The 57671-nt window shown below is 58.2% G+C and carries 56 protein-coding genes and 1 tRNA gene (2 of these 57 running past the window's edge); 29 read left to right on the top strand and 28 right to left on the bottom strand.

Annotated elements, in window-relative coordinates; translation table 11 throughout:
• Positions 1–43 carry the 5' end (the start) of an SsrA-binding protein SmpB gene (smpB, locus tag QZ298_RS04095; protein WP_296005578.1) on the bottom strand. It extends 422 nt beyond the left edge of the window, so only the first 43 of its 465 coding nucleotides appear in the window; it begins with the start codon at positions 41–43; the stop codon falls past the left edge of the window.
• A 364-nt stretch (positions 44–407) separates the two neighbouring features.
• Positions 408–2381, bottom strand: coding sequence for a DNA primase (gene dnaG, locus QZ298_RS04090; protein ID WP_296005774.1), 1974 nt, complete (start codon positions 2379–2381; stop codon positions 408–410).
• Positions 2382–2607: 226 nt separating this feature from the next.
• Here dnaG and uvrB point away from each other — a divergent pair, with 226 nt between their 5' ends.
• On the top strand, positions 2608–4659 hold the full coding sequence (uvrB, locus tag QZ298_RS04085; protein WP_296005577.1) for an excinuclease ABC subunit UvrB: 2052 nt from the start codon (positions 2608–2610) through the stop codon (positions 4657–4659).
• Between the two features lie 148 nt (positions 4660–4807).
• Here the strand turns inward: uvrB and QZ298_RS04080 are convergent, their stop codons facing one another.
• From QZ298_RS04080 to QZ298_RS04055, 6 genes are read right to left on the bottom strand one after another with little or no spacing between them, the layout of a single operon-like run.
• On the bottom strand, positions 4808–5338 hold the full coding sequence (locus tag QZ298_RS04080; RefSeq protein WP_296005771.1) for a GtrA family protein: 531 nt from the start codon (positions 5336–5338) through the stop codon (positions 4808–4810).
• The gene (locus QZ298_RS04075; RefSeq protein ID WP_296005574.1) at positions 5338–6237 is read right to left on the bottom strand and encodes a hypothetical protein; all 900 of its coding nucleotides are present in this window, start codon (positions 6235–6237) and stop codon (positions 5338–5340) included. The genes QZ298_RS04080 and QZ298_RS04075 overlap by 1 nt, the downstream gene beginning before the upstream one ends.
• Positions 6234–7100 carry a prolipoprotein diacylglyceryl transferase gene (lgt, locus tag QZ298_RS04070; RefSeq protein ID WP_296005573.1) on the bottom strand — a complete coding sequence of 289 codons (867 nt, stop codon included), beginning with the start codon at positions 7098–7100 and terminating at the stop codon, positions 6234–6236. Before lgt ends, QZ298_RS04075 begins: the two co-directional genes overlap by 4 nt.
• 48 nt (positions 7101–7148) lie before the next feature.
• Positions 7149–8198 carry an ATP-binding protein gene (locus QZ298_RS04065; RefSeq protein ID WP_296005571.1) on the bottom strand — a complete coding sequence of 350 codons (1050 nt, stop codon included), beginning with the start codon at positions 8196–8198 and terminating at the stop codon, positions 7149–7151.
• 59 nt (positions 8199–8257) lie between these two features.
• Entirely contained in the window at positions 8258–8854 is a 597-nt protein-coding gene (locus tag QZ298_RS04060; protein WP_296005567.1) for a riboflavin synthase, read from the bottom strand.
• Between the two features lie 4 nt (positions 8855–8858).
• A complete protein-coding gene (locus QZ298_RS04055) occupies positions 8859–9488 on the bottom strand; it encodes a hypothetical protein (RefSeq protein ID WP_363323887.1) in 630 nt (209 codons plus the stop codon).
• Between the two features lie 41 nt (positions 9489–9529).
• On the opposite strand from QZ298_RS04055, the gene QZ298_RS04050 reads away from it, so the two are divergent.
• The 6 genes from QZ298_RS04050 to QZ298_RS04025 all read left to right on the top strand — a co-directional run bounded on the left by QZ298_RS04050 (position 9530) and on the right by QZ298_RS04025 (position 14910).
• A tRNA-Arg gene (locus QZ298_RS04050) sits at positions 9530–9601 on the top strand.
• A 403-nt stretch (positions 9602–10004) separates the two neighbouring features.
• Positions 10005–10688, top strand: a complete 684-nt coding sequence (locus QZ298_RS04045; RefSeq protein WP_296005561.1) for a NigD-like C-terminal domain-containing protein — start codon at positions 10005–10007, stop codon at positions 10686–10688.
• A gap of 220 nt (positions 10689–10908) precedes the next feature.
• Entirely contained in the window at positions 10909–11913 is a 1005-nt protein-coding gene (gene ruvB / locus QZ298_RS04040; RefSeq protein ID WP_296005559.1) for a Holliday junction branch migration DNA helicase RuvB, read from the top strand.
• A gap of 6 nt (positions 11914–11919) precedes the next feature.
• Positions 11920–12777 carry a nitroreductase family protein gene (locus QZ298_RS04035; protein ID WP_296005558.1) on the top strand — a complete coding sequence of 286 codons (858 nt, stop codon included), beginning with the start codon at positions 11920–11922 and terminating at the stop codon, positions 12775–12777.
• Between the two features lie 46 nt (positions 12778–12823).
• Complete coding sequence (locus QZ298_RS04030; RefSeq protein WP_296005556.1) at positions 12824–14098, top strand: malic enzyme-like NAD(P)-binding protein; 1275 nt, start codon at positions 12824–12826, stop codon at positions 14096–14098.
• A gap of 95 nt (positions 14099–14193) precedes the next feature.
• A complete protein-coding gene (locus QZ298_RS04025; protein ID WP_296005555.1) occupies positions 14194–14910 on the top strand; it encodes a hypothetical protein in 717 nt (238 codons plus the stop codon).
• A gap of 13 nt (positions 14911–14923) precedes the next feature.
• Here the strand turns inward: QZ298_RS04025 and aroB are convergent, their stop codons facing one another.
• Positions 14924–15961, bottom strand: a complete 1038-nt coding sequence (gene aroB, locus QZ298_RS04020) for a 3-dehydroquinate synthase (RefSeq protein WP_296005553.1) — start codon at positions 15959–15961, stop codon at positions 14924–14926.
• A 65-nt stretch (positions 15962–16026) separates the two neighbouring features.
• Between aroB and typA the strand changes: the two genes are divergently transcribed.
• From typA to rpiB, 3 genes are read left to right on the top strand one after another with little or no spacing between them, the layout of a single operon-like run.
• Positions 16027–17829 carry a translational GTPase TypA gene (gene typA / locus QZ298_RS04015; RefSeq protein WP_296005551.1) on the top strand — a complete coding sequence of 601 codons (1803 nt, stop codon included), beginning with the start codon at positions 16027–16029 and terminating at the stop codon, positions 17827–17829.
• Positions 17830–17841: 12 nt separating this feature from the next.
• Positions 17842–18159, top strand: coding sequence for a hypothetical protein (locus tag QZ298_RS04010; RefSeq protein WP_296005548.1), 318 nt, complete (start codon positions 17842–17844; stop codon positions 18157–18159).
• Positions 18160–18169: 10 nt separating this feature from the next.
• Positions 18170–18610, top strand: a complete 441-nt coding sequence (gene rpiB, locus QZ298_RS04005; protein ID WP_296005546.1) for a ribose 5-phosphate isomerase B — start codon at positions 18170–18172, stop codon at positions 18608–18610.
• 35 nt (positions 18611–18645) lie between these two features.
• Here rpiB and ispE read toward each other — a convergent pair whose 3' ends face one another.
• A complete protein-coding gene (ispE, locus tag QZ298_RS04000; RefSeq protein WP_296005544.1) occupies positions 18646–19464 on the bottom strand; it encodes a 4-(cytidine 5'-diphospho)-2-C-methyl-D-erythritol kinase in 819 nt (272 codons plus the stop codon).
• A 63-nt stretch (positions 19465–19527) separates the two neighbouring features.
• Between ispE and QZ298_RS03995 the strand changes: the two genes are divergently transcribed.
• From QZ298_RS03995 to QZ298_RS03975, 5 genes are all read left to right on the top strand, one after another.
• Entirely contained in the window at positions 19528–20505 is a 978-nt protein-coding gene (locus QZ298_RS03995; protein ID WP_296005541.1) for a GSCFA domain-containing protein, read from the top strand.
• 109 nt (positions 20506–20614) lie between these two features.
• Entirely contained in the window at positions 20615–22186 is a 1572-nt protein-coding gene (locus QZ298_RS03990) for an alkaline phosphatase family protein (protein WP_296005540.1), read from the top strand.
• A gap of 9 nt (positions 22187–22195) precedes the next feature.
• A complete protein-coding gene (locus QZ298_RS03985; protein ID WP_296005538.1) occupies positions 22196–22633 on the top strand; it encodes a SufE family protein in 438 nt (145 codons plus the stop codon).
• On the top strand, positions 22630–22950 hold the full coding sequence (locus tag QZ298_RS03980) for an iron-sulfur cluster assembly protein (RefSeq protein WP_296005536.1): 321 nt from the start codon (positions 22630–22632) through the stop codon (positions 22948–22950). The genes QZ298_RS03985 and QZ298_RS03980 overlap by 4 nt, the downstream gene beginning before the upstream one ends.
• Before the next feature lie 3 nt (positions 22951–22953).
• The gene (locus tag QZ298_RS03975; protein ID WP_296005535.1) at positions 22954–23991 is read left to right on the top strand and encodes a DUF2851 family protein; all 1038 of its coding nucleotides are present in this window, start codon (positions 22954–22956) and stop codon (positions 23989–23991) included.
• A gap of 67 nt (positions 23992–24058) precedes the next feature.
• On the opposite strand, the gene QZ298_RS03970 is transcribed toward QZ298_RS03975, so the two are convergent.
• From QZ298_RS03970 to QZ298_RS03960, 3 genes are all read right to left on the bottom strand, one after another.
• Positions 24059–25168, bottom strand: coding sequence for a GNVR domain-containing protein (locus tag QZ298_RS03970; protein ID WP_296005532.1), 1110 nt, complete (start codon positions 25166–25168; stop codon positions 24059–24061).
• A gap of 50 nt (positions 25169–25218) precedes the next feature.
• Positions 25219–27786 (bottom strand): SLBB domain-containing protein, encoded by a 2568-nt coding sequence (locus QZ298_RS03965; protein ID WP_296005530.1) that lies wholly within the window; start codon positions 27784–27786, stop codon positions 25219–25221.
• 335 nt (positions 27787–28121) lie between these two features.
• Positions 28122–29126, bottom strand: a complete 1005-nt coding sequence (locus QZ298_RS03960) for an ROK family protein (protein ID WP_296005528.1) — start codon at positions 29124–29126, stop codon at positions 28122–28124.
• Positions 29127–29274: 148 nt separating this feature from the next.
• Here QZ298_RS03960 and QZ298_RS03955 point away from each other — a divergent pair, with 148 nt between their 5' ends.
• From QZ298_RS03955 to QZ298_RS03930, 6 genes are all read left to right on the top strand, one after another.
• Positions 29275–30246: a polyprenyl synthetase family protein gene (locus QZ298_RS03955; RefSeq protein WP_296005527.1), complete on the top strand. Its 972-nt coding sequence runs from the start codon at positions 29275–29277 to the stop codon at positions 30244–30246.
• Between the two features lie 65 nt (positions 30247–30311).
• A complete protein-coding gene (locus tag QZ298_RS03950) occupies positions 30312–31562 on the top strand; it encodes a peptidase U32 family protein (RefSeq protein ID WP_296005525.1) in 1251 nt (416 codons plus the stop codon).
• 290 nt (positions 31563–31852) lie between these two features.
• Entirely contained in the window at positions 31853–35146 is a 3294-nt protein-coding gene (secA, locus tag QZ298_RS03945; RefSeq protein ID WP_296005522.1) for a preprotein translocase subunit SecA, read from the top strand.
• Between the two features lies 1 nt (position 35147).
• Positions 35148–35597, top strand: a complete 450-nt coding sequence (locus QZ298_RS03940) for a dCMP deaminase family protein (protein WP_296005520.1) — start codon at positions 35148–35150, stop codon at positions 35595–35597.
• A 44-nt stretch (positions 35598–35641) separates the two neighbouring features.
• Complete coding sequence (locus QZ298_RS03935) at positions 35642–36127, top strand: hypothetical protein (RefSeq protein ID WP_296005519.1); 486 nt, start codon at positions 35642–35644, stop codon at positions 36125–36127.
• 35 nt (positions 36128–36162) lie between these two features.
• Positions 36163–36894 carry an SDR family oxidoreductase gene (locus QZ298_RS03930; RefSeq protein ID WP_296005517.1) on the top strand — a complete coding sequence of 244 codons (732 nt, stop codon included), beginning with the start codon at positions 36163–36165 and terminating at the stop codon, positions 36892–36894.
• Between the two features lie 210 nt (positions 36895–37104).
• On the opposite strand, the gene QZ298_RS03925 is transcribed toward QZ298_RS03930, so the two are convergent.
• The 3 genes from QZ298_RS03925 to QZ298_RS03915 are packed head-to-tail and all read right to left on the bottom strand — an operon-like array spanning position 37105 to position 38185.
• Positions 37105–37626: a hypothetical protein gene (locus QZ298_RS03925; RefSeq protein WP_288849409.1), complete on the bottom strand. Its 522-nt coding sequence runs from the start codon at positions 37624–37626 to the stop codon at positions 37105–37107.
• Complete coding sequence (locus tag QZ298_RS03920; RefSeq protein ID WP_296005514.1) at positions 37623–37832, bottom strand: hypothetical protein; 210 nt, start codon at positions 37830–37832, stop codon at positions 37623–37625. Before QZ298_RS03920 ends, QZ298_RS03925 begins: the two co-directional genes overlap by 4 nt.
• Positions 37829–38185: a hypothetical protein gene (locus QZ298_RS03915; RefSeq protein ID WP_288849406.1), complete on the bottom strand. Its 357-nt coding sequence runs from the start codon at positions 38183–38185 to the stop codon at positions 37829–37831. Before QZ298_RS03915 ends, QZ298_RS03920 begins: the two co-directional genes overlap by 4 nt.
• 407 nt (positions 38186–38592) lie before the next feature.
• Here QZ298_RS03915 and QZ298_RS03910 point away from each other — a divergent pair, with 407 nt between their 5' ends.
• A complete protein-coding gene (locus tag QZ298_RS03910) occupies positions 38593–38973 on the top strand; it encodes a hypothetical protein (protein WP_296005509.1) in 381 nt (126 codons plus the stop codon).
• Positions 38974–39024: 51 nt separating this feature from the next.
• Here the strand turns inward: QZ298_RS03910 and QZ298_RS03905 are convergent, their stop codons facing one another.
• The 5 genes from QZ298_RS03905 to lpxK form a co-directional block, all read right to left on the bottom strand.
• Entirely contained in the window at positions 39025–39306 is a 282-nt protein-coding gene (locus tag QZ298_RS03905; protein WP_296005507.1) for a transcriptional regulator, read from the bottom strand.
• On the bottom strand, positions 39293–40000 hold the full coding sequence (locus QZ298_RS03900) for a hypothetical protein (protein ID WP_296005505.1): 708 nt from the start codon (positions 39998–40000) through the stop codon (positions 39293–39295). Before QZ298_RS03900 ends, QZ298_RS03905 begins: the two co-directional genes overlap by 14 nt.
• 327 nt (positions 40001–40327) lie before the next feature.
• A complete protein-coding gene (locus tag QZ298_RS03895; RefSeq protein ID WP_296005503.1) occupies positions 40328–40852 on the bottom strand; it encodes a single-stranded DNA-binding protein in 525 nt (174 codons plus the stop codon).
• A 7-nt stretch (positions 40853–40859) separates the two neighbouring features.
• Positions 40860–41666 (bottom strand): purine-nucleoside phosphorylase, encoded by an 807-nt coding sequence (locus QZ298_RS03890; RefSeq protein WP_296005501.1) that lies wholly within the window; start codon positions 41664–41666, stop codon positions 40860–40862.
• Positions 41650–42693: a tetraacyldisaccharide 4'-kinase gene (lpxK, locus tag QZ298_RS03885; RefSeq protein ID WP_296005499.1), complete on the bottom strand. Its 1044-nt coding sequence runs from the start codon at positions 42691–42693 to the stop codon at positions 41650–41652. Before lpxK ends, QZ298_RS03890 begins: the two co-directional genes overlap by 17 nt.
• 306 nt (positions 42694–42999) lie before the next feature.
• On the opposite strand from lpxK, the gene QZ298_RS03880 reads away from it, so the two are divergent.
• The 4 genes from QZ298_RS03880 (at position 43000) to QZ298_RS03865 (ending at position 46723) form a co-directional block, all read left to right on the top strand.
• A complete protein-coding gene (locus QZ298_RS03880; RefSeq protein WP_296005497.1) occupies positions 43000–44280 on the top strand; it encodes a M23 family metallopeptidase in 1281 nt (426 codons plus the stop codon).
• 14 nt (positions 44281–44294) lie between these two features.
• Entirely contained in the window at positions 44295–44999 is a 705-nt protein-coding gene (locus QZ298_RS03875; RefSeq protein ID WP_296005495.1) for a 2-C-methyl-D-erythritol 4-phosphate cytidylyltransferase, read from the top strand.
• A 19-nt stretch (positions 45000–45018) separates the two neighbouring features.
• The gene (locus QZ298_RS03870; RefSeq protein ID WP_296005493.1) at positions 45019–45537 is read left to right on the top strand and encodes a PH domain-containing protein; all 519 of its coding nucleotides are present in this window, start codon (positions 45019–45021) and stop codon (positions 45535–45537) included.
• A gap of 598 nt (positions 45538–46135) precedes the next feature.
• Complete coding sequence (locus tag QZ298_RS03865) at positions 46136–46723, top strand: hypothetical protein (RefSeq protein ID WP_296005490.1); 588 nt, start codon at positions 46136–46138, stop codon at positions 46721–46723.
• A gap of 140 nt (positions 46724–46863) precedes the next feature.
• Here QZ298_RS03865 and QZ298_RS03860 read toward each other — a convergent pair whose 3' ends face one another.
• Positions 46864–48870 (bottom strand): dihydrofolate reductase, encoded by a 2007-nt coding sequence (locus QZ298_RS03860; protein ID WP_296005488.1) that lies wholly within the window; start codon positions 48868–48870, stop codon positions 46864–46866.
• Between the two features lie 153 nt (positions 48871–49023).
• Between QZ298_RS03860 and panC the strand changes: the two genes are divergently transcribed.
• From panC to QZ298_RS03845, 3 genes are read left to right on the top strand one after another with little or no spacing between them, the layout of a single operon-like run.
• Positions 49024–49860, top strand: coding sequence for a pantoate--beta-alanine ligase (panC, locus tag QZ298_RS03855; protein WP_296005486.1), 837 nt, complete (start codon positions 49024–49026; stop codon positions 49858–49860).
• Entirely contained in the window at positions 49860–50219 is a 360-nt protein-coding gene (gene panD, locus QZ298_RS03850) for an aspartate 1-decarboxylase (RefSeq protein ID WP_296005484.1), read from the top strand. Before panC ends, panD begins: the two co-directional genes overlap by 1 nt.
• A gap of 6 nt (positions 50220–50225) precedes the next feature.
• On the top strand, positions 50226–50735 hold the full coding sequence (locus tag QZ298_RS03845) for a DUF456 domain-containing protein (RefSeq protein WP_296005482.1): 510 nt from the start codon (positions 50226–50228) through the stop codon (positions 50733–50735).
• Between the two features lie 247 nt (positions 50736–50982).
• Here the strand turns inward: QZ298_RS03845 and ahcY are convergent, their stop codons facing one another.
• The 6 genes in view from ahcY to ftsH are tightly spaced (at most 56 nt apart) and all read right to left on the bottom strand, a layout consistent with a single transcriptional unit that may run on beyond the window.
• The gene (gene ahcY / locus QZ298_RS03840; RefSeq protein ID WP_296005481.1) at positions 50983–52392 is read right to left on the bottom strand and encodes an adenosylhomocysteinase; all 1410 of its coding nucleotides are present in this window, start codon (positions 52390–52392) and stop codon (positions 50983–50985) included.
• A gap of 56 nt (positions 52393–52448) precedes the next feature.
• Positions 52449–52817: a riboflavin kinase gene (locus QZ298_RS03835; RefSeq protein ID WP_296005479.1), complete on the bottom strand. Its 369-nt coding sequence runs from the start codon at positions 52815–52817 to the stop codon at positions 52449–52451.
• Positions 52817–53923 (bottom strand): AI-2E family transporter, encoded by a 1107-nt coding sequence (locus QZ298_RS03830; RefSeq protein WP_296005477.1) that lies wholly within the window; start codon positions 53921–53923, stop codon positions 52817–52819. Before QZ298_RS03830 ends, QZ298_RS03835 begins: the two co-directional genes overlap by 1 nt.
• Positions 53920–54600, bottom strand: coding sequence for a phosphatidylserine decarboxylase family protein (locus QZ298_RS03825; protein WP_296005475.1), 681 nt, complete (start codon positions 54598–54600; stop codon positions 53920–53922). The genes QZ298_RS03830 and QZ298_RS03825 overlap by 4 nt, the downstream gene beginning before the upstream one ends.
• A gap of 13 nt (positions 54601–54613) precedes the next feature.
• Positions 54614–55486 carry a phosphatidate cytidylyltransferase gene (locus QZ298_RS03820; protein ID WP_296005473.1) on the bottom strand — a complete coding sequence of 291 codons (873 nt, stop codon included), beginning with the start codon at positions 55484–55486 and terminating at the stop codon, positions 54614–54616.
• A gap of 44 nt (positions 55487–55530) precedes the next feature.
• Positions 55531–57671, bottom strand: the 3' portion of a protein-coding gene (ftsH, locus tag QZ298_RS03815; RefSeq protein WP_296005471.1) for an ATP-dependent zinc metalloprotease FtsH. Its footprint extends 40 nt past the window's final position; only the last 2141 of its 2181 coding nucleotides appear in the window; its start codon lies off the right edge, out of view — the gene reads right to left on this strand; it ends in the stop codon at positions 55531–55533.

Here is a 57671-nt window from a genome sequence, read left to right as displayed (position 1 = left end):
TGGCGCGCTTGTTTCGAATATTTATTTTTTTCTGTTCGTTCATATTATGCTAAAACAATGATCCGCCCCGATCGGGTGTGCCCAGCCCGAACCGCCTCGACGCAATTCGGCCGGCCGCACTCCGCACGAACCGGCAGACCAGGAAACGACGGATCGAAAGTATTAAAAAAAGTATAAAAGTCTGCCATCGTATTCAAAAACGGCACATCATTTGCAATTTTCAGTCGCAGGGGTGGGAATCGGTTCAAGATAACCAATTCTTTTATCTTTGATATGTTTTACACATCTTTCTGTTTATTTTCTGTTTGCACACGGTATGCGCAGTGATGCGTATACGACCCGAATCCCGCCCCTTTTTTCAACCGATCTTCCGCGGTCTGCGAACGACATTTCCAGCGCCGGCCGCTTCACAATATCAGCCGCTGCAACTTCTTGGCCATCGTTACCTTGGCCCGGTTGAGCGCCGAAAGGCGCTGCATCACGTCGCTCTGCACCTCCTCGGAAAGCTCCGCGTCGTCCAGCCGGGTCTGCAACTCCTTGATCATTCCCTCAATAACCTTGGTCTTGTAGAGCGCCACAGCCTTAGGCACGCCCACAGCCAGCATTTCAGCCTCGCTTTCGACGTGCACCTCTTTCCGTTTCCACAACTCGCTGGCGACATAGTTGTCGTCTGAAAAGAGCAGGTCGACCGAAACATCGCAGACCTCGGGATCGATATGAGTCAAAAACACATGCGCCGGCACTTCGGCCCCTACTCCGAGTTGCTGCCACTGCTCCAGATAGGCCGCCCGAATCTTGTCGTACCGGACGTTGCGAAATGTCAGATCGCCATCGGCCAGCTCGTCGAAAATTACCTCGGCAACGTTGCAAGACACCATGTTGCGCCCCTCCTTGAAGTCGAACTTGCAATGTCCGTACTTGAGCAGATATTTGCACAGCTCGCGTTCCAGTGCATCGGTACTGCTGCCCGCCTCGACCTGCTTCACATACTCCACCTCGGGTTCGCGCGGAACCTCGCGCCGCAGGGTCGTCTGGCGCCGCACGAATTCGTCGGTCTCGCGGTCTCCCGTCGTCGACAGCCGCTTGCGGGCCACCTCCGAGATAAGAATCTGCTCGTCGATGTCCATGATGCGGGCGCACTCCTTGATGTAGACCGACCGTTGGATGGGATCGGGAATCTGCGCGATCGACTGCACCATGTCGCCGATGAGGGCCGCCTTCTTGATCGGGTCGCCCTCGGCATCCTGCAACAGCAGCTTGGCCTTGAAAGCCAGGAAATCCTGCTCGTTGGTGCGGATATACTCCTGCAACTCAGCCGCCGTATGGCTCCGGGCGAACGAGTCGGGGTCTTCGGGTTCGGGCAACAGCACAACGCGCACGTTCATGCCCTCCTTGAGGATCATGTCGATACCGCGCAACGACGCATGGATACCCGCCGAGTCGCCGTCGTAGATCACGGTAATGTTCTTCGTAAAACGATTGAGCAGCCGGATCTGCTCGGTCGTCAACGAAGTACCGGACGACGACACGACGTTCTCGACCCCGGCCTGGTGCATCGAGATCACATCGGTATAGCCTTCCACCATGATGGCGAAATCCTGCTGCTGGATCGCTTTCTTGGCGAAATAGAGGCCATAAAGTTCGCGTTTCTTGCTGTATATTTCGCTTTCGGGCGAATTCTGATACTTGGCGACCGACTTGTCGGTACGGAGCGTACGTCCGCCGAACGCCACGATGCGGCCCGAAATGTTATGCACAGGGAAGATCACGCGGTCGCGGAAACGGTCGTAGAGCGACCCGTCGCTCTCGCGCTTGAGCGAAAGCCCCGTCGAGAGCAGAAACTCCTCCTTATATCCCGCTGCCAGAGCATCCTTGGACATCTTGTCGCCTTTGGCTGGACAGAAACCCAGGCCGAATTTTTGGATCGTGGCATCGGTCATGCCGCGCGTCTGGCGGAAATAGGTCATGCCGACGCTCATACCTTCGCTCTCGTGCAGCAGGTAGCGGGCAAAATAGTCGGCCGCCCAACCGTTAAGCGCGAACATCGACTCGCGGTCGTCGTTGCGGCGCGCCTCCTCGGGTGTCAGTTCCTTCTCTTTGACCTCGATACCATAGCGCTTGGCCACCATCTTGAGGGCTTCAGGATAGGCGATGTTCTCATGCTCCATCAGGAAAGTCACGGCATTGCCGCCCTTGCCGCAGCCGAAGCATTTATAAACCCCTTTCGAGGGCGAGACGACGAACGACGGGGTTTTTTCGTTGTGAAACGGACAGCACGCCTGGTAGTTCACGCCCTTGCGCTTGAGCGTGACATAATCGCCGATAATATCCACGATATTGGCGGCGGCATAGATGCGGTCTACTGTCTCCCGATCGATCATGGACACAAAGGTACGAAGAATTCACAATTCACAATCCACAATCCACAATTAATTTCGAAGCCCGAGAAGGGCCGCGGAGCAGTTTTTGCGCACTTCCGCAACCCTCCACCGTTTCCGGACAGGAACCTGCGGGACTCGGCAACATGCGAATCATCCGCCGATCTTCGACTCCGAAAAAAACACAACCATGAATTGTGAATTGTGAATTATGAATTAAATTTGCGTCATGGACTTCAAACTCGTATCGGACTATGCCCCCACGGGCGACCAGCCCGAAGCCATCGCCCAACTGCTGGGCGCCATTCGCCACGGCTCGCAGCACAATACGCTGCTGGGCATCACCGGCTCGGGCAAGACCTTCACGGTGGCCAACGTCATCGCAGGGCTGAACCGTCCGACGCTCGTGTTGAGCCATAACAAAACGCTGGCAGCACAACTCTACGGCGAGTTCAAGAATTTCTTTCCCGAAAACGCCGTCGAATATTTCGTCTCCTATTACGACTACTACCAGCCCGAAGCCTACCTTCCGGCGTCGGACACCTATATAGAAAAAGACCTCTCGATCAACGACGAGATCGAGAAGATGCGTTTGCAGACCGTCGCCACGCTGTTGTCGGGCCGGCGCGACGTGATCGTCGTGTCGAGCGTCTCGTGTCTCTACGGCGCCGGCAATCCGGCCGATTTCCACGCCACGGCGATCCATATCGAGGTCGGACAGGTCGTCAGCTACAAACATTTCCTCTACAAGCTCGTCGAGGCACTCTATACGCGTACCGAACGCGACCTCGGGCCGGCAACGTTCCGGGTCAACGGCGACACGGTGGACATCATGGCCGCATTCGGCGAGTTCGGCAACCAGTGTTTCCGCGTCATGTTTTTCGACAACGAGGTCGAGGCCATCTACGCCATCGACCCCGTCTCGGGACAGCGGCTCCACGCGCTCGATTCGCTGACGCTTTACCCTACGAGCCTTTTCGTTACCACCAAGGAGCGCATCCATTCGGCCGTGCAGCAAATCTACCTCGACCTGGGCAAGCAGATCGAATTTTTCGAGCGCGCGGGCCGTACGATGGAGGCGCAGCGCATCAAGCAGCGCGTGGAATACGACGTGGAGATGATCAAGGAGCTGGGCTACTGCTCCGGCATAGAAAACTACTCGCGCTATTTCGACGGCCGGGCCGAGGGCACGCGCCCTTTCTGCCTGCTCGATTATTTCCCGCAGGACTACCTGATGGTCGTCGACGAAAGCCACGTGACGATTCCGCAGGTGCACGCCATGTTCGGCGGCGACCGTGCGCGCAAGGAGAATCTCGTGGAGTACGGCTTCCGTCTCCCCGCCGCCAAGGACAACCGCCCGCTGACATTCGGCGAATTCGAGCAGTTGCAGGGTACGACGATCTACGTGAGCGCCACGCCGGCCGACTGGGAGTTGATGAAGAGCGAAGGAGTGATCGTCGAGCAATTGATCCGCCCCACAGGCCTGGTCGACCCGCCGCTCGAAGTGCGCGTGACGCTCAACCAGATCGACGACCTGATCGAGGAGATCGACAAACGCGTGAAAAACGACGACAAGGTGCTCGTCACGACCATTACCAAACGCATGGCCGAAGAGTTGTCGAAATATTTCGACCGCGTGGGCGTCCGCAACCGCTACATCCACTCCGACGTCGACACGTTGGAGCGCATTCGGATTCTGGAAGACCTGCGTGCCGGAATGTTCGACGTGCTGGTGGGCGTCAACCTGCTGCGCGAGGGTCTCGACCTCCCGGAAGTGGCCCTGGTGGCGATTCTGGACGCCGACAAGGAGGGCTTCCTGCGCAACGTGCGCTCGCTCACGCAGATCGCGGGCCGTGCAGCGCGCCATTCGCAGGGCAACGTGATCCTCTATGCCGACACCTGCACCGAATCGATGCGCTACACCATCGAGCAGAGCAACCGCCGCCGCGAAATCCAGGTGCGCTACAACATGGAACACGGGATGCTGCCGCGGCAGGCGCAACGCAGCGGCACGGGCCAAAGCGCCCTGCTGGCAGGAAAAGCCGCAGCAGCCGAAACCGACATGACCGTATATCCGATCGCGGAAAACCACTACATGACGGCCGCAGACGTCCAGCAGACCTACACGGCCAAAGCCGGCGAAAATCTCGACGCCTTGATCGACCGGGCACGCGCGGATATGGAGCGGGCGGCCAAGTCGCTGGACTTCCTTGCCGCGGCAAAATTCCGCGACCGCATGTACGAATTGCAGAAACTACGCGACGAAAATAAAAAACAATAAAATATCCGGCACTGAATGCCGGATATTCACGAAGTCGCATATCTCGAATCGTTCAGACCGAGTCTATTTTGTCGGTTTATTTCCTCTGCGCCTTTCCCCCGCGGTGGCTTACTGCACCCTTTTCCCCGGTTTGTTTTCTCGGTTTATTTCACAGCCATTTCCTTTGTCGCAAGCCGTTTTCTCCGTCGCGCGGCCCGTTCTCCATCCGGAACGTAAAATACTTGGCAGCCAGATAGCTATAAACGGTAGTCACGCAGGTCGTCAACACCTTGGCTGGCGTAGGCCATACGCAGCATACCTCAACGAAGAACTTCAGCACCGCATAAGTCAGCAAGAGCGAGCCGCCGATCGAAAGGGCATACCGCCATAGCTGAGTCCTCGTACGCAAGGGCGACCGGCGAAACGCCACGTTGCGGTTGAGCCAGAAGCCGACGAAGAAAGTCAACGGAAAAACCAGTGCCAGCGCCGCAATGTGGGGCGACAGCACGAAGAACCCCAGATCGAAAAAACGATGGCCTACGATGTAGTTATAAATCAAGAAATAGCACGTCGGATCGAACAACACGTAGGTCATGCCGCCGCATGCGGCATAGCGGAACGTCTCCAGCGGCAACAACACGGCGACCGGCCGGACATAAAACCGGTCGATCGCCGCGGTTATCGCATCGGCCAAACGCATCAACGGCCCGTGTAGTTCCAGAGGCCCTGGAAGAAGCGGTCGCGGTATTCGGCCTTGAAACGGTTGCAGGCCGCCAAATCATCGGAGACGAAAGGCGCCACCATCAACTTGCTGCCGAACCGGTAGATACCGCAACGGAACGCCGGATCCATTCGATCGATCGCCGCGGCGGCACGAGCCGCATTTGCAGGAACGCTGTAAACTCCGGCCACAACATAATGGCGGCCCGAAACGAGCGAAGCCGGTGCCTCGGCGCTTCCGGACGGTTCGACAGCATATTGCAGGATAGCAGGAACCGGCACGGCCGGCTCGACAACCACGGGCGTCTGAGCCGCAAGCGAATCGGCAGGAAGCGTCGCATCCGGCTGCTCGGCAACCTCCGAACCCGACATGCCCATAGACGACTCCCAATCCGTATCACGCTCCGTATAAACGAAATAACCCACTCCGAGCGCCACCAAAATGGCGATCGCCCCGATCCAAAGCGCCCAATCGTATTTGCGGCGCTTGACCTGCACCGGAGCATGTCCCTGCGGATTGAGCACATGCTCGAAAGAAGGATCGGGAGTGAAAAATTTTGAGTGCAGTTCGCCCACGCCCTCGATAACCAAACCGTCCTCGACCGTGACATTCTCCAGCCAGCGGTCATAAATGGACTGCGCCGTCTCCGACTCGCAATGAGCCGCACGCGCGATTTCGTCGACCAGAGACACGCCCCGCTCCTGCGACGAGAAGCATACAGCGCAATACGGGGGTTCGACCTCTTGTCTGGATACTTGGCGGGCGCTTCGCTTCTCCACGTACAACGACCCCACGCCGGGCAAATAATACTCGCCCCCAGCTGCAAGCCGATTGGCTATCAAACGGTTGACTTGATCGATCATCGGATTTTTGTTCATCGTTTCTTCTTTTTAACGGTTTCGGCGGCGGAAAGAGCCTGAACCTGCACTTCAGGTTTGGAGACGCCCCGCCAGATCATGTAAATGCCCAATATAATAAAAGGTATGCTCAACCATTGTCCCATGTCGAGCACCCATCCTTTCTCGAAAGCCTCCTGTTCGGTTTTGATGAATTCGATAAAAAAGCGCGTCAGGAAAATCCCTTCCAGGCCGATGCCGAACAAAATTCCGGGACGCCGGCGCGCCAGATCGCGACCGAAATAGAGCCAGCACAGCAGGGCGAATGTCGCCAGATAGCACAAGGCCTCGTAAATCTGCGTCGGGTGTACCGCCGCAGGGGCGAACTCGCGGAGCCACTTGGCCGAACGCACGAACTCGAAGCCCCAGGGCAGCGAAGTCGCCGTGCCGAAGATTTCAGAGTTGAAAAGGTTGCCCAGACGAACGAAAGCACCGCCGATGCCGACAGCGATCATGATCCGGTCGAGCGACCAAATGTAGGGCAGCTTGTTCTTGCGCGAAAAGAGCCACAGACCGATCAGCAGACCGATTGCAGCGCCATGACTGGCCAGCCCTCCGTCGCGGAAGCCCGTGATGATCGTCCACGGCTCGCGCAGGTACTCCATCGTGTCGTAGAACAGGCAATGCCCCAAACGCGCACCGATGATAGTCGCCAGCGTACCATAGATGAATATGGACTCCGAAACTTTTTCGGGCAGTCCTTCGCGCTTGCAAAAACAATCGAAAAGTTTGGCGCCGGCCAAAATAGCCAGCACCCACATCACGCCATAATATCGGATGTCGAGCGACCCGATGCTGAAAAACACCGGATCGAAATTCCACACTATATAAAAAAATCGCATCATTCATTCCAAGTTTAGGGGTTGCCGACGAGCGTTCAACGTTCGTCCTGCCTATTGCACCTGCTGCAAATCGGCCTTTTTGAGCGTGAACGAGAACGTGCTGCCCACGCTCAACTCGCTGCGCACGGTAATCCGCTCGCCGTGGGCCTCGACGATGTGCTTGACGATCGCCAGCCCCAGACCCGTACCTCCCTGCTCGCGCGAACGGCCCTTGTCGGTGCGATAGAAACGCTCGAAAACCCGCGGCAAATCTTCCTTGCCGATCCCTTGGCCGTTGTCCTCGATCTCGACCAGAATCTTATCCAGCATGTCCCGGAAGCGGATACGCGTCGTTCCCTCCTCCTTGCCGTAACGGATCGAATTGATAATCAGATTGACGAACACCTGCCCGATAAAGTGCTTGTCGGCCACAGCCCAGAAAGGCGACGGCAAATTCTCGGCACCCTTGACCGAAATCTTGATCTTCTTCTTGTCGGCCTCCATTTCGGCTTGCTCGGCGATCTCCTTGGCTAATGCCACGACGTCGAAACGCTCCATGTTGAGCTGGTTCATGTTGCTTTCCAACTTGGAAATCGTATCCAGATCGTTGACTATATTGATAAGCCGGTCGATACTCTTCTCGGCACGCTCAAGGAACTTGCGGTTGATCAACTCGTCCTCCAGCCCGCCGTCGAGCAGGGTCGAGATGTAGCCCTGGATGTTGAAGATGGGCGTTTTCAACTCATGGGCCACATTTCCGAGATACTGCTTGCGGAAATGCTCGGCCTGCTTGAGCCGCGCGATCTCCTTGTCGTTGGTGTCGGCCCAGGCGGTCAGTTCCTCGCCGATATTTTCGACCCGCTTGTCTCGCAGTTCGGAGAAAATCTCGTTGGTATGGACGTCGCGCGAAAGGACGATGGAATAGATCGGCTTGAGTTTGTAGGCCACATACTTGCGGATGATGAAAAGCGCCACAAGCGCCATGACGACGAAAACTCCGGCCGCGACGCTCAACGTCAGCCACCACACCACGCCGAACCAGCTCGCTCCTGCCGCCACGATGATCGCAGCGAGCAACGCGATCCACAACGATGCGCCCTCTTTGGTTTTGATATTGACCATAAATCTACATTATACGTGCTCCCTCGCGCCCGCCAAACAAAGCAGCCGGCGACGGATACCTATTTATTATATTGTTGCATGAGACGGGCGATATACTTGCCCACAATGTCGAACTCCAGATTAACGACCGATCCGACGTCGATCCGACAGAAGTTCGTATGCTCGAACGTGTAGGGAATGATCGCCACACGGAAACTATCGGCCGTGGAGTCGCAGACGGTAAGGCTCACGCCGTTGACCGCCACCGACCCCTTCTCCACGGTGCACAGCCCGCCGCCCTGGGGTTCGTAGCGGAACGTGAAGTACCAGCTGCCGTCCGCATCTTCCTTGGCCGTGCAGCAAGCCGTCTGGTCGACATGCCCCTGGACGATATGCCCGTCGAGCAAGGCATCGGGTTTCATCGAGCGCTCCAGATTTACCAGATCGCCCACCCGGAGCAGCCCCAGGTTGCTGCGGTCGAGCGTCTCCTTCATGGCGGTAACGGTGTACGTGTCGCCCGCGATGTCCACAACTGTCAAACATACGCCGTTATGAGCTATGCTCTGGTCGACTTTCAGCTCCTGGGCGAAGTCGGCCCGAAGCGTAAAATCCTTGTTCTGTCGATCCGAACGGATGGCAATGACCTCCGCGGTTCGCTCCACGATGCCTGAAAACATTTTCCTACGTGCTGATTATCAGTTTGCCTTTTACCTTGTACACATTGCGTATGTCACTGACATTAAGAATTATATCGTCATAATTCTTGCTGTCGCCGGCGACCAGACGCAACCGATGTTCTCCATCGGCAGCGCGTACTATACGCAAAGTTACAATTTTTCGGCTGATAATCACGTATTCTTCGCCAGGAATAATTTCATCCCGCTCGATATTTTTTAAAAACACCACCGTTCCGGCAGGTATCGACCGCCCCATGGCACGCCCCGAATAGACCATCGCCAGGTCGCAGTCGCCCACCTGGGGCATTACCACATCGCTTTCCGATTCGAGGTGCCGGATGTTGGCGATCCCCTGCTCGACGTCTACATTGTAAAACGGAATCTGCACCCCCCGCAGCTGCTCGTCGCCGAACATCTGCCCATCGCCCGTCAGCAGCCACAACTTGTCGATCTGCGGGAACTTCGCCACGATACGCTGGGCTACGTCGAGCGAAATACCGTTGTTGCCGCGTTTGATCTGGTAAAGATTTTCGCCCCGGGCCAAACCGATGTGGCGGGCAAAATAGTTGGTCGACATATTCGCCCACTTGATTACGGCTTCGATTCTTTCCCAATTATTTTGCTTTTCCCGCATTTTGTTTCATAATTAAAAAAAATTCGTATCTTTGCGCATCCGGTCCCGTAGTTCAATGGATAGAATATAAGATTCCGGTTCTTACGATATGGGTTCGATTCCCGTCGGGACTACTTCAGGCACAGGTGTCGCAACAAGCGGCACTTGTGCTTTTTTTATCGAATGGCCACACGGCTCTTTTTATCATCGCAAAAGTAATAACAAATTCGTTTTGAACAACAAAAAATAGTATTTTTAAATCTTTTTATAGTACATTTGGTTTCACAAGACAGAATCCGCCGACCGGCAACCCCCTTTGTAAAAACGCCCGCACCCTATATATAATGTACCGCAAGCCGAACAAGAGCGGACAAACGCCATGCCGCAACGCGGCTGGAGATTCAAGGCAAAAGCGGCCCTGCAACAGAAGAAATGAGGAAAATACGTTTCCATCAACTTTTTTTTGCAATCCGCATCACACAATCCGGTATTTTAACGTTATATTTGGCAAACAATAATTAGAAACAGAACATCCATATGAGAAAAACAGTCTTATTTCTCCTCGCAGCCATTTGCGCCGTCGGTTTCGTCTCCTGCACGAAGTCGGACAACCGCCCCTCGCAGCAAATCAGTTTCGTGACCGTGCACCAGCGTGCCGTCGCCGGCGACTACTACTTCGAAACCGACACCCGCAAGACCATCTACCCGAGCGACAAAAGCCAGGTCGCCAGCTACGAGGCTACGGAAGGACAGCGGGCCTTGATCGCATTCGGACTGCTGGACGAGCCGGTCGACCGCTACGACTACAACGCCATCTTGTACGGCATCGTCGACATCTATACTTCCGAAGTCCGCATTGTCGGCAGTCAGGAGGAGTTGGAAGAACTCCCCGACGCCTCCCTCCTTCAGGTGGATAACCTTCAATTCGGCGGCGACTGGCTGACCTTGGGCGTGATCTACACGTTCGCAGACAACAAAAAACACAACTTCCACCTGATCGTCAACGAAGTCGAACCCCAGAGCACCGATTCGGCCTACCTCGATGTGGAACTGCGCCATGACAAAGGCGACGACACAGAGAACGCCTACTACCAAAACTACATTTCGTTCAACATTCACGCAATCAAACCTTTGCTCGAAGGCAAGAAAGGCATCAACCTCCGCTTCAAGGACGACAGCGGCCAGGACGCATACCTCAAGATCGACCGAGATTTCGAATAGCGGTTTCTTTCCGGGAACACAACGACCTGCTGTAAAGGCAGGTCGTTTTTTGTCTCGCCGACCCGATTCGAGCACGGCTTACCGCTGCATTATTTTTGTCCCTGGAAACGCCCTGCCCGGCATAATCAAGCCGACGCTTCCTTTTGCTCGATCTTGGGCTTCGGTTCGGCACTGCTCAAATAAATTTGGCATTGCTCTTACCTTACACTATCTTTGCATCATGTCTATCGTACGCAATACCGAAAGCGATCTCGAATTCGAGAACAAAATACGCCCGCAGGAGTTGGAAAACTTTTCCGGGCAGGAGAAGATCGTCGAGAACCTGCGCATCTTCATCAAGGCCGCCCTCATGCGGGGCGATTCGCTGGATCATGTCCTGCTCCACGGCCCCCCGGGCCTGGGCAAAACCACGCTGGCCAACATCATCGCCAACGAAATGGGGGCGCAGTTGCGGCTTACCTCCGGCCCCGTGCTGGACAAGCCGGGCGACCTGGCGGGCCTGCTCACGAACCTCAACCCGGGCGACGTGCTTTTCATCGACGAAATCCATCGGCTCAGCCCCATCGTCGAGGAGTACCTCTATTCGGCGATGGAGGATTACAAGATCGACATCGTGCTCGACAAAGGCCCGGCCGCCCGGTCGATCCAGATCGAGCTGGCTCCTTTCACGCTCATCGGCGCCACGACACGCAGCGGCCTGCTTACTTCGCCTCTGCGGGCGCGGTTCGGCATCCAGTGCCACCTGGAGTACTACGACGCCCCCGTGCTGGCCGGCATCGTCCGCCGCTCGGCCCGCATTCTCGACGTCTCGATCGACGACGACGCGGCACACGAGGTGGCCCTGCGTTCGCGCGGCACGCCCCGCATCGCCAACGCCCTGCTGCGCCGCGTGAGGGACTTCGCCATGGTCAAGGGCGAAGGGCATATCGATCTCGAAATCACGCGCTTCGCCCTATCCGCCCTGAACATCGACTCGCGCGGTCTCGATCGCATGGACAACAAGATTCTGGGGACGATCATCGAAAAGTTCGGCGGCGGCCCCGTGGGATTGAACACTGTGGCCACAGCCGTAGGCGAAGAAGCCGGCACGATCGAGGAAGTCTACGAACCGTTCCTCATCAAGGAAGGATTCCTCAACCGCACCCCGCGCGGCCGCGAAGCCACCGAACTGGCCTACAAACACTTGGGATACACTGCACCCGGATTCGGCAACTCCTTGTTTTAGAACCTCATGAACATTTCGATCGATTCTGGTCGCTGCATCCGTTGCGGGCGTTGCGTCAAAGCATGTCCGTCGTTGGTCTTCGGGCTGCATGAAGAACACCCCGTCACGGTCGACGCTCCGGAGAACTGCATCGTCTGCGGTCATTGCGCAGCCGCATGTCCGGCCGCAGCCGTACAGCATTCCGAGTTTCCGCCCGAAAAGGTGCACCCCGTCGACCGTGCGCAATTGCCGACGCCCGAACAATTGATGCTCTTGATCCAAGCACGCCGTTCGAACCGTGCCTTGAGCCACAAACCCGTGCCGCAAGACTACATCGACCGCATTCTGGAGGCCGCACACGCCGCCCCGACGGCCAGCAACCTCCAACAAGTGGGCTATACCGTGCTGACCGCCCCGGCCGATCTGCGCTTCGTCGTCGAATATACGCTCGGCTTCTGCCGTCGGATGCTGCGGCTGCTCGAAATGCCGGTGCTGGGAGCGATCGTCCGCCGATGCGTAAAAGGGGCCGGACGTTACCGGCTGTCGATCCATCGCCTGCTCGACGAATACGAACGGCACGGCCGCGACCGCATCCTGCGAGGCGCCACGGCATTGATTTTCATCCATACGCCGGCAGGCAGCCGTTTCGGTGCCATCGACAGCCAGTTGGCCTACCAGAACGGTTCGCTGATGGCCGAAGCGCTCGGCGTGAGTCAAATCTACACCGGTTTCGTGCTGACGGCTTGCAAAGCCGACAAAAAGAAACGGCTGGCCCGGCACTTCGGCATCGAGGGGACGATCCATGCCGGCATGGCGCTCGGCATGCCGGAGTTCCTCTTTCCCAGCCGCATCGACAAAAAGCCGATCGACATCATGAAAAAATAATCTGCGGGCGCGGTATTTGCTTCATGCTACGACAAAACGACATGGCATGAACTCCATTTCCGACCAGGAAGCCCTGCGCTACCATAGCGAGGGCCGCCCCGGCAAGATCGGCATCGAACCGACCAAGCCCGGACGCACGCAACACGATCTTTCGCTGGCTTACTCGCCCGGCGTGGCAGCACCGGCCCGCGCCATTGCGGCCGACCCGGCCGACGTCTACCGCTATACGAACAAAGGCAATCTGGTGGCCGTACTCTCCAACGGCTCGGCCGTGCTGGGCCTGGGCAACATCGGGCCGCTGGCCGCCAAACCGGTCATGGAGGGCAAAAGCATGCTTTTCAAGCGATTCGCGGGCATCGATGCGTTCGACATCGAAATCGACGAACACAACCCCGAGGCGTTCATCCGCATGGCCAAGGCCCTCGCCCCCACTTTCGGGGGCATCAATCTGGAGGATATCAAGGCGCCCGAATGCTTCGAAATCGACCGGCGCCTGCGCGAAGAACTGGATATTCCGGTCATCCACGACGACCAGCACGGCACGGCGATCATCGTCTCGGCCGCCGTTATCAACGGGGCGAGAATAGCAGGAAAAAACATCGGCAAGCTCCGCATCGTCATCAACGGAGCCGGTGCGGCGGCCATCGCCTGCGCCCGCATGTTCGTGTCGCTCGGCATCCCGCGCGAGCAGATCGTATTATGCGACAGCCGCGGCGCCGTTACCCGCTACCGCGACGACCTGAATCCGCTCAAACGTGAATTCGCCACGTCGCGCCGCCTCGCCGACCTGGGCGAAGCACTGCACGGCGCCGACCTCTTTCTGGGACTCTCCAAGGCCGACGTGCTGACGGCCGAAATGATCCGCACGATGGCCGATCATCCCATCGTCCTGGCGCTGGCCAACCCCGACCCAGAAATCGCCTACGACACGGCCATGCGCTCGCGACCCGACATCATCTTCGCCACGGGGCGGTCGGACTACCCCAACCAGGTAAACAACGTGCTGGGATTTCCGTTTCTCTTTCGCGGAGCACTCGACGTGCGCGCCACGCAGATCGGCGAGACCATGAAACTTGCCGCGGCACACGCCTTGGCCGAGCTGGCCCGCCAGCCGGTGCCCGAAAGCGTCCTGCGCGCCTACGGTCTCAATGAACTGTCTTTCGGCCGCGACTATCTCATCCCCAAGCCGCTCGATCCACGCCTGTTGCCCGTGGTCGCCGTGGCTGTGGCCCGCGCCGCCGTCGAATCGGGCGTTGCGCGGCGGCCGATCGACGACTGGGAAGCCTATGTCGAAGAATTGCGCCGGCTGAATCCGATGTAGCATGGTTGGCGGGTTTCCGTACCCCGAATCGATGCGAAGGGATGCAGGTTCGGAAAGTTTGCTTATATTTGCAAGGTTCCGATTTCTGAGTTCCAATGAAGAAAATCCTTTGCCTTGTTTTCGCCGGGTTGGGTGCAGCGGCATCCGCCGGCGCCCAGTCGCTTCCGCTTGCCTGTACCGAAGTAGGAACACAACTCGAATATGCCGACTACGATTCCCGGGGCGCGTTGACGGGTTACACGCAGACGGTCGTTGCTGCGAGCGAATCCGGTCCCGACGGGCTGATCGTCGAGACCCGCACCGCCCTGCTGGATGCTGACCGTCGGCCGGTCGAACCCGACAAAGGAGGCGACGCGCTGCAGACCGGCCGGCTTGTCGTGAGTGCAGAGGGGATCTGTCTGCGTCCGGACGACTGGCTCGATATGGTTTCCGGAGACGATTGGAAGGCTTCGGTCGAATGCCGGGGCGACAAATATCTCATTCCTGCCGTCCTGCAGGCTGGCCAGCTGCTTCCCGAGCTGGCGATGACATTGCACATCCGCACCGAAAACGGATTCAAGACTCAGGTGTCGATACGTATTTCAGATCGCCGGGTCGTGGCGCAGGAAACGACTACCGTGCCGGCCGGGACATATGAAACGGTGTGTCTGACCGAGACGGTGCATGTCAAATGGTCGGTGGTCGGGGCTGCGGCGCAGATCAGAACCTGGTATGCACCGGGCGTCGGCAGCGTCCGCGTCGAGAAACTGAACAAAAGGGGAAAATTCGAAAGCCGTTCCGAGCTGATCTCCGTGCTCCGTCCGCAGCGATAGGTGCCGCTGCGTTTTATGGCAGCACGAGCGCTGCGAATTCTTCGACCGCTATCGGCCGCACCTCGCAGTCGCCGATGCCGACCGGCAGGACGATGCGCAACACACCGTTCTCGTTCTTCTTGTCCTTGCCGACCTCAGCCAAGAGTTGTCCGACAGGCACCGGCGGTGTGAGTTCGAAGCCCAGAGCGCGCAGCAGCCCCACGATACGATCCCGGTCGGATGCCGACAGCACCCCCTCCCGCACAGCAACGTCGGCGATCATAGCCATGCCCACGGCTACCGCTTCGCCGTGGTTCATTTGCGACGAGCACTTCTCGATAGCATGAGCCAGCGTGTGGCCCAAATTGAGCTTGCGCCGCTCGCCGGTCTCGCGCTCGTCGCGCTCCACGATGTCGGCCTTCACACGGATCGATGCCGAAACAGCATCCGCCAGCAAGTCGGTATCCTTGCGCAGTGTCTCGAACGAGCTGCGCTCCAGCCGCGCAAAGAGGTCGGCATCGGCAATGACGGACGTCTTGACCGCCTCGGCCAGTCCGGCCCGAAACTCCCGGTCGGGCAGCGTGCGCAGAAGCGCCGGATCGCAAATGACGAAATCCGGTTGACTGAACGTTCCGGCCATATTCTTATAACCGTCGACATTCACGCCGTTCTTTCCGCCGACCGAGGCGTCGACCTGCCCCAGCAGCGTGGTCGGCACGAAACCGAACTCCAGACCGCGCATGTAGGTCGATGCGGCGAAACCGGCGACATCGGTCACGATACCGCCGCCCACGCCCAACACGAACGTTCTGCGGTCGACGCCCAGTTCGATGAAACGCCGGTAGAGCGTCTCGACCGTACGCAGGGTCTTGACCTCCTCGCCCCGGCCGATCACAGCCTTGTCGAAAGGCGCGAGCCACGAGGCGAAAAACTGCTCCGTCGCCGTGTCGCACACCACGACCGTGCGCCCCTCGGGCAAGAGTCCGGGCAGCAGATCGGCCACCGGGCCTATGTAGATTCCGCTCTGTTCACGGACATTGAACGCAGGCTTCATGCTTTTCGATTTTTTCAAGAAACAGACAAATTTAGCACAATTTACCCGGATTTTGCTACCTTTGCACCACAAAACCCATTTCTATGCAAAAACTGCGCAACATCGCCATCATCGCCCACGTCGACCATGGCAAGACTACGCTCGTCGACAAGATGATTCTGGCAGGCCATATCCTGCGCGACAACGCCAAACAAAACGGCGAACTCATACTGGACAACAACGACTTGGAGCGAGAGAGAGGCATCACGATTCTCTCCAAGAACGTATCGGTCATCTACAAGGACTACAAGATCAACATCATCGACACCCCGGGCCACGCCGACTTCGGCGGCGAGGTCGAGCGCGTGCTGAACATGTGCGACGGCGTGCTGCTGCTCGTCGACGCGTTCGAGGGCACCATGCCACAGACACGTTTCGTGTTGCAAAAAGCGCTCTCACTGGGTAAGAAGCCCATCGTAGTGGTAAACAAGGTCGACAAACCCAACTGCCGTCCCGAGGTGGTCAACGAACAGGTCTTCGATCTGATGTTCTCGCTCGACGCCACCGAGGAACAGCTCGATTACAAGACCATCTACGGCTCGGCCAAGCAGGGCTGGATGTCGCACAAGTGGAACGAGCCGACCGACTCGATCGTGCCGCTGCTCGACGCCATCATCGACGAGATTCCCGAACCGGCGATCGTCGAGGGAACGCCCCAGATGCTCGTCACGTCGCTGGAGTATTCGGCCTACACGGGCCGCATCGCCGTGGGCAAGGTCACGCGCGGAACCCTGCGGGCCGGACAGAACGTGACGCTGGCCAAGCGTGACGGCGTGACGATGCAGAAGACCAAGATCAAGGAACTGATGATCTTCGAAGGACTGGGCAAAAAGAAAGTCGACGAAGTACCGTGCGGCGAAATCTGCGCCATCACGGGCATCGAGGGTTTCGAAATCGGCGACACGATCTGCGACTTCGAGAATCCCGAACCCCTGCCCCCCATCGCCATCGACGAACCTACGATGTCGATGCTTTTCACGATCAACAACTCGCCTTTCTTCGGCAAGGATGGCAAATACGTTACCTCGCGCCATATCAAGGATCGTCTCGACCGCGAATTGGAGAAGAACCTCGCCCTGCGCGTGACGCCCGGGCCGTCGGCCGATTCGTTCAACGTCTTCGGACGCGGCGTGCTGCACCTCTCGGTGCTCATCGAGACCATGCGCCGCGAGGGCTACGAATTGCAGGTGGGCCAGCCCCGCGTGATCGTCAAAGAGATCGACGGCAAGAAGTGCGAGCCGATCGAGGAGATGACCGTCGATTGTCCCGAGGAACACTCCGGTACGGTCATCGAGCTGACGACCAAACGCAAGGGCACGCTCACGAACATGGAATCCAACGGCGACCGCGTGCGGCTGGAGTTCTCCATCCCCTCGCGCGGCATCATCGGCCTGCGCTCGAACATGCTCACGGCCACGGCCGGCGAGGCGATCATGACCCATCGGCTGAAAGGCTTCGAGCCGTGGATCGGCGAAATCGAGATGCGTACCAACGGCTCGATCATCTCGGGCGAGACCGGCACGGCCTACGCCTATTCGATCGACAAGCTGCAAGACCGCGGCCGCTTCTTCATCAACCCCATGGACCAAGTCTACGAAGGTCAGGTCATCGGCGAGCACACGCGCCAGAACGACATCACGGTCAACGTTACCAAGTCGAAGCAGCTGACCAACATGCGCGCATCGGGTTCGGACGACAAGGCCGTGATCGTGCCGCCCAAGGTCTTCACGCTCGAAGAAGCGCTCGAATACATCAAGGAAGACGAATACGTAGAAGTGACGCCCAATGCCATGCGTCTGCGGAAGATTCTGTTGCACGAGGTCGACCGCAAACGGGCGTCGAAATAAAACTTTCAGCCTATGTCCCACTTCATGCTTTCCCTGTGCGTCGGCGCCGCAGCCGGTCTGCTCGACGTAATCCCCATGCTGGCCCGGCGGCTCTCGCTGCGCTCGTGTCTCTCGGCGTTCTGCACCTACCTGTTCGCCGCCGTCATCATCTTCCACAGCAATCTGCCCTACCTGCCCTGGTGGGCCGACGGCATGGCCGTGACGCTGATGATGGCGCTGCCCGTAGTGCTCACATTTACCGGCAAGGAACGCAAGGCCACGCCCGTCGTCCTGCTCAACGCCCTGGTGTTCGGTCTGCTGATCGCCGTCGCGGAACACTTTTTGAAGTAGCATTGAAGTTATGAAAAAGATAGGTATCGCCTGCGACCATGCAGGCTACGAAATGAAAGAATTCCTGGTGGGTTACCTCGACGCCATGGGCTACGAAGTGCTCGACTTCGGCACCCATTCGCCCGAGAGCGTCGACTATGCCGATTTCGCCCATGCGCTGGCCCGGGCCGTCGAGCAAGGGGAACCGAAGTGGGGCGTAGCACTCTGCGGATCGGGCGAAGGCATGGCCATGACGCTCAACAAGCACCAAGGTATCCGCGCCGGATTGTGCTGGAACCCCGAGGTCGCCACGCTCATCCGCCAGCACAATGACGCCAACATCCTTGTTCTGCCGGCCCGCTTCGTCTCCAACGACGAGGCAGTGGCTATGCTCGATGCGTTCCTTGCCGCCTCGTTCGAGGGCGGCCGCCACGAGAAGCGCATCGCAAAGATGGGAGTGAAGGAGTGCTGAAATCCTGATTTTAGGACTCTCCGCAACGATTCGGATTATTTTTCCATCTTGTAAACGTAGGGCGTCTGCTTTTGCAGACGCTCTGCTTTTTGCGGATCGTCGAACAGCCCGAAGACGGCCGAACCGCTGCCCGACATCGACGCATAGAGCGCCCCGGCAGCCAAAAGGGTCTCCTTGGCGGCCCGAATCGCGGGATGCGCCGCAAAGACCGACGGCTCGAAATCGTTGGTTACCTCTCTCTGCCACTCCCCCACGGGACGGCGCAGCCGCTCGGCAAGGGGCACCTGCGGCACGCGGGGCGTCACGCCGGCATAGGCTTCGCGGGTCGAAACGCCCTCATCGGGCTTCACGATGGCGATCCACAATCCGCTGAGGTCGAGCGGCCAGGGTGTCAATATCTCGCCCCGACCGGTGCAAAACTGCGGAACATTCCGCACGAAAAAAGCCGTATCGCTGCCCAATGCAGCGGCACAGACGATCAATTCCGTTTCCGGCAAGTGCAAGTCGAACAGCTCGTCGAGCGCCAGCAGCACGGCCGTAGCATCGGACGAACCGCCCCCCAGCCCGGCGCCGAACGGCACCCGCTTGTCGAGCCGGATCTCCACCCCATCGACACCGTAGCGCTCGTGCATCAACCGAAAAGCCCGCAGGCAGAGATTCTGCTCGGGCGGGCAGTCGACAGCCGTGCCTTCGGTGCGGAACCTCACGCCGGAGCAGGCGCGCCGCGTCACTTCCACCTCGTCGAAAAGCCCCCGCACGGGTACCATCAACGTTTCGAGTTCATGGTAGCCGTCCTCGCGGCGACGCAGGATGTCGAGACCCAAATTTATTTTGCAGTTCGCATGCAGAATCATGCAACAAAGGTAAGAAAATTCGTAATTTTGTATATTATTGGGTTCTACAAATCTTAATATCGCATGCAATTCCGCACCGAAATAAAAATCGCGCCGCTCGGCACCCGCATCGACTACGCCGACCGCATCCTGCTGTTCGGCTCGTGCTTCGCCGACGAAATGCGCCTGCGGATGCGGAAAGCGAAATTCCGGGCCGCCGGCAATTTCACAGGCCCGCTGTTCAACCCGGCCTCCATCGCAGCCCTGCTGCGCCGCGCCCAAGACCCGGCCCGCGCAACAGCCGCCGAACTGCGGCAGGATGCCGACGGCTGGTGGTTCCACTACGACACCAATACGCTCTTGAGTGCCCCCGACCCGTCTACGGTGCTGCTGCGCTACAACGATGCGCTGGACGCTCTGCGCACGCGTCTGCCGGCTGCTCGCTGCGTCATCGTCACTTTCGGCACGGCCTGGGTCTACCGGCTGCGCGAAGAGGGCCGGATCGTCGCCAACTGCCACAAACAGCCCCAGGCACTCTTCCGGCGCGAACGGCTGGGCGTCGAACAAATCGTCGCCGAATGGTCGGAACTGCTCGCCGGGCCGCTGGCCGACAAGGAGACGATCTTCACGGTCAGCCCGGTGCGCCACATAGGCGACGGAGCGGAAGGCAACTCGCTGAGCAAGGCGACGCTCCGTGTAGCCATCGCGGAACTGACGGAGCGGTTCGACCGAGCGCACTATTTCCCGGCCTGCGAAATCCTCATGGACGACCTGCGCGACTATCGGTTCTATGCCGACGATCTGGTGCATCCCTCGCCGCAGGCAGTGGAATATGTGTGGGAGCGCTTCGCACAGGCGGCCCTGTCCGAATCGGCGCAGGCCCTGCTGCCCGAAGTCGAACGGCTGACCGCCTCCTGCTCCCACCGTCCGCGCCGCCCCGACAGCGAAGCCGACCGCCGCCTGCGCCGCCGCCTGCTCGACCGCATGGCCGAACTGGAACGCACGGCCGGCATCGACTTTTCGCACGAAACAGCACAATTTTGCGGCGACAAACCACGTTGAATTTTTGCAATTTCGGTTTCGCCGCCCCTGCTCTGCGCCGGCAAAATCAAATTGACACTTGCTTTTGCTCTCGCTTATTTCTATTTTTGTCTCTCGGAACACTCGAACAATGAAAAAACTCCTTTTGCTGCTTCTGGGCGCGCTCGGCGCCCTCTCCATACAAGCCCGCACGCCCCGCCCCCGGCTGATCGTACAGATCGTCGTCGGCTCGATGCGCGCCGAAGACCTCGACCGCTATGCAGCCCACTTCGGCGAAGCGGGATTCCGCCGCCTGACCGAACAAGGCGCCCGCTTCACGGGCGCGCGCTACGACTACCAGCAGACCACCACCCCCGTATCGCTGGCCACCCTGACCACGGGAGCCATGCCCTCGACCCACGGCGTGATCGGCTCCCGCTGGCAAGACTACACGGATAACTCGACCGTGTGGCTCACAGCAGGCCGCAAGGGCGACGGCCCCTATCATCTGATCGCCCCGACCTTAGGCGAAACGCTGGTGCGCCAGGTACCCGAGAGCCGCTGCGTAACGGTGGCCGCTGAAGCCGAATCGGCCGTAGTGATGGGCGGACGCACCGACCAGGTGTTCTGGCTCGATCCGCAGCATGCCGGCTGGACGACCTCCTATTACTATGCGGACTCCCTGCCCGAATGGATCGCCCGCAACAACCGTGAACACTACACCCTCTCCTATATCGCCACGCCGTGGCGCACGCTCTACGACCGCACCAACTACCGCAACACACGCCACTGGGACATCGTACCATCGGGCCGCACGCGCAAGGAAAACGACCGCGAAGCACCTGGCGCCAAGCGCCTTAAACTGATCAACGACTACGAACGGCTGCTCTACACGCCGGCCGGCAACACGGCCGTGCTGGACTTCGCCAAGCAGGCGATCGCGCAGTTCAAGCTGGGCGCCGACACGACGCCCGACTTGCTGAACATCTGCCTGGATGCCTCGCGCCGCATAAGCGAAGCCTACGGCCCCGAGTCGATCGAAGCCGAAGACATGTACTACCGGCTCGACCGCGACCTGGCCGACTTCCTGACCTTCCTTTTCGCCCAAGTGGAAAACGACGAGGCGGTCGTGATCCTCACGTCGGATCATGGCACCAGTCCTTCCTACGACCTGGCCGCCACGCAGGCCGACCGATTCAACGCCCGTCAGTTCGAAGTGATCGTCAACGGCTTCCTCAACGTCCGCTACGGCGCGGGCAACTGGGTAACCGACTACTCAGGCAGCTGCATCCGACTGAATCACAACCTGATATACGAACGCGGGCTGAACCTTGCAGAAGTGCAGAACGAAGTGGCGATCTTCGCCATGCAGTTCGAAGGGGTTTCGCACGCGCTGGCCGCCACGGCCATGCGCACGAGCTACTTCGGCAGCGGCTATGCCCGGCGCCTGCAAAACAGCTTCTATCCCCGCCGGTCGGGCGACGTGATTCTCAATCTGATGCCCGGCTGGATCGAAGAACGCGACCGCTGCCACTCCTCGTCGGGATCGATGTACGGCTACGACACGGAAGTGCCGCTGCTTTTCTACGGCACGGGAATCGCATCGCAACGCATCCGACGCCGTGTAGACATGACCGCCATAGCTCCGACCGTGGCGCGCCTGCTGGAAATTTCCGAGCCGGCAGCCTCCGAAGGCGAGGTGCTGGAAGAGATAACCGAATAAACAACGACTATGGACAAGATACAAGACGAAATCATCGACGAATTCTCGGTCTTCGACGACTGGCTGGACAAATACGACTACCTCATAAGTCTGGGCGGGCAGTTGCCGCCCATCGCACCGGAGCACCGCACCGAACGCTACCAGATCAACGGCTGTCAGTCGCGCGTGTGGATCGATGCGACGCTCGACGACCAAGGCCGCATGCGCTTCACGGCCGACAGCGACGCCATCATCACGAAAGGCATCATCGCGCTGCTGATCCGTGTACTGGACGGAAGAACGCCTCAAGAGGCGGTCGATCTGGAACTCTACTTCATCGACGCCATCGGCTTGAGCGCCAACCTCTCCCCCACGCGGGCCAACGGCCTGGCGGCGATGGTCAAGCAGATGCGTCTCTACGCCCTGGCCTACGCCGCGAAAAACGACTCTAAAGAAAAAGCGCAATGACACCGGAAGAGATACTGAAAGTCGAACAAGACATCGTTCTGACACTCAAAAATATATACGACCCGGAAATCCCGGTCAACATCTACGACCTGGGACTGATCTACGAGATCGACTACACGCCCGACGGGACGGCGACGATCCGCATGACCCTCACAGCGCCCAACTGCCCGATGGCCGACATGCTGGTCGAAGACGTCAACATGCAAGTGGGCAAAGTCCCGGGCGTGGAATCGGTAAACGTGATTCTGACGTTCGACCCCGTGTGGGATCGCAGCATGATGTCGGAAGAAGCGCTGCTTGAACTCAACATGCTCTGAACCATGGAGACGGAGCAGGCGCGACAAGCATTGGAACGGTTGCAGGCCGGAGCTGCGACGTGCGCCTGCGGCGGTTACCTGACAGGACTCGATCCGCTGCAACGCAACGGGATCTACACGGCACTGGCTTTCGACCGCCTGGAGCGCAAGATGCGCATGGTCGAAAGACTCCATCGCGAAGCCAACGAAAACTGGAATCAGACGTTCTACCTGCTCTACTTCCGCACGTTAGGCGACCGCCAGAACCAGGAAGCCTACCTGCGGCTGGCGCGCCGCGTGCCCTACAAGGCCGTGCTGCGCGAACGCATGGCGCCGCACGCGGTGGAAGCGATGTTCTTCGGCGCCTCGGGACTGCTGGAACTCTACCGTCACGACGCGTACACGCTCGACCTGCGGCGCACTTTCGAACATCTGTCCGCCAAATACGACATCGACCCGATGCGGCCCGACGAATGGGAGCTGGGCAACATCCGCCCTGCGAACCACCCGGTGTTGCGTCTGGCGCAGGCCGCGGCATTCTTCACGCAGGATGAATTCGTCATGGGCCGGGCCATGGCCTGCCGCACGGAGAACGACATCCGGCAACTCTTCTGCATCGAAGCGTCGGAATATTGGCGCACGCACTACATTCCGGGCGCGGCGAGCGACGAACAACCCAAGCGCATCGGCACATTCAAAGCCAACATCATCGGCATCAACCTGGTAGCCATTCTTCAATTCGCCTACGGCAGCTATACGGGCAACGATACGTTGCGCGACAACGCCCTGGCTCTGCTCGAACGTCTCCCAGCCGAAGAAAACCGCTACATCACGGCATGGCGCAACACGGGACTGGCCCCGGTCAACGCGTTCGAAACGCAGGCGCTGCTACAACTTGCCACGGAATATTGCGCACCCGGCAACAACGATCCGAACGCCCGGGCGCACCCGCAGAAAAGCATTTTCTTCCGCCGCTCCGCTCCTCCGGCAACGCCCCGCTGCAACGCATGCCCCGTCGGTCGCCGAATACTCCAAAAAATAACGGCCGAAAGCGAAAAATAAAAACCCGCCGCAAACCTCTGTGCGGCGGGCAAAGAATTTTCTATTGTAGGAAAGAGTCGCAAAAGTCTCAATCTTCAGAACAACTCCTGCATTTCCCATAGAAGTCGCGGCCGAAAAGAATCCACCCCACGGCCGCCACTCCGGCCAGGAAAACGCACCCCACGAGGATCAGCATTTTCGACGGCGCCGAAGGCCTGAGCGGCACGGTGGCAGGCTGCACAATCACATAAACGGGCGTACTCTCCTGCACCTTGGCCTTGGACAACTGCAACTGCTGGGCAACCTGATTGTAAACATTGTAAGCCAGCTCGGCTTCGTTCTCCAAACGCTCCTGCTCGGTACGCACCGACCGCAACACGATATTCTGATTAGCATCCACATACCGTGCATACTGCTGCTGGGCCTTATAATAGTTCCGTTTCGCCTCGTCGAAAAGTTGCTGTGTGAACTTGAGATCGTTACGGGCCTTATTGGTACGATATTCGGTAATGTATTTCTGAAGATTATACATGACCGTATCGGCCAACATGGCAGCCACGACCGGATCCTGCATAGTCACGGACAACGTGACGAGCGAAGTCTTTTTGTCGACCGAAACAGCGATCCGCTTGTCGAGCGCACGAACGACGTCGGCCTGCTCCCGGGTCAACCGGAATATGTCGACCCCAGCCGCCCCTTCGGAAGCATCGCCGCCCAACAACGATCGGATTCCCTTCAAGGCCCGGAACGGCGCCTGCAACAGCATGTGCCACCAAGGACTGCGGATGTGATTATTCACATAATCAGAGATGTCCGTCTGCAAATCGCCGTCGTGCGCGACGACCTGCACATCGAAAAGCTCGACAAGAAACGGCACCGACGCCACGATATCGGGATAAAGATCGGGATAGACGGCATCGGAACTGCTGCCCAAACTACCTACGTTGATGCCGGCCAGACTGGCCAGCGACCCCAGTCCGCTCAAGGAATTTTTCCCGTCGGAAGTTTCGGGCGCCAACGTAGTCTCGACAGTGTATTCTTTGGGGATGCTAAACGCAACGGCCAAAGCGAAGATCACGGCGTAGCCGCACCAGCGCAACACCATGCGACGCTCGGCCCACACCTTGCGTCCGAGTTCCAACAGATCGACCTGTTCTTCGCCCGCCCCTGCGGACTGCTGCTGCATTTCGTTGTTCATCCTGCGTAAAGTAAACGTATTGAACGTAATGTTAGTTGGTCGGGAAAGGGCTATTTGGCCAAGTTCGCAATGCTTGCCGCCATCGTACCCAACGATGCGGCCGAAGTGGCCAAGCCCATGATCTGCGTCACACCCAACCCCGGACGATCGCGCTTGCTGGGCACGACGATTTCGCATCCCGGCTCGATCTTGTTCTTCTTCCGGGAAATCATGCCGTTCATGTAAACGATATATGCCCGGCCGCGCTTGGCCCGGGTGGCATAGCCGCCCGCCAAGTCGATATAATCCTTGAATTTCTTCGACTTGGAATAAAGCACCGTATTGGGACGCATGACCTCGCCGGTAATCTTCACGGTGCTGACGTACTCGGGCACGAACAGGTTGTCGCCCTCGCGCAACACCATGTCGTAATCCGACCCAGGATTGGCCAGCGCCTTGTCCAACTCGATACCCACGGTATAGAGGTCATTCTCGGTCAACTTATCCACCGACAACGAGTCTTTTCCCCCGTTGAGCCGGGCCATGCGCAACACGTCGTCGCGCAACTGCCGCTCCTCCTCGTTCATGCGGCGGGTCAGACGTCCGCCCCGCAGATAAGCATCGTTGGTAACGCCGCCGGCCCGGCGCACCAAATCGGAAATGCGTTCGTTCTTATGCACCAACGTATAGTCGCCGTCGAAAACCACCTCGCCCGAGACGGTTACCGACCGCTGCTCCTGGTAGGCGGGACTACGGCGCACAGTCACGACATCGAACGGCTCCAACACGAATTCGGCATTGCCGTCGACCACGAAACCGTCCTTGATCGAAAAGATGAAAACCTGGCTCAGATCGTTGGTCGCCACGGTGCTCTTGGTGTTCTTCAGACGCCGCGAGACCTCCACGCGCACCGTGGAGGCGCCATCCAGCAGACCTCCGGCCTGCATGATCAGATCTTCGAGCGTCATGTTTTCCACGTAGGGATACTCCCCGGGCCGTGCGATCTGTCCGCCGATGGTAAACGGCCCCTCCTCCTGCAAATCGTGACGGCTGGGAATAACCAGCACGTCGTTACGCTGCAAGGGCACGTCCGACGCCGTGCCGTTCAAGATGCCCGCCAGATCGACGGCGATCATCCGCAACAACAGATCGTCGCGCTCGCGGTAGAGCAGAGCACGCGTCAGGAACGCCTCCTCCTTCAATCCTTCGGCTCGGGCGACCAACTGTCCTACGGTGTTCATGTCGTCGCACAACTCGTACATCCCGGGACGCAAGACCGCCCCACGCACCTCGACCCGGTTGGCGAAGCGATCCAACACGGCGTCGACCTCCACCTCGTCGCCGTTCTCCAACACGAACGAACCGAACGAAGCGGCCGGAACCGAGAAAAACTCATGCTCGCGGCCCGAACGGCGCACCACGCGCACCTCCTTGGTATAGGCATCGCCGGCAAAGCCGCCGGCATAGTCGATGAGCGTCTGCAAACTCTCGCCCGCCTTGGCTTCGTAGAACATGGGACGTTTTACCTTGCCCTGGACATCGACCAGCTTGCCGTAGGGCGCGACCAGAATCACGTCGCCCTCCTCCAGGCGGATGTCGTTCGAAAACTTGCCCCCGAAGATGAAGTCGTAGACATCCAGCACGGCGAACCGCCGCCCGTTGCGCAAGACCTCCACATTGCGGAGCGTACCGATGCGCGTGACGCCGCCGGCCATGTATAGCGCATGGAATACCGAAGCGAACGACGTCAGACGATAGGTGCCCGGCACCTCGACCTCACCCATCACGTGGATAAGGATCGTGCGGATCTGGCCCAGCGTAACCTGCACCTCGGACTCGGGATGCTCGCCCGAGACACCAGCATACTTGCGGGCGAAAATCCCGCGTATCTTCTTCCCGGCCTCGGCCACAGTCAGCCCATTGAGATAGACCGGTCCGATCTGCGTGACCATGATGCTGCCTTCGGGAGAAATGATCTTGCGGATATTGTCCTCATTGGCACCCCAGATGTCGATGATTACCTCGTCGCCCGGCCCGAGCCGATAGTTTTCGGGCGTGGCCATGTTGGCGTTCGGCTCGAAAGAGAGGTATTTGCTGCTGAAGATATTGCGGCCGAAGATAGGGTTCTCGTCGACCGTATCGCGCGGCTGCACCATCCTCTTGTCCATCTCCATGTCCGACTCCATGCCCAAGGCCAACAACTCGGGGTCGAGTGCATTGGCATCCGACGATATGCCGGTCTTCTTCGCATTCTGCAAATAACCTTGCTGCGTTTGCAAATAGCCGTTCTGCGACGACGGCACTCTATCCGAATCATCGTTCGAGACATCGCGGAACAGATCCGAACGCTGCGACCCGAGCATCGTGCTCTGGCTGGAAGAAGTCGTGCCGCGCAAATCCGAACCCTGCGAAAGTGCGGTAATATCCGCACCGCTCTCTTCATAGCGCTTCTTCAGTTTCTCGATCTGGCTCATCGACACGCCGCGGATAAGCAATTCCTTGCCGATCTGCTGCTGGCTTTTGCCTGCACTCAATCCTTGGACGACATACTCCATTACCTGGTTATCGGTCATCTGGGCTTGTGCGCTCCCGGCCAGACAAACCAATGCGATGAAGACGAATAAAAATCTATGATTCATACGATTGCAAATATTTTCACTTTTTGCGGCCCCTGCCGAACTTGCAGCCAGCAAAGCCACGACGAATTCTTTGTCTAAGATTGCAAAATTACATCAATTTATTTTCTCAGCCAAACAAATCCGCACAAATCTCCGACCCTGTGCATTCAAAAACAACCCACTAAAAATCAAAAGATTGCAGGGCAACAAAACTACCCCGGCCAGGCGTCCGCACAAACGCTGCACAAAAAAAAGAAGGGCCTCCTGCACGGAAGCCCCTGAAAACAAGCGCTATATACCCTAAAGCAAAGCCAACCGGCATCCGTCCCGCACCACGGCGGAACTGCCGCCCGCCATTACTTGGCCTGTTCCTGCCAGATGAGCGCCGACGCGCCGAGGATGGAAGCGTTCTTGCCCTGGATGCCGCTGGGTAAAATCTTGACCTTGTTTTTGAAGAAAAACATCATATTTTCCTCCATATACCATTGTGTAGGTTCGAAGATCAGCTTCCCGGCCTTGGAAAGTCCTCCGAAAAGAAAGATCGCCTCGGGCGAAGTGACCGTCACGACATCGGCCAGCGCACGCCCCAGCAATTCGCCCGTGAAACGGAAAGCCTCTTTGGCAACGGGATCGCCCTGCTCGGCGGCCACCGAAATCATCGAAGCGTCGAGGTCGCTGAAAGCGATGTCGCGCAGCTTGCTCGGCTCCGACATCTTGGCCATCAACTCGAATACCGTCCGCTTGATGCCCGTCGCCGAAACATAAGCCTCCAGACACCCGCGACGTCCGCAGCCGCACTGCCGGCCGTCGCGCTCGACGATGACATGGCCGAACTCGCCGGCGAAACCGTCGTGTCCGTAGATCATCTTGCCGTTAGCGACGAACCCCGATCCCAAACCGGTGCCAAGCGTAATCATGACGAAATCGCGCATGCCCTTGGCATTGCCATAAACCATTTCGCCGATGGTGGCAGCATTGGCATCGTTGGTCATCAACGTACACACGCCGTTGAAATTGCGGGCGATGTCGTCGACCAGCGTGAAGATGCGGCGGCTCTCATCGGGATTTTTCTCGTCGTCGCGGAACTTCCACAAGTTGGCCGGATTTTCGATCGTCCCGCGATGATAATTGGCATTGGGCGCACCGATGCCGATGCCGGCCAGCTCGTAATCGAACGAGAGGCTGTCGGCCAAGGCCCGCATCGCATCGCACAAATCCTGCACGTAAGCCGGATAATCGTCGAAATAAGGATATTTTTTGGTCGAGATGACCGATTCGGCATAGAGGTCGCCCTGCTCGTCGACCAAACCGAAAGCCGTATTGGTACCGCCGATGTCGATGCCGATAACGAGTTTTTTCATAATGCGTTCAAAGATATGGATTCGAAAGAAAGCAACATAAGGCAACAGACAGCTTCGCCCTCTGCCCTTTTCTTACAAAGATACGAAAAATTCGGCAACTCCCAACTTTTTTTCCTAATTTTGGGGCGAATTCTGAACCGGAAAAATCATGAAGACCAACGAGCAGCTGCAAACCCTCTTCGAACACTACCTGGCCCAAACCGACTTCCCGGCCGAACCGCAACTCCTCTACGCTCCGATCGGCTATTCGCTGGCCGGAGGCGGCAAGCGGCTGCGCCCGATGCTCACGCTGCTGTCCTATGCGATCTTCGACGAGAACGTCCAGCAGGCATTGCCCGCAGCGGCGGCCATCGAGGTGTTCCACAACTTCACGCTGCTGCACGACGACATCATGGACAACGCCGCCATCCGGCGCGGCAAGCCCTCGGTCTATGCCAAGTGGGGCCGCAACGTGGCGATCCTTTCGGGCGACGCGATGCTGATCTACGCCTACCGGCTGCTGGGCATGCTGCCCGCGGCGCAGGTGCCGAAGGTGCTGGCGGCGTTCAACGAAATGGCTCTCGAAGTATGCGAGGGCCAGCAGTACGACATGGATTTCGAGGAGAAACAGAAAGTTTCGGTAGTCGAATACATGCACATGATCGAGCTGAAAACTTCGGTACTGCTTGCCGGTGCCGTGAGCATCGGCGCCATGCTGGGCGGCGCTCCGGACGAAGACTGCCGCAGGCTCCGGCGTTTCGCCATCGAACTGGGGCTGGCGTTCCAGTTGCAGGACGATCTGCTGGACAGCTACGGCGACGAACGACTGGGCAAAGCCATCGGCGGCGACATCCTGGAAGGCAAGAAAACCTTCCTGACCGTCACGGCGATGAGCCATGCAGACGAGACGACGCGCGAAGAACTGCGCAACCTGCTCGCCGACAACCGAATGGCCGCCGAGCAGAAAATCGCTTCCGTCAAAGCCATCTACGACCGGCTCGATGTACCCCATCTGGCTGAACAGCAGATCGAGCTGCGGTTCGAGCGGGCGCTCGCCCAGCTCGACACCCTCTCGGCCGACGTTGTACGCACCGCCCCCCTGCGCGAATTCGCCATCGGTCTGCTGGGCCGAAACAAATAGGAAGAACCGTTCCGAACCGGCCCCGCATTCCTATTCAGCCGGGCGATCCAAGCAACATTCCGGAAATGCAACGCAAAGATATCGAAATCATGGCTCCTGTGGGGTCGTACGAAGCGCTGGCGGCCGCGATCCAGGCCGGCGCCGACTCGGTCTACTTCGGGATCGGACGCCTGAACATGCGCGCTGCTTCGGCAGCCAACTTCACGGAAGACGACCTGACGCGGATCGTCGCGACGGCCCATGCCGCAGGTCTGAAAGCCTACCTGACGGTCAACACGATCGTCTACGAAGACGAAATCGCCGCCGTCCACGAAGTGATCGACCGCGCCAAGGCCGAGGGCGTGGACGCCATCATCGCCACCGACATGGCCGCCATACTCTATGCCCGCCGCATCGGCGTGGAGGTGCACATATCGACCCAGAGCAACATATCGAATTCCGAAGCCGTGAAGTTCTTCTCGCAGTGGGCCGACACGGTGGTGCTGGCCCGCGAACTGACGCTGGAGCAGGTGGCGCGCATCCATCGGGAAATCGAGGAAAACGACATCCGCGGCCCGCGGGGCGAGCTGGTCGAAATCGAGATGTTCGCCCACGGGGCGCTCTGCATGTCTATTTCGGGCAAATGCTACCTCTCGCTCTACGAAACGGGGTGCTCGGCCAACCGCGGTGCCTGCCGCCAGCTGTGCCGCCGCAAATACACCGTGACCGATCAGGAGAGCGGTGCGGCGCTGGACATCGACGGGCAATACGTATTGTCGCCCAAAGACCTCTGTACGATCGACTTCCTCGACCGTTTCGTCGACGCCGGCGTGCGCGTGCTCAAGATCGAGGGGCGCGCCCGGGGTGCGGAATACGTGAAACGCGTGGTGGAATGCTACGACGACGCCTTGCGGGCGATCGAGACCGACACCTACACGCCCGAACGGGCCGCCGAACTGAAAGAACGCCTGCGCACAGTCTTCAACCGCGGATTCTGGGAAGGCTACTATGCAGGGCACCCGGTCGCCGAACACAGCACCCATTACGGATCGGCCGCCACGCGCCGCAAGGTCTACGTGGGTAAAGTGACGAACTTCTTCAAGAAACTTTCCGTGGCCGAAGTGCTGATCGAAGCGGCACCGCTGCATCGGGGCGAGGAGATCTTCTTCATGGGAGCGACCACAGGCGTGGCAGAACAACGGCTGGAGGAGCTGCACGGCCCCGACGGCTCGCCCGTGACGAGCGTCGTACAGGGACACCTCTGCTCCATCCGCACCCCGGGAGTGATCCGGCGCGGCGACCAACTCTATAAATTCGAAGAAACAGGAAACGATTGAACCGGGCGGCGGCCAGAAACCGGACGCATGAACAACCGCATCGTCCGGGAATTGGCATAGCAGAATCTTCATAGGCGCCTTCATAAAAAAGCAATCATTTATTCTTGACTCCGCCGCTTTTTACCGAGTTTTTCTGTGCAACCGCGATCCGTTCAGGACAGAAACAACGATTCGCCGCCCGACTTGTCGAGGTTGGCACAAAATTGTAGAGACCGGCTCTTGCGGTTTCGAAAGAAATCACTACTTTTGTAAGATTTAGAACTTCAAAACCCCGCAAACAGAATCTACCTATGGATATAGTTGCCAGTCTGATCAAAATGGTCTTCGGCTCGAAAGCCGACAAGGATCGCAAGGAAATCGAACCTTATCTCCAAAAAATCAAGGCCGTATACCCTGAAATCGAGGCGCTCTCGAACGACGGTCTGCGCGCCCGCAGCGAAGAACTGAAACGCCGCATCGCCGACTACATCGCCGCAGACGAGACCCGCATCGCGGAGTTGCGCGCGCAGCTCGAAAAGCCGGAAACGACGCTTGAAGAGAAAGAAAAGATTTCCAAGGAGATCGACGACCTGACCAAACGCATAGACGAGCGCATCGAGGAGAAGCTGGACGAAATCCTGCCCGAGGCGTTCGCCATCATGAAAGACACGGCGCGCCGTTTCGCGCAGAACGAGACCGTCGAGGTAACAGCCAACGATTTCGACCGCGAGTTGGCTGCGACCAAGGACTTCGTGCGCATCGAGGGCGACAAGGCCCTCTATGCCACCCACTGGCTGGCCGGCGGCAACGACGTGAAGTGGGACATGATCCACTACGACGTGCAGCTCTTCGGCGGCGTGGTGCTCCACAAGGGCAAAATCGCCGAGATGGCCACGGGCGAGGGCAAAACCCTGGTGGCGACGCTCCCCGTGTTCCTCAACGCACTGGCAAAAAAAGGCGTGCACCTGGTAACGGTCAACAACTACCTGGCCAAGCGAGACAGCGAATGGATGGGGCCGATGTACGAGTTCCACGGGCTGTCGGTGGCCTGCATCGACGACACGCAGCCCAACTCCGACGCCCGCCGTGCGGCCTACATGGCCGACATCACGTTCGGCACGAACAACGAATACGGCTTCGACTACCTGCGCGACAACATGGCTTCGTCGCCCAAAGACCTCGTGCAGCGCAAGCATCATTTCGCCATCGTCGACGAAGTAGACTCCGTGCTGATCGACGACGCGCGTACGCCGCTCATCATCTCCGGCCCGGTTCCCAAAGGCGAAGACCAGCTTTTCGAACAATACCGCCCGGCGATCGAGAACCTCTACAACCTGCAAAAGAACCTGGTTACCACGCTGCTGGCCGAGGCGCGCCAGCTGATCGCCGACGGCAAAAACGAGGAGGGCGGCATCAAACTCTACCGCACGCACAAGGGGCTGCCCAAGTACAAACCCCTGATCAAATACCTCTCCGAGCAAGGCATCAAGGCGCTGATGCAGAAGACCGAAAACGTCTACATGCAGGACAACAACCGCCGCATGCCCGAGATCACGGACGACCTCTATTTTGTCATCGACGAAAAACTCAACTCGGTGGAACTGACCGACAAAGGCCATGAAGCATTGTCGAAATACTTCAACGAAGACGGCTTCTTCGTACTGCCCGACATCGGCGCAGAGGTGGCCGAGTTGGAAAAGAGCGCCCTCTCGACCGAAGAGCGGGCGCAGAAGCGCGATGAGGTCATCAACGACTACTCGATCAAGTCGGAGCGCGTACACACCGTACACCAGCTGCTCAAGGCCTACGCGATGTTCGAGAAGGACATCGAATATGTGGTCATGGACAACAAGGTAAAGATCGTCGACGAGCAGACGGGCCGCATCCTCGAAGGACGCCGCTATTCCGACGGCCTGCACCAAGCGATCGAGGCCAAGGAACATGTAAAGGTCGAAGCCGCGACGCAGACCTTCGCGACGATTACCTTGCAGAACTATTTCCGCATGTACCACAAGCTGGGCGGCATGACCGGTACGGCCGAGACCGAAGCATCGGAGTTCTGGTCGATCTACAAACTCGACGTGGTCGTGATCCCGACCAACCGTCCCGTAATCCGCGACGACCGTCAGGATCTGATCTACAAGACCAAGCGCGAGAAGTACAACGCCGTGATCGAGGAGATCGTGCGGCTCGTGGGCGAGGGACGCCCGGTGCTGGTGGGCACGACGTCGGTCGAAATCTCGGAGCTGCTGAGCCGCATGCTCAAGCTCCGCGGCATCAAACACAACGTACTGAATGCCAAGCAGCACCAGCTGGAAGCCCAAGTCGTGGCCGAAGCCGGACGCGCAGGCCAGGTAACCATAGCCACCAACATGGCGGGCCGCGGTACCGACATCAAGCTGACGCCCGAAGTCAAGGAGGCGGGCGGTCTGGCCATCATCGGCACCGAACGCCACGAAAGCCGCCGCGTCGACCGCCAGCTGCGCGGCCGCGCAGGACGTCAGGGCGACCCGGGATCGTCGCAGTTCTTCGTCTCGCTGGAAGACGACCTGATGCGTCTGTTCGGCTCGGGCCGCATCGCCGCCATGATGGACCGCATGGGCCTGAAAGAAGGCGAAGTGATCCAGGCAGGCATGATGACCAAAGCCATCGAACGGGCGCAGAAGAAAGTCGAAGAAAACAACTTCGGCATCCGCAAACGCCTGCTGGAATACGACGACGTGATGAACTCGCAGCGCGAAGTGATCTACACGCGCCGCCGCCATGCCCTCTACGGCGAACGGATCGAAATCGACTTGAACAACATCATGTACGACTTCGCCGACAACTTCGTAGAAACGCACAACGGCATCGAATACGACGATTTCCGCTACGAGCTGATCCGCGAAATCTCCGTCGAGCCGAGCTTCGACGCCGCAGCCTACGAGGCAGCCAAGCCGGGCGAACTGGTGGAAATGGTCGTTGCGGACATCCGGGCCTCCTACGCCCGCCGGGCCAAAGCCGTAGCCGACACGGTGCGCCCCGTCATGCAACGCATCTACGAGGAGAAGAAAGACCAGCTCGACTCGAACATCTACTTCCCCATTACCGACGGCCACCTGGGCTACAACGTGCCGGTAAACCTGCAAAAGTGCAAGGATACCGACGGAGCCGAAATCTACAAGGTTTTCTCCAAGGTAGTGATGTTTACCTCGATCGACGACGCATGGCGCGAGCACCTGCGCGAAATGGACGACCTGCGCCAGAGCGTGCAGAACGCCACCTACGAGCAGAAAGACCCGCTGCTGATCTACAAGTTCGAGTCGTTCGGGCTGTTCTCGAAGATGCTCATCGACGTCAACCGCGACGTGCTGGCCATCCTGAACAAGGCTTACATTCCGGTGCGCGACCAGAACGCCGAAGCCATGCAGCGCGAACGGCAGCAGCGCGCCAAGGTCGACGTCAACAAACTGCAAGCCTCGCGCATGCAGGCGGCCGCTCAAGCGGGCCAGGGCGAACAACAGAAACCCATGCCTCTGCATGCGGAGAAGAAAGTGGGCCGCAACGATCCCTGCCCCTGCGGTTCGGGCAAGAAGTACAAAAACTGCCACGGAAAAGGATTGTAAGGTGGGCTACAACGAAGAAAAACAGCGCCAGCTGGACATGCGCTACCTGCGCATGGCGAGCATCTGGGCCGAAAACTCCTACTGCGTACGCCGCAAGGTGGGTGCCTTGATCGTCAAGGACAAGATGATTATCTCGGACGGCTACAACGGCACCCCCTCGGGTTTCGAAAATGTCTGCGAAGACGACGCGGGCAAGACCAAGCCTTATGTGCTGCATGCCGAAGCGAACGCCATTACCAAAGTGGCGAAAAGCGCCAACAACTGCGACGGCTCGACGCTCTACATCACGGCAGCGCCATGTCTGGAGTGCTCGAAACTCATCATCCAGGCCGGCATCCGGCGCGTAGTTTACAGCGAAGCCTATCGCTCGGAAGACGGGCTTGATCTCCTGCGCAAAGTCGGCATCGAATGCGTACAGTACATTGCCCCGGACACAACGGGAAAGGGATGATGACAACCGCTCACAACACGTCGACTTCCAACGGTTAAGACTCGATGAAAACCAGGATCGCGATATTTCTGCTCTTGCTTTGCAGCGTCGCCCTGCCGGTGCAGGCACAGCAAGCGGCAGCAGACTGCACGCCGGAAAAATCGCCAGCCGAGGCACCCCGATACCTCTACTGCGAAATCATCTGCAACCACCTGCCCCGGCCCCGGGGCACGTCCGTGATTCTCGATTTCGGCCAAGAGACCGATTACTGGCGATACAACATGCTGACCGATAGCGAGGAGCGCGACTTGATCTTCAACTCGGGCATCCAGGCTCTCAACTACATGGTCGGCCGCGGCTGGGAATTCGTGCAGTCCTATTCGTCGGGCGAAAAAGACAGTTATGTCCATATGCTGCTGCGCATCGCAACAAGCAAGCTGCCCGAGGAAGCGCTGGCGGAGGCACTCGCAACCCCGGGCATTTCCAACCAGGAAAAACAAAAAAAGAGAGGAAGCGACTTTTCGGGCGGCAGCAACCGTGACGGCCGATAGCGGCCGCTTCTTTCGCAAACGAATACAACCATCCGATGAAACGCATCGTCATCGTTGGCGCCACCTCCGGCTTGGGCTTCGAGGTGGCCAAGCTCTGCATCGGCGCAGGTTGGCGCGTAGGCGCCGCCGGACGCGACACGGAGGCTCTCGCCCGGCTCAAGGCGCTGGCACCGGAGCTGGTCGAAACCGAACCGATCGACGTCACGCACGTCGAGGCCCCGCAGCGGCTCGCCGCACTGGCCGAACGCATAGGCGGCATGGACATCTATTTCCACACCTCGGGCATCGGCAAGCGCAACACCGAACTGCGGCCCGACATCGAGTTGGCCACGCTCCGCACCAACGGCGAGGGTTTCGTACGCATGGTTACCGCAGCTTTCGGTTGGTTCCGCAACCACGGCAGCGGCCATATCGCCATCATCAGCTCCGTAGCCGGCACCCGTGGACTGGGTTCCGCACCGGCTTATTCGGCCACCAAACGGATGCAAAACACCTACATCGACGCTCTGGCGCAGCTCGCCCGCATGGAGCGGCTGCCCATCCGCTTTACGGACATCCGCCCCGGATTCGTCGCCACCCCGCTGCTTGCGGGCGACGACTACCCCCTGCTCATGCAACCCGAACCGGTCGCCCGACGCATTTTCCAGGCTCTCCGGCATCGTCGGCGCTGCATCGTCATCGACCGGCGCTATGCTGTACTGGTCTTTTTGTGGCGGTTGATTCCTGCATGGTTGTGGGAACGGCTTCCGGTTCGTAAAGGCGCTTAAATTCCGTCCGACTTGCAAGCAAAAACGGGATGTACAAATATTGTACATCCCGTTTGCAGTTCTTGCACGGATTGTTTTGCCTGTTACGGATTCAAGCGTTTTTTTCGGCCCATTCGAGCAGCTGCCGCAGCATCAGCCACCTCTCACCGGAACGGCTTTTTACGACAGAATATAATTGTTCCCGAAAGCCGAGGCCGCATCGAATATCTTTTACCGTCTTTGTCTCAATCGCCCGATCTTTTCGATTTTTTCCTTTTTGGAAACAATATTCAATTCGCCGTTTTTACCTAAAACCGGACACCGATATTCTATATAATATTCCATACCGCTCAAACAATCTTCCACAATATAATACAAACATCCACGAGACCTATAATTCCGTCTGATAGGTCCCAATATGACCTCCGCATCCCGATATTTAGCCATCAAGCCTTCCAATACAAGCATATATCGGTTTTCATCCTCTTCGGGAAAATACTCTTCAATCTTGAACAGCTTCACATATTCCATTTTTTGCCAATATGTTTCGCAATGGGTTTGCTGTTCTACGCGCATAAGCAAATTCCCCAGTATGCAGGCATCAACATAATACCACTCTGTATAAGAATCGATCGCTTTGTTGAATCGGATAGCATCTTCAATCTCCGCCTTGTGAATCTCCGGACCGAAACGATTACAAGCCGTGCAGGCCAAAGTTCCGATTAGAATTATCCCTATTTTTCTCCAATTCATAACTTCCCTTTCAAAAAATACTTTTTCTCTTCTTTATCGAACAGATGCGAACGCTTGTTCGCCCGCGCAGAAATCTGACCGGCAGTAACCGGCCGACCGTCTTTTTGACAATACAGCTTTCTCCGATTGATTTCATCGGCGATCTCCTTTGCTGTCTTCGGTCCTTTCGACAGAACGACAGCCATTGCTTCATGTAAGGTCATCATTTCAATTTCCGGTTGATCGACTTAAGGGTGTTGGATATATTACAGATAACTTTCAGCAGATAATAACTCATTTTAGCCCAAACCAACAAAGCCACGGCCAATAAAATGCAATAGAGCCCGAGCGAAAAATCGTATGACAACAATCCTACAACGACGGTTACAACCCCCAACAAAATAGAGAATCCGTAGACCAATTTACCAATAAAAACCAATGTGCTTTCAGAAGATTTTTCGGTTGAAGAAACATCCGGCAATTCTGCGTCATTTCCCGGGTTCGGGCATCCGCAAATCGGGCAAAACCGATAAGATCCATCGTGTTCCGCATTGCAAAAAGGACAAATCCATTTTTCCATAACAAAATTGAATAAAGTTTCCTGCCGGACTCCGGAGCAGAACTATACAAAAAGAAAGTGTGGAGTCGTTCGTTTATCTGACAATAGGCATTTGGCGTGGCCCGGAAACAAATAAACAATACCCCACACCGAATAGCATATATCGAATGACATATTGCTATACACGGTAATGAGTGTCGTATTGCCTGTCCTTGTTTCCTTAAAATCGCCAAATTTTATTGCCAAGGATTAGCGAAACACTTTCACTAAACGAATATGTTGCTGTCCCAACAGGGAACAGCATTACAAAATTACTGAATATTCCGCAATAAACAAATGACCGGTTTTTGCACTGTTATAAAATCGTCATTCCGGATTGTGAATTATGAATTAATTTTGCCCCATGGACTTCCAACTCGTATCGGACTATGCCCCGACGGGCGACCAGCCGGAAGCGATCGCGCAACTACTGGGCTCGATCCGCGGCGGCACTTTTCAACCGGCTGCACCCATATATAATAGGTATCGTCTCGCTGACCCTTTTCCCCGAAACACCGCTGGCAGCCGACACGACAGCAGGAAAATTCCGCGAAGCCGGCGAACGCGAACGGCTCGAAGAACTCCGTGCATTCATCGCCCGGCTCACGATCCCCACCACGATCATGGGGCACACCGTTTCGAACACCGTGCCGCTGCTCGGCCACCTGCCCGAAGACCGCGCCCGTCTACTCCGCGAACTCGGCGACGCACTCGCCCGTTTCGACGAATCGGACCTCGCCGCCTACCGCCGCGGCATCGTTCACTTGTAATTGCGGCGTAAAAAAGAGCGCTTCCGAACGACCGAAAGCGCCCTTTTCGGGTTACAGGTTCAAATATCCCCGGAGGGTTTGCACATATTCTTCGAAAGCTTTGCGCCCCGCTGCGGTCACGCGGCAGACCGTCCGCGTCTTCTTGCCGACGAATCCCTTTTCCACTTCGATATACCCGGCTGCCGCGAGTTTGTCGAGCTGGACGCTGAGGTTTCCGGCGGTGGCGTCGGTCTTTTCCCGGAGATAGACGAAGTCCGCTTCGGCAAGGTTCATCAGCACGGACATGACCGCCAGCCGCAGCTGCGAATGGAGCAGCGGATCAAGCTCTTTCATTTTCTTTGCGCGCCAGCCGCCGCATTTCCAGACCGGGAATGATCATCATCAGCACGAAACAATGGATAAAGCACGGCATGACCCACGTCATCGAGAGCTTTACCTCGGAAAAGATGCAGCCCAGCAGCACCATGCCGAAAGCGACGCTGAGGATTCCTCCAGCCACCATACTGCGGACTTTCAGGGCTGCACCCGAACCGATGATGCCGAACCCCACCACGAACAGCGCATAAAAGAACATGACCATCCACGGCGAATTGCCCGTTGTCAGATGGAGCACCGTGCAGATGACAACCCCGGCCGCACCGAGAATCCCGACCGACTTCCAGATGGCAGTGCAGAGCTTGTCGGTATAGGAGAGGCAGCCGCGGCTGCTTTGCTTCACGGCCAGCCTGCGATTGAAAAACCAACCGAAGGCCATCAGCGCCCACAGGCCGTTGAATGCAGGATTGCCGGTCGCGGCAACCGCCGCCCACACTACGGTGGCGATGGTCGCCGTGAGGATGCCCCAGTTCAAAAGGATATTGCCGTCGCCGACCTCGAAACGGCTTTTGGTCTCGGAAATCATGCGGGCGATCAGCTCGATGCTCTCCTTTTCGTTGAGTTGCTTGCAGATTTTCCCGCCTTGGCTGAATTCGTGTAAACTCGGCTCTGCGCTCGGACTACCTAAAGCGTTTGTTCTACGATCGTTCATAATAATAATTTTAATCGGTTTACAATATAAACTTTATCCGGAAAAGGGAAGGGCAAACCCGCGCGACGTTGCCCCTACTTAACCCATATTGCAAATATAAATCGATTTATTTAATAAACCAAATATTTCAACAAATTTTTCATGCGGATGTCCGTTCCTCGCCGGAATAGCAACGGCATAAGAACGAATTCATAAGGTACGATTTCCCTTGCAGCCGCTCCGGAACGGCTTTTGCCGCTCGCACACCAAAAATATCATCCCGAAGTGTCAGTGAAAAATGCCAATGCAACCACTCGGTGCCTTTGCACGTCCGGGCCGCCGCAACTATCAGAACGGCAGATCGTCGGGATCGTCGGCAGGCATGGCAGGCGCCGCAGCGGGCTGCCCGGGAGCCGAATGTCCGGCATCGCCCGCAACCGCACCAGGCTGAACCGCCCCGGCGCCGCTCTGCGCAGCTCCATACGCCGCACCGTAAGGCTGTGCCGGAGCACCGCCCTGCGCGCCGTCGGACATCGCACTGTCGCTTCGCCGACCTAACAGATTCATGCTGTCGGCCAGAATCTCGGTGGTATAACGCTTGTTGTTGTCCTTGTCGACCCAATCGCGCGTCCGCAGACGTCCCTCGATATAAAGCTGCGATCCCTTGTGCACGTAGCGATCGACCACATCGGCCAGACCGCGCCACAAAGTGATCGTGTGCCACTCGGTATGCTCGCGCGTTTCGTTGGTCTGGCGGTCGAAAAACCGCTCGGTGGTAGCCAAGCGCAAGCGGGCGACCTTCACGCCGTTTTCAGTCGTGCGAACCTCCGGCTCCATGCCGACGTTGCCAACCAAAATAACTTTATTGACCATATGCTCTCTACAATTCTTTAATCATCCGGCGGAACAGCAACTGCATCTTCACGCCGGCCTTCTTACCCTGCAACTGCACATCCTCGTGATCGCCGATCTCGTCGGAGAGGCCGCAGTTGGTAATGACCGAAACGCCGAACACAGGAATCGACATGTGCCGGGCGACAATTACCTCGGGAACCGTCGACATGCCGGCCGCATCGCCGCCGATGGCTTTGAAATAACGATACTCGGCCTGCGTCTCGAACGTAGGGCCGGTGCCGCCGACGTAAACGCCGTACTGGAGCTTGATGCTCTCCTGCTCGGCAATGGCCGTGGCGCGGGCGATCAGCTCCTTGTCATAGCAATTGTGCATGTCGGGGAAACGAGGCCCCAACTCGGCGAGGTTCGGCCCGATCAAAGGATTGGGCATCAAATTGATATGATCGGTAATAACCATCAGATCGCCCACACGGAACGACGTGTTGATGCCGCCCGAAGCATTGGAAACGAAGAGGTAACCGATGCCCAGCTGCTGCAACACGCGCACGGGGAACGTTACCTGCTGCATGGTGTAACCCTCGTAATAGTGGAAACGCCCCTGCATGGCGACGACCTTGCGGCCCTCCAGCGTACCGAAGATCAGACGCCCTTTGTGCCCCTCGACCGTCGAAACGGGAAACCCGGGAATCGACTTGTAATCCAACGAATAGGCGGCCTCGATCTGTTCGGCGAAATCGCCCAAGCCCGTGCCGAGCACGATGCCCACCTCGGGGCGGAATCCGGCGGTCTGCGCCTGGATCCACGCTGCGGTCTTCTTAATTTCCTCTAACATCTTCTTCTAATCTTTGCAGAAAATCCGTTGCCGAATCCTCTATGAACGAAATATTGATCGGTTGATAATACAAACTGCGCCGGATATCGGCGGGAATCTTCTCCCGGTTGACCAGCTTCACGGCGTCCTTCTCGGTAGTCACGATCACGGCCCCGGGATGCGCGGCGAGCAACGTCCCGAGCGCCCGGATGTCGCGCACGCGATATACATGGTGGTCATCGAGCGTCATCTCGGCTACGACGTCATACTGCTTGCGCAGCGTTTCGAGGAACGGCTCGGGATTGCCTATGCCGGAGAGTGCAATGACCTTGCCGCCCTGCGCCACCGGCTCGCCGGAAGCCTCCGACGGGAAGAGCGGCTGCGGGATGAAACTCTCGAAACGCGTATAGTAAACCCGCTGGTAAGCGATCGAAATCAACACCTTGCGCAGAATCCGCCGGTCGATGGGCGCCATCTTCTCGGGACACTTCGTGACGACGAAATAATGCGCCCGATACAACTCGGAGGGCAAGTCGCGCAACGTCCCGGCGGGCAACATCTTGTCATGCTGAACGGGGCGCGTGGCGTCGATCATCACAACGTTGATCTTCGGCTCGATGTAACGATGCTGGAATCCGTCATCCATGATGATGAGGTCGATCTCGGGATGCTCGGCACGAATCCTCCGAATGGCATCGGCCCGCTTTTCGCAAACGACGACCAGCGTGTCGGGAAACTTGAGCTTGATCTGCAACGGCTCGTCGCCCACCTCGCGGTAATGCGAAGAACACTGCACCTCGCGGTAACCCTTGGTGCGCCGGCCGTAACCGCGCGACAACAAAGCGATGTTGTAACGCTGCGACATGTAGGAAATGAGCATCTCGGCCATCGGCGTCTTGCCGGTGCCGCCCACGGTAATGTTGCCGATACAGATGATCGGAATGTCGAAACGCTCGCTTTTGAGAAACCCCCAATCGAAGAGACGATGACGGAACGTCACCCCCAACTTATACAGGAAGGCCATCGGCGCGAGCAAACTTTTGGTCATCTCTTCAAAATGCAATTATCCGGAATTTTCAAAGATAACAATATTTACCGATTTGACAAAATAAAAATTTACAAATCTCAAGCCCGGATAAAAAACCGCCCTCCCGAAGAATAAAACGGAAGACCCGGCGAGGGAAAAAACCGACGGACACGAACGACGTCTCGGCAAAACATGGAACATGGCTGCTTTTCAACTCGACTTGCACGATTTGCGGGAGACAAGCTCCCGCTTAGATAGGCGGCGTCTCGGCAAAATGCAAACTTTGTTTGCTTTTGCGCTCGACTTGCACTATCTTTGCCTATGCGTATGAAAAAAATCACCCTCTCCCTGCTTGCAACACTGGCCCTGGCGGCCGGGGCATGCGACCGCACGGAACCGGCCGCGCAACAACAGAACCTGGTCTACGGCATCGACGCCGACAACTACCGCCTGGAAAGCGGCGAAATCGGCCCCGGCGAAACCATGGGCAAGATACTCAACCGCTACGGCGTCACGGCCCGCCAGATCGACCGACTCGACCGCGCCTCCAAAGAGGTGTTCCCGCTGCGCAACATCCGCCCAGGTCACAAATACACGGTCTTCATCCACGAAGACTCGCTCTACAGCCCGCACCTCGACTATCTGGTCTACGAAACCGGGCTGACCGACTACGTGGTGTTCGGATTCCACGACGCCGACTCGGTATCGGTGCGTCAGGACACCAAGCCCATGACTCTGCGGCGCACCAAGCGCAGCGCGGTCATCAAATCGTCGCTTTGGGGATCGATCATGGAGCAGAATCTGCCCTACGCTCTGGCAGCCGAAATGGAGAACATCTACCAATGGACGGTAGATTTCTTCGGCATACAGAAGGGCGACAGCTTCACGGTAATTTACGACGAACGTTTCATCGACGACACCATACCGGCAGGCATCAACCGCATATGGGGCGCTAAGTTTACCCAGGGAGGCAAAGAATACTACGCCATTCCCTACCGCCAGGGCGGCAGAATCCAATATTGGGAAGCCGACGGAACGAGCCTGCGCAAACAAATGCTCAAGGCTCCGCTTAAATATACGCGCATCAGCTCGAAATTCAGCTACGCCCGCAAGCACCCGATCTACAAAGTCTACCGTCCGCACACGGGCGTGGATTATGCAGCGCCGAAGGGAACGCCCGTACACGCTGTGGCCGACGGCGTAATAACATTCAAGGGCTGGGCCGGCGGCGGAGGCAACACCCTCAAGATCAAGCATCCGAACAACCTGATGACCGGCTACCTCCACTTGAGCGGCTATGCCAAGGGCATCGCCAAGGGTAAACGCGTGTCGCAAGGACAGCTGATCGGATACGTAGGTTCGACCGGCGCTTCGACCGGCCCGCACCTCGACTACCGCGTATGGCGCAACGGCACGCCCATCGACCCGCTGAAGATTCCCCAGAGTCCGGCAGAGCCGATCGCCAAGGCGAACCGCGAAACTTTCGAATTCGTCCGCGACCGCATCATCGCCGAGTTGAACGGCGAGGTGTCCGACGAAGAGCGCATTACCCAACTGGATTCGATCGTTATTCCGGCAGCCGTGTTGCAGCCGGCAACGGCCGAATAGACTGCCCGGCGCCCATGAAACGCAGCGGGGTCATCATCGTAGCAGGCGGCCAGGGGCGGCGATGCGGCGGAAGCATTCCCAAGCAATTCGCCCTGCTGGCCGGCCGGCCGGTGCTGGCTCATACGATCGGCAACTTCGCCCAGGCGCTGCCCGGCGCCTCCATCGTGGTCGTATTGCCTGCCGAATACATCGGCTTCTGGAACAACCTGCGCGCCCGTTTCGACGTAGCGCCCCACACCGTAACGGCCGGCGGTAACGAACGATTCCACTCGGTGCGCAACGGATTGGCCGCACTGCCGGAAGATGTGGGGTTGATTGCTGTCCAGGACGGCGTGCGTCCTTTAGGCTCGGTAAAGCTGATCCGCCGCCTGACCGCCGAAGCCGCAGAACATGGCACGGCGATTCCGGTCGTGGAAGCGGCGGACTCCTACCGCGAAACGGACGGCGGGACTTCGTACCCGCTCGACCGCAGACGCCTGCGGATCGTACAGACGCCCCAGGTGTTCGACGCCGCCCTGCTCCGCGAAGCCTACCGCACCGACTACGATCCGGAGTTTACCGACGACGCCTCGGTGGTCGAACGAAGCGGACATGCCGTCCGTCTCTGCGAGGGAGAGCGGCAAAATCTGAAGATTACCACGCCGGAAGACATCGCGATCGCCGAAGCCCTGTTTGCCGCCCGCGAGGAGAACGCCTGCGAAGGCCTGCCGATTGAATAACGACCCGCAACGACCGACCATGCAAAACACCTACAAATATCGCTTCGACCGCCACACGATCTACTGGACGGCGATCTATCTGATCGTCTTCGCATTGCTGGGCGGCGTACTCTATTACCTCTACGAGGGCGGCTATCTTTCGGCCTGGTTTACTTCGTTCATCGTGGCGCTCATCGCACTGATGGCGCTTTCGATTCCCCGCAAAATCGTGGTAACCGACGAAACGGTGGAAATCCGCTGCCTGCTGGACATCACAGAAATCCGCCGCGACGAAATCGCGTCCGTGCACCGGGTGGAGACCAAACGGATGAAATGGATCGTGCCGCTGTTCGGCAGCTGCGGATTCTTCGGCTACTATGGCTACTATTTTGACCTCCATCGCTTCGAACGGGTAAAAATCTACGCCACGCAATGGAGCAACTTCGTAGAGATCATCGACATTTACGAAGATCGGCTCTATGTGTCGTGCCAGGATGCCGACCGACTGACAGCAGAGTTGACGCCGCCGGGCGGCAACCGTCCGATCGAAGAAGAATAGATAAAAAGCAACTTCATACCCGGAATGACGGAGGTCACGGCTTCCGCCAGTGCGGTACGTAGATTCAGCAATCCACTGACGGCGTAAGGCGCAAAAAAGAAGTTGATGCAAAAGTTCAGCGCAGAAAATTAGGTGCGGACGGTTCATTCGGCACCGACGATTCGGTGCAAAAACGTTTGTTTTCTGTTTTGCGGTGCCGTTAGTTATCTATCCCAGTCTGTCCCGGGGCTGCCGCCGTCGGCTTCTCCGGGCCATTCATCCCAGCGATTGCTTGCCAAAACATTCGCCGCGGGCCACCGCAACAACGCGTCGGGAGCCTTGACGAGCGTCGGCACGCGCGGCCTCTACTGGGCATCTTCGTCCTATGCTGCCGGTAATATCAACGCGGCCTTTTTGGACTTCACGTCGGGCAACGTGAACCCGCTGAACACCGGGAACCGGGCAGATGCTTTTTCCGTGCGCTGCGTCCAAGCATCTACGGGTTGTTTTTTATCTTTTTCGGCATTTCGGCAAAAAAATCGGGGGGGGGAACTTTTTTGACCAGAAATACTTAACTTTGCAACAAGTGCAGATGCACCGAACTCTAAACCCCAACACCATGAAAAAGATTCTCTTCCTGATGGCTTTCGCGGCCTGGACATGGGCCGGAGGAATCGACGCAGCGGCAGCTCAGACCCTCGAACCCGAATTCGAAGGCGAGGTCGTGGCGGTGCTCCCCGACGGCTCGGCCAGCAAACTCGAAAAGCACAACGTCCGCATCAAGACCGGAGCAGGCGTCTACATCGCCGGATTCGCCGCTGCCAAGCAGAAGACCAAGGTCGTGATCGACGGCAGCACGGCAAACGTACGGCTCGACGGCTCGCAGCCCATCGAACTGATCGTGCGGGCCAAAGACAACAAAGCCGACCCGATGTCTATCGTGCGCGTCTTCCGCATGAAAGCCACGCCCAAGAACCGTTCGGCAGTGATTTCGGCCGTAGGCACTTTCAACGTGCAGAGCAACACGATGGAGTACCTGCCTTTCGAAGCCAAGAAATACGGCGAGAGCAGCTACCGGCTGACTTTCGAGAAACGCCCGACAGGCGAATACGGCGTGATCGTTTCGAACCCCAACAACGTGGACGAGAAGATGGTCATCGTCTCGACGTTCGCCATCGACAACGGCAGCGACCCGAAAAAGAAATAAGATCCGTTTCTCCCGAGAAAAAAACCGAGGGCGCATCCTATGTCGGATGCGCCCTCGCTCGTCGATATGCAAAACGGCGGCCCGGCTTCTCTCAAACGAAACGCCTCTGCGGAGACTCCGCGGAGGCGTTTCGCCATTCATCAATTTTTCAGCGGCAGGAAAGAATAGTTCTTCGAGTAGTCCATCATCTGCTCGACATAATCGGTCGGATAGATGATCTCCACGTCGACGATCTTGCCGTTCTGCTCGACCAGCCGATAGTCGGGATTGAGGAATCCGCCATAAGGTTCGATGCCGAGAGCGTTGTAGCGCTCCCGCACCTGGGCATGCAGTTCGGGATCGACCGCCACAGCATAGCGCTCTACCAGCTCGCGGCCCGCCTCGTAATCGCCCTCCGATTTGATGCGCTGAATCTCGTGGAGCATCTCGCCGAACAGCGCCCGCAGCTTGGCGAAATCGTTGACCACCACATAGCGTTTGCCGTCCTGCTCGACCCACTCGATCACGTTGTCGGCCTTGCCGCGCTCGTAGCACCATTCGCAGATCAACTTGCGGTTGCGCATGTGCGCCTCTTCGACGTTCTTGCCCGGCTCGATGCGGGCCAGCTGGGTCATCATGCCGTTCAGAATATATTTGGCATAACCGGCCCATGCCACGTCGAGCGAGGGGATCAGCCCCAGTTCGACCATCTTCGGATCGCCCAGATAATAGAGACCGAAGAGGTCGGCGCGGGTCTCTTCGAGCGTCGAACCGTAACTCTTCAGCTCGCCGCCCGCAACACCGGGCGCCAGCTGCCCCGAACCGTGGCCGAGACACTCGTGCAGGTCGGTATGCAGGTCATCGGCCAGCTTGCCGTAGCGATCCATGCGCTCGCGATCGTCGGCCCGCAAGACGAATTCTTCGTTGAAGCCGTTGCCGTGGGCCGCCATGTCGTAGGCATAGGTAATGTTGTCGATCGTGACGGATTTGGAGCCGTATTCCTTGCGGATCCAGTCGGCGTTGGGCAGGTTGATGCCGATCGGCGTGGCCGGGTAGCAGTCGCCGCCGAGCATGGCCACCGTGATGACCTTGGCCGAAACTCCCTTGACCTTCTTTTTCTTATACTGCGGCGCCACGGGCGAATGATCCTCGAACCACTGGGCGTTCTCGGAGATGATCTCCGTGCGGCGGCACGCCTCGGTATCCATGAAGTTGACGTTGGCTTCCCACGACGCCTTGCGGCCCAGCGGATCGCCGTAGTCCTCGATGAATCCGTTGACAAAATCGACGTTCGACAACGTATCCTTGACCCAGCGGATGTTGTATTCGTCGAACTTTTTCAAGTCGCCCGTGCGATAGTATTCGATGAGCGAAGCGATGGTCGACTTCTGCGGCTCGGCAGCTACGGACTGCGCCTTTTCCAGCCACTCCACGATGCGCTCGATGGCCGCCGAGTACATGCCGCCGACCTTCCACGTGCGCTCGTAGATGCGGCCCGACTTGCGATCCTTGACCAACTGCGAATTCAAGCCGTAGGAGACCGGCTCGGGGTTGCCGGCATCGGCGGCGGCCATCGCGGCGTAGAACTTCTCCGCCTCGGACTGGGAGACGCCGCAATAGTAATTGCTCGACGAAGTGAGCAGCAGATCGTCGCCCGCCGTCTGGTTGAGCCGCGTGGGGTACATGTCGGGGTCGAAGATGGCGATGCAGACGGCACCGCGCAGGGCGTTCAGCTCATCGCCGAAATACTCCTCGGGGATGGTTTCGATGAGCGACAACAGATACTCCTCGGAGAATTCGGGCACGAACTTGTCGTTGGAGTAATGATGATGGATGCCGTTGGCGAACCACACTTTCTTGAGGTATTTTTCGAAAGCCCGCCACTCCGCGCTTCCGCGGTCGCCCTCGTAATGCTCGTAGACGGTCTCCAGCGTCCGCCGCACGGGCAGGTTCATGGCGCAATTCTGGTCGAACAAAATATCGCGCCCGCAGCGGGCGGCCTGGGCCAGATAATAGATCAGCTCCTTCTGCTCCAAAGGCAATTCTTCGAAGCCGGGAACCTCATAGCGGATCACCTTCACGTCGTCGAACCGGTCGACGATCCACGGAGCCTCGGCCGGCTGCGAAGCGCCGCCGCACGAAACGAACGAAAAAGCGATAAAGGACATAAAGATAGTTTTTTTCATGACGTTCGGGTATTGTTTTGTGCGAAGATAACAAAAATTCGGCAAAACGCGCTGCGGAACGTTTTTTTGCAAAAAATGCTTCGTTTTGTCTATCGGAATTTCTACCTTTGCCCCGCAACCCGATTCAAGAAGAATATGGAAGTTTTTACAAGCGTCGCCGCGCTGCGGGCGCAGCTGGAACAGGTCGATCCGAGCGGCTTGGGATTCGTCCCGACGATGGGCGCCCTGCATGCCGGACACCGCTCGCTGGTGGAACGGGCGCGCAAGGAAAACGCCGTCGTGGCGGTCAGCGTCTTCGTCAACCCCACGCAATTCAACGACAAGAACGACCTGCGGCACTATCCCCGCACGCCGGAAGCCGACGCCCGGCTGCTCGAGGAAGCCGGCGCAGACTACGTGCTCATGCCTTCGGTCGAAGAAATATATCCCGAACCCGACACGCGGCAGTTCGACTTCGGAGCGGTCGACAAGGTAATGGAGGGCGCTACGCGCCCCGGCCACTTCAACGGCGTGGCCCAGGTGGTCAGCCGGCTGTTCGACATCGTGCGGCCGGCCCGCGCCTACTTCGGCGAAAAGGATTTCCAACAGATCGCCGTGATCCGCGCCATGGCGGAACAACTGGGGTTGCCGGTACAGATCGTCGAATGCCCGATCGTCCGCGGCGACGACGGCCTGGCGCTCTCGTCGCGCAACCAACTCCTCGACGAGGCACACCGGGCAGCGGCTCCGCACATCTACGCCACGCTGCGGGCAGCCGTAGAAAAGTCGCACGAGCTGACGCCGGCCCGGCTCAAGGCGTGGGTCGCCGAAGAAATCGACCGCAACCCGCTGCTGAAAACGATCTACTACCAGTCGGTCGACGCACGCACCATGCAGGAAGTCTCCGCATGGGACGACGCGTCCCGCATCCAGGGCTGCATCGCCGTGCAGGCCGGCCCGATCCGTCTAATCGACAACATCCGAATCCGATAATGAAATTCCAGATCGAAGTCATCAAATCGAAAATCCACCGCGTGACGGTCACCCAGGCCGATCTGAACTATGTGGGCAGCATTACCATCGACGAAGCGCTTCTCGAAGCGGCCAACATCATCGAAGGCGAAAAAGTACAGATCATGGACATCGACAACGGCGAGCGTTTCGAGACCTACGTCATCAAAGGCCCGCGGGAGAGCGGCTGCATCTGCCTGAACGGCGCTGCGGCCCGCAAGGTGCAGGTGGGCGACGTGGTCATCATCGCCTCCTATGCGCAGATGGATTTCGAAGATGCCAAGCAGTTCCGGCCGTGGATCGTATTCCCCGACACGGCGACCAACCGACTGACCGAATAAGAGACGATGGACGTTCTGCTGGCCATTCTGGCGTTCGTGCTTTCGGTGCTGGGCATCGTGGGGTGTATCGTGCCGGTTCTTCCGGGCGTCGTGCTCAGCTACCTCGGGCTGCTCTGCGCCTGGGGCGCCTCTTACTCGCAAATTTCGGCTGCGACGCTCTGGCTCTGGCTGGCGCTCACGGCAGCAGTCTCCGCAGCGGACTATTTTCTACCAGCATGGATGACGCGCCGTTTCGGCGGCTCGCGGGCTGGCGCCATCGGTGCGACGATCGGCATCTTCGTCGGGCTCTTCTTCGGGCCGTGGGGCATCGTTCTCGGCCCGTTCGCAGGGGCCGTGGCCGGAGAACTGCTCCACGACAGCACCGATTCGGGCAAAGCGTTCCGGGTGGGTTTCGGCTCTTTCATGGCATTCATCGTAGGCACAGGACTGAAACTGATCGCCTGCCTGACGATGTTCGTGCTGGTTGCGGCCGACATGTGGACACCGTTCAAGGAGTGGGTGTCCGGGCTGTTCTAACCTTTAAACAGCGCGACATCGTCAATCCGGTAACGATAAACATCCCTACCGGTAAACGGCCTACCTGCCGAATGAAACCGGGGCGTCTCTACGAATAGAGACGCCCCGATTCTTTACCCGCTCCGGTTCTTCCTGTCCATCGCAGCGAACATCCGCGAAACCTGCCGGGCAGACGATGCTTCGCGACGCTCTGAATGACCAAGAAAAAAGGCGGAACGGCAACCGCCCCTCCGCCTTGCATCTTTCTTCAATACCGATAGTGATCGGCCTTGAACGGCCCCTCTTCCGGCACACCGATGTAATCGGCCTGCTTCTTGGTCAGGTGCGTCAACTCGACGCCCAAGTTGTCCAAATGGAGCCGGGCGACCTCCTCGTCGAGATGCTTGGGCAGGCGGTAGACGTCTACATCCAACTTCTTCTGCCACAGCTCGATCTGCGCCAGGCACTGATTAGTAAACGAATTCGACATAACGAACGACGGATGCCCCGTAGCGCACCCGAGGTTGACCAGACGCCCCTCGGCCAGAATGAAGATCGAATGGCCGTCGGCGAAGGTATATTTGTCGACCTGCGGCTTGATGTTGGTCTTCGCGGCACCCGATTTTTCGAGCCGCTCCATCTGGATTTCATTGTCGAAGTGACCGATATTGCAGACGATGGCCTGGTCGCGCATGCGCTCCATGTGCTCCAGCGTGATGATGTCGCAGTTGCCCGTACAAGTCACGAAGATGTTGCCCTCGGCCAGTGCACTCTCCACGGTCTTTACCTCGAAGCCCTCCATCGCCGCCTGCAAGGCGCAAATGGGGTCGATCTCCGTCACGATGACCCGGGCGCCGTACGAACGCATCGACCGGGCGCAGCCCTTGCCCACGTCGCCGTAGCCGCACACCACCACGACCTTGCCGGCAATCATCACATCCGTTGCGCGCTTGATGCCGTCGGCCAGCGATTCGCGGCAGCCGTAGAGGTTGTCGAACTTCGATTTGGTGCACGAGTCGTTGACATTGATAGCCGGCACGAGCAGCTCGCCCTCCTCCATCATGCGGTAGAGCCGGTGCACGCCGGTGGTGGTCTCCTCGCTCACGCCGCGCCACTCGGCGACGGTGCGGTGCCATTTGCCGTGATCCTCGGCCAGAAGCTGCCGGAGCGTGTCGAGAATGACCTCCTCCTCGTACGACGAGGGAGTCACGTCGAGCGTCGAAGCGTCGTTCTCGGCCTTGTAACCTTTGTGGATCAACAAGGTGGCATCGCCGCCGTCATCGACAATGAGCTGCGGGCCTTTGCCGCCCGGGAACGACAGCGCCATGGCGGTGCACCACCAATACTCGGGCAAGGTCTCGCCTTTCCATGCAAAAACAGGTACGCCGGCAGCGGCGATGGCGGCAGCGGCATGATCCTGCGTGGAGAAGATGTTGCACGAACACCACCGCACCTCGGCGCCCAACTCGACCAACGTCTCGATCAGCACGGCGGTCTGGATGGTCATGTGCAGCGACCCCATGACGCGCACGCCCTGGAGCGGTTTCGAGGGGCCGTATTTGCGGCGCACGGCCATCAAGCCGGGCATCTCGTACTCGGAAATCTCGATTTCCTTGCGCCCCCACTCGGCCAACGACATGTCGGCGACCTTATAGGGTAAAGTTGTATCCAAAAACATAATCAACCTAATTTTTATAGTTTCGTTATCCGCGACCGCCCGGTGCTTCCGACCGATCAGTATGTCAAGTTCAAGATCGTTTCCTTGTCTTTTGCTATCTGCTCGCGCAACTCCTCGACCGAAGCGAAACGCTGCTCGCCGCGGATCAGCCGCACCAGCTCCACCCGCAGGGTCTTGCCGTAGAGCGTTCCGGCGAATCCGAACAGATGGGTCTCCAACCTCCGTTCGCCGCCCCCGACCGAGGGATTGCTCCCGAGGTTGGACATGGCCCGATAACGCACGCCCCCGACCTCGGCCCACGAAGCGTAGACGCCATCGCCGACCAGCGTATCGGCCGGTACGGGCAGATTGGCGGTCGGAAAACCCAACTGCCGCCCGAGCTGCCGTCCCTGCTCGACCACCCCCTCGAAAACGACCGGCTCCATCAGATTTTCTCGGTCAACCGCCGCACCCATGCGAACTGGGAGAAAAACTCCTTGGCGAAGACGCGCAGGACGGTGTAGGAAGGAATGGCCAACAACATGCCCAAGATACCGGCGAACGACCCGGCGAAAAGAATGACGAGAAAGATTTCGAGCGGATGGGCCTTGACCCGCTCGGAATAGAGCGTAGGCTGCAAGACGAAATCATCCAATCCTTTGATTGCAAGCAACGAAGCTGTGATGACGAAGACCGTATGCCCGACCGATGTACCCTCGATGGGCGTGAGGATACCGACCAACACCGAAATCACGCCGCCGATCAACGGGCCGGCGTAGGGCACGACGTTCATCACGCCCATGACCAGACCGATGAAGAAAGCATCGGCGGCCTTCATGCCGAAAAGCATCATCACGAGCGACACGGCGAACATCAACAGCAAACTTTCGGAGAGGATGCCGGTAAAATAGCGCCCAAGGAGCAAGGTCACGGAATCCAAGGCCCGGGTAATGCTGTCGCGGTAACGCTCGGGAAACACGCCCGTGACCATGGTGTAGAAAAGGTCGTCCTCCTTGAGAAAGAAGAACGTGATGAACGAAATAGAAAAAACGGCGATGACCGACGAGAAAACCATGCCGATGACCGACGAAAACAACGAATTGAGCGACTCGAAGTCGATCAACCGCCGTAAAGCTGCGGTCAACTCCTCGGACAAGGAAAACGAACTCTCGGGCAAGGCGAACAACTGCTGCAAATTATGCTGCGCCCGGGCGACAGGATCGCCGATGCTGCTGACGACAGCGCTGAAATCGACCCCGGCCAACTGGTTGATCTTATTGAAGACCAACGGCACGAACAAGGCGCACAACACAGCGACGACCGTCCAGATGACGACCAACGTAACCAATGCCGCGATCGAACGCGGCACCTGCCAACGCCGCATATGCAATGCCGAAATCCGCTTGACGAGCGGACGCCCCATCACGGCGAGCACGGCCGAGACGAGGATATAAACAACGATGGCTGAAAAATACCAGACCAAAAAGAGCACCGCCGCAACGACGGCCGCCCCGGCAAGAAATTTCAGCACGGTCTGCGAAGTCGCGATCATGCTTCCGTATTTTGGGGCAACCGGGCGATGGGAGTCTGCGAACCGACCGTAGGATCGCCCAAGCCGACGAGCAGTTCGCTCCCCTTGGGCACGAGCACATCGACCCGCGAACCGAACTTGATGAACCCGCAGACGCTGTTCTGCTCGACCTGGTGGCCCGTCTCCATGTAGGAGACGATCCGCCGGGCGATCAACCCGGCAATCTGCCGGAACAGCACCCGATGGCCCGAAGCCATGCGCACGACGGTCGTTGTCCGCTCGTTCTCGGTCGACGACTTGGGATGCCAGGCGACCAGAAAACGCCCGGGATGATATTTGAAATACTCGACGATGCCGCCCACGGGCACCCAGTTCATGTGGACGTTGGTAATGGACATGAAGATCGAAATCTGCAACATCTCCTCATGCAGATACTCGTCGTCCCGAACGACCTCGGTTACCACGACCCGTCCGTCGCAAGGCGCGAAAACCAGGTCGCCGTCGTGGATGCGCACGCGCCGCGGCTCGCGGAAAAAGGCAACGATGAAGAACCAGAACAACAACAAGAATATCGTACTGGCCCAGATAAGCATAGTACTCGAATCGCTGACCAACAAGTGGTAGAACAGCCACCAGATCAGCACGCAGACCAAGCCCGAAACGAAGATGATTTTGTAACCTTCTTTATTGATTTTCATGCGATACGAGGAATTAGCAGTTGTAGAAGCAGATGTCGAACCCCCAATTGCACAACAGCAGGTAGACAAGCGCGAAAGGAGCCGACAGCAGCACGGCGTCGAAACGGTCGAGGACGCCTCCGTGGCCGGGAATCGAACGGCCCGAATCCTTGACTCCGGCAGCCCGCTTGAACATCGATTCGGTCAGGTCGCCCAGCACGCCCGTCGCCGCAACGACCAGTGCCAGACCGCCCCATGCCCACAGGCTGCCGCCGAGCTGCCAGCCCGCCGCCACGCCCGCGGCGACCGCTCCGGCTACTCCGCCGAAGAAGCCTTCCCACGATTTTTTGGGCGACAGGCGCTCGAAAAGGCGGTGACGGCCGAGAAGCATCCCCACCAGATAGGCGAAGACGTCATTGGCCCAAATAATGATCAGATAAGCCAGCGCAACGCCCGGGAACCATTCGCGGGACGCAGACTCGAACCCAAAAGCCATCCAGCCGAAGCAGACCAACGGAAAAGCCACGTACCAAACACCCAACAAGGTGGCACCCACTGAAGCGAGAGGATCGGTATTCTTGCGGTAAAGTTCGCAGACAAGCATGGCAGGCACCGCCAGCACGAACAGGACTATCATGGCACATATCCACCGATTGTCCAACACATTGCACCCATCAGGAATGGCAGGCAGGAGCGCAAGACAAAAAAGAGCCAGCCCCAATACCGTGCCCAAAACGCGCTGGGGCCGAGCACCCTTGGCCGCGGCCAGCGCATAGAATTCGAGCATTCCAGCCGCTGCCAGCACCGCCAACAGAACGCCGAAGCCGTTCGGCGACCAGATCATGGCGCCCAGCATCACGGCAACTAACACAAGGCCGCTGAGCGTACGCACCACAAGATTTTTCATTTTATCATTCATCGGTTCAAGTTAGGTCTGATTCGAAAATAAGGTCAGTCGCCCGAAGATGCTTTCTGCGATTTCCGGGATTTTCGAGGTTTCGGAGCCGCAGGTTGTTCCGGAACGCCCTCCTCTTTCGGTTTGCGCGGGCGACGCGAAGGTCGCGACTTACGGGATTCGGCAGACGGAACGGATTCGGTGGATTCGGTGGATTTGCCCGCCTTGCCCGCCTTGCCCGCCTTGCCCAAGTTGTCCGGTTTCTGGGCCGAATCGGCTTTCTCAACGTTTTTCTCTGCCGCTTCGCGGCGCTCGCGTTCAATATCTTTCTTACGCTTGCCGAAAATCCGTTCGACATCCTCGGTAAACACCACTTCGCGCGACAACAGCAGCTCGGCCAGCTCCTTCAACCCGTCGGCATGCTCGCGCAACACCTGCTCGGCCATCGCATAGGCCTTGTCGATGAGCAAGCGGGCCTCGGCATCGATCTGCTGGGCCGTCGACTCGGAATAAGGCTTGGTAAGAGCCATGTCGCTCTGCCCGGTCGAGTCGTAGAACGACAGATTGCCGACCTGTCGGCTCATGCCGTAGTAGGCCACCATCGCATAAGCCTGCTTGGTAACCCGCTCCAGATCGTTCAGCGCTCCGGTCGAAACCTGACCGAAAGTCAGCTGCTCGGAAACACGTCCGCCGAGGGTGGCGGCCAGCTCGTCCATCAACTGCTCGCGCGTGGTAATCTGCCGCTCCTCGGGCAGGTACCAGGCGGCACCCAGCGCTTTGCCGCGCGGGATGATCGTAACCTTAATGAGCGGGCTGGCATTTTCGAGAATCCAGCTGACGGTCGCATGTCCGGCCTCGTGGTAGGCGATCACACGCTTCTCCTGGTCGGTAATGATCTTGTTCTTACGCTCCAAGCCGCCGATGATGCGATCGATGGCGGCAAGGAAATCCTCCTTGGCGATATACTTTTTATTATGGCGCGCGGCGATCAGCGCGGCCTCGTTGCAGACGTTGGCGATGTCGGCGCCCGAGAAACCGGGCGTCTGACGGGCCAGGAACGCACGGTCGAGCGCCGGATCGAGCTTCAGCGGACGCAGATGGACGTCGAAAATCTCCTCGCGCTCCTTGACATCGGGCAGGCCGACCTCGATCTGCCGGTCGAAGCGTCCGGCACGCATCAACGCCTTGTCGAGGATGTCGGCCCGGTTGGTAGCCGCGAGGACGATCACTCCGGTGTTGGTCTGGAAACCGTCCATTTCGGTCAGCAACTGGTTGAGCGTGTTTTCGCGCTCGTCGTTGCCCGAGAATCCGGCGTTCTTGCCACGGGCACGGCCGATGGCATCGATCTCGTCGATGAAAACGATGCAGGGGGCTTTCTGCTTGGCCTGGGCAAAAAGATCGCGCACGCGCGACGCGCCCACCCCGACGAACATCTCGACGAAATCGGAACCCGAAATGGAGAGGAAAGGCACGTTGGCCTCGCCGGCAACCGCCTTGGCCAACAAAGTCTTGCCGGTTCCCGGAGGGCCGACGAGCAAGGCACCCTTGGGAATCTTGGCCCCCAGTTCCTTATATTTGTCGGCTTTCTTGAGGAAATCGACGATCTCCATGATCTCGACCTTGGCTTCCTCAAGCCCGGCGACATCCTTGAACGTGATGCGGCGCGAATTGTCCTTGTCGAACACCTGCGCCCGGGCCTTGCCGACATTCATGAGTCCACCTCCGGCACCGCCCCCGGCGCCGCGCGACATGGAACGCATGACAAGGAACCACACGCCGATAATAAGTACCCAAGGCAAAAAATTGATGAGCAGCGTCGTCCAATCGTTGCTCTTGTTCTCATAGACCACCGGCACGGAGCGTCCGGTCTGCTCCTCGACAGACTTCAGATCCTCGCGGAACGAGTCGACCGAACCGATCGTGAAGAAAAACTGCGGGCCGGTGCGGGGCAAATGCCGATAACGCTTATCGGCAGAGTCCCGGCGATAACGTTCGCCGGCCTCCGACGAGAGGAAAACCTCGGCCCGGTCGCGGTTGACGACCCGGATCTTCTCGACCTCGCCCCGACCGACCATCCGTTCGACGGTAACCCAGTCGCTGGACAAGGGCGTATCGTTGCTCTCGCCGAAGAAATACCATCCGATGATGAAAGCACCGATCAAAGCATAGATCCACAGCATCGACGGCCGCGGAAAAC

The sequence above is a fragment of the uncultured Alistipes sp. genome, from assembly GCF_910580175.1.
In the GTDB taxonomy this organism is placed as follows: domain Bacteria; phylum Bacteroidota; class Bacteroidia; order Bacteroidales; family Rikenellaceae; genus Alistipes.
This window is presented reverse-complemented; position numbering and strand designations above follow the sequence as displayed.

Excerpts from the sequence above, each read along its gene's own strand:
- QZ298_RS03980 (WP_296005536.1), top strand. The coding sequence starts at position 22,630 with ATGACACCGGAAGAGATACTGAAAGTCGAACAAGACATCGTTCTGACA.
- panC (WP_296005486.1), top strand. The coding sequence starts at position 49,024 with ATGGAAGTTTTTACAAGCGTCGCCGCGCTGCGGGCGCAGCTGGAACAG.
- uvrB (WP_296005577.1), top strand. The coding sequence starts at position 2,608 with ATGGACTTCAAACTCGTATCGGACTATGCCCCCACGGGCGACCAGCCC.
- QZ298_RS04075 (WP_296005574.1), bottom strand. The coding sequence starts at position 6,237 with ATGAACAAAAATCCGATGATCGATCAAGTCAACCGTTTGATAGCCAAT.
- QZ298_RS03935 (WP_296005519.1), top strand. The coding sequence starts at position 35,642 with ATGAAAACCAGGATCGCGATATTTCTGCTCTTGCTTTGCAGCGTCGCC.
- QZ298_RS03870 (WP_296005493.1), top strand. The coding sequence starts at position 45,019 with ATGCAAAACACCTACAAATATCGCTTCGACCGCCACACGATCTACTGG.
- QZ298_RS04065 (WP_296005571.1), bottom strand. The coding sequence starts at position 8,198 with ATGGTCAATATCAAAACCAAAGAGGGCGCATCGTTGTGGATCGCGTTG.
- QZ298_RS03965 (WP_296005530.1), bottom strand. The coding sequence starts at position 27,786 with ATGAATCATAGATTTTTATTCGTCTTCATCGCATTGGTTTGTCTGGCC.
- lpxK (WP_296005499.1), bottom strand. The coding sequence starts at position 42,693 with ATGACCAAAAGTTTGCTCGCGCCGATGGCCTTCCTGTATAAGTTGGGG.
- ispE (WP_296005544.1), bottom strand. The coding sequence starts at position 19,464 with ATGATTCTGCATGCGAACTGCAAAATAAATTTGGGTCTCGACATCCTG.
- QZ298_RS03845 (WP_296005482.1), top strand. The coding sequence starts at position 50,226 with ATGGACGTTCTGCTGGCCATTCTGGCGTTCGTGCTTTCGGTGCTGGGC.
- QZ298_RS04010 (WP_296005548.1), top strand. The coding sequence starts at position 17,842 with ATGTCCCACTTCATGCTTTCCCTGTGCGTCGGCGCCGCAGCCGGTCTG.
- QZ298_RS03875 (WP_296005495.1), top strand. The coding sequence starts at position 44,295 with ATGAAACGCAGCGGGGTCATCATCGTAGCAGGCGGCCAGGGGCGGCGA.
- QZ298_RS03950 (WP_296005525.1), top strand. The coding sequence starts at position 30,312 with ATGCAACGCAAAGATATCGAAATCATGGCTCCTGTGGGGTCGTACGAA.
- QZ298_RS03835 (WP_296005479.1), bottom strand. The coding sequence starts at position 52,817 with ATGGAGCCGGTCGTTTTCGAGGGGGTGGTCGAGCAGGGACGGCAGCTC.
- secA (WP_296005522.1), top strand. The coding sequence starts at position 31,853 with ATGGATATAGTTGCCAGTCTGATCAAAATGGTCTTCGGCTCGAAAGCC.
- rpiB (WP_296005546.1), top strand. The coding sequence starts at position 18,170 with ATGAAAAAGATAGGTATCGCCTGCGACCATGCAGGCTACGAAATGAAA.
- QZ298_RS03825 (WP_296005475.1), bottom strand. The coding sequence starts at position 54,600 with ATGAAAATCAATAAAGAAGGTTACAAAATCATCTTCGTTTCGGGCTTG.
- QZ298_RS03895 (WP_296005503.1), bottom strand. The coding sequence starts at position 40,852 with ATGGTCAATAAAGTTATTTTGGTTGGCAACGTCGGCATGGAGCCGGAG.
- QZ298_RS03865 (WP_296005490.1), top strand. The coding sequence starts at position 46,136 with ATGAAAAAGATTCTCTTCCTGATGGCTTTCGCGGCCTGGACATGGGCC.
- dnaG (WP_296005774.1), bottom strand. The coding sequence starts at position 2,381 with ATGATCGATCGGGAGACAGTAGACCGCATCTATGCCGCCGCCAATATC.
- QZ298_RS03925 (WP_288849409.1), bottom strand. The coding sequence starts at position 37,626 with ATGAATTGGAGAAAAATAGGGATAATTCTAATCGGAACTTTGGCCTGC.
- QZ298_RS03880 (WP_296005497.1), top strand. The coding sequence starts at position 43,000 with ATGAAAAAAATCACCCTCTCCCTGCTTGCAACACTGGCCCTGGCGGCC.
- QZ298_RS03890 (WP_296005501.1), bottom strand. The coding sequence starts at position 41,666 with ATGTTAGAGGAAATTAAGAAGACCGCAGCGTGGATCCAGGCGCAGACC.
- QZ298_RS03975 (WP_296005535.1), top strand. The coding sequence starts at position 22,954 with ATGGAGACGGAGCAGGCGCGACAAGCATTGGAACGGTTGCAGGCCGGA.
- QZ298_RS03915 (WP_288849406.1), bottom strand. The coding sequence starts at position 38,185 with ATGGAAAAATGGATTTGTCCTTTTTGCAATGCGGAACACGATGGATCT.
- QZ298_RS04035 (WP_296005558.1), top strand. The coding sequence starts at position 11,920 with ATGAACATTTCGATCGATTCTGGTCGCTGCATCCGTTGCGGGCGTTGC.
- QZ298_RS03920 (WP_296005514.1), bottom strand. The coding sequence starts at position 37,832 with ATGATGACCTTACATGAAGCAATGGCTGTCGTTCTGTCGAAAGGACCG.
- QZ298_RS04080 (WP_296005771.1), bottom strand. The coding sequence starts at position 5,338 with ATGCGTTTGGCCGATGCGATAACCGCGGCGATCGACCGGTTTTATGTC.
- QZ298_RS04045 (WP_296005561.1), top strand. The coding sequence starts at position 10,005 with ATGAGAAAAACAGTCTTATTTCTCCTCGCAGCCATTTGCGCCGTCGGT.
- QZ298_RS04030 (WP_296005556.1), top strand. The coding sequence starts at position 12,824 with ATGAACTCCATTTCCGACCAGGAAGCCCTGCGCTACCATAGCGAGGGC.
- QZ298_RS03820 (WP_296005473.1), bottom strand. The coding sequence starts at position 55,486 with ATGAAAAATCTTGTGGTGCGTACGCTCAGCGGCCTTGTGTTAGTTGCC.
- QZ298_RS03955 (WP_296005527.1), top strand. The coding sequence starts at position 29,275 with ATGAAGACCAACGAGCAGCTGCAAACCCTCTTCGAACACTACCTGGCC.
- lgt (WP_296005573.1), bottom strand. The coding sequence starts at position 7,100 with ATGATGCGATTTTTTTATATAGTGTGGAATTTCGATCCGGTGTTTTTC.
- QZ298_RS04060 (WP_296005567.1), bottom strand. The coding sequence starts at position 8,854 with ATGTTTTCAGGCATCGTGGAGCGAACCGCGGAGGTCATTGCCATCCGT.
- QZ298_RS03970 (WP_296005532.1), bottom strand. The coding sequence starts at position 25,168 with ATGAACAACGAAATGCAGCAGCAGTCCGCAGGGGCGGGCGAAGAACAG.
- QZ298_RS03900 (WP_296005505.1), bottom strand. The coding sequence starts at position 40,000 with ATGAACGATCGTAGAACAAACGCTTTAGGTAGTCCGAGCGCAGAGCCG.
- ahcY (WP_296005481.1), bottom strand. The coding sequence starts at position 52,392 with ATGTTTTTGGATACAACTTTACCCTATAAGGTCGCCGACATGTCGTTG.
- QZ298_RS03995 (WP_296005541.1), top strand. The coding sequence starts at position 19,528 with ATGCAATTCCGCACCGAAATAAAAATCGCGCCGCTCGGCACCCGCATC.
- panD (WP_296005484.1), top strand. The coding sequence starts at position 49,860 with ATGAAATTCCAGATCGAAGTCATCAAATCGAAAATCCACCGCGTGACG.
- QZ298_RS03990 (WP_296005540.1), top strand. The coding sequence starts at position 20,615 with ATGAAAAAACTCCTTTTGCTGCTTCTGGGCGCGCTCGGCGCCCTCTCC.
- QZ298_RS04055 (WP_363323887.1), bottom strand. The coding sequence starts at position 9,488 with ATGCGGGAAAAGCAAAATAATTGGGAAAGAATCGAAGCCGTAATCAAG.
- QZ298_RS03830 (WP_296005477.1), bottom strand. The coding sequence starts at position 53,923 with ATGATCGCGACTTCGCAGACCGTGCTGAAATTTCTTGCCGGGGCGGCC.
- QZ298_RS03860 (WP_296005488.1), bottom strand. The coding sequence starts at position 48,870 with ATGTCCTTTATCGCTTTTTCGTTCGTTTCGTGCGGCGGCGCTTCGCAG.
- QZ298_RS03910 (WP_296005509.1), top strand. The coding sequence starts at position 38,593 with ATGCCCCGACGGGCGACCAGCCGGAAGCGATCGCGCAACTACTGGGCT.
- QZ298_RS04025 (WP_296005555.1), top strand. The coding sequence starts at position 14,194 with ATGAAGAAAATCCTTTGCCTTGTTTTCGCCGGGTTGGGTGCAGCGGCA.
- QZ298_RS03905 (WP_296005507.1), bottom strand. The coding sequence starts at position 39,306 with ATGAAAGAGCTTGATCCGCTGCTCCATTCGCAGCTGCGGCTGGCGGTC.
- ruvB (WP_296005559.1), top strand. The coding sequence starts at position 10,909 with ATGTCTATCGTACGCAATACCGAAAGCGATCTCGAATTCGAGAACAAA.
- QZ298_RS03930 (WP_296005517.1), top strand. The coding sequence starts at position 36,163 with ATGAAACGCATCGTCATCGTTGGCGCCACCTCCGGCTTGGGCTTCGAG.
- typA (WP_296005551.1), top strand. The coding sequence starts at position 16,027 with ATGCAAAAACTGCGCAACATCGCCATCATCGCCCACGTCGACCATGGC.
- QZ298_RS03985 (WP_296005538.1), top strand. The coding sequence starts at position 22,196 with ATGGACAAGATACAAGACGAAATCATCGACGAATTCTCGGTCTTCGAC.
- QZ298_RS03960 (WP_296005528.1), bottom strand. The coding sequence starts at position 29,126 with ATGAAAAAACTCGTTATCGGCATCGACATCGGCGGTACCAATACGGCT.